This window comes from Citrobacter sp. LST-B2 (assembly GCF_057983045.1).
In genome coordinates this window covers 3,563,536-3,621,206 of record NZ_CP192598.1, presented here as the reverse complement: position 1 = coordinate 3,621,206, position 57,671 = coordinate 3,563,536, and the positions used below count along the sequence as shown (strand labels likewise).

46 protein-coding genes (2 of these 46 only partly in view) are annotated in these 57,671 nt (G+C 55.3%); 29 read left to right on the top strand and 17 right to left on the bottom strand.

What is annotated here, in order from left to right; genetic code table 11:
* The 3 genes in view from ACQ0PY_RS17455 to tadA are tightly spaced (at most 43 nt apart) and all read left to right on the top strand, a layout consistent with a single transcriptional unit that may run on beyond the window.
* Positions 1 to 1,167 carry the 3' portion of a PTS transporter subunit EIIC gene (locus ACQ0PY_RS17455; protein ID WP_042999788.1) on the top strand. Its footprint begins 198 nt before the window's first position, so only the last 1,167 of its 1,365 coding nucleotides appear in the window; the start codon falls outside the window, past its left edge; it ends in the stop codon at positions 1,165 to 1,167.
* 3 nt (positions 1,168 to 1,170) lie between these two features.
* On the top strand, positions 1,171 to 1,806 hold the full coding sequence (yfhb, locus tag ACQ0PY_RS17450; protein ID WP_042999789.1) for a phosphatidylglycerophosphatase C: 636 nt from the start codon (positions 1,171 to 1,173) through the stop codon (positions 1,804 to 1,806).
* Between the two features lie 43 nt (positions 1,807 to 1,849).
* On the top strand, positions 1,850 to 2,368 hold the full coding sequence (tadA, locus tag ACQ0PY_RS17445; protein WP_072011051.1) for a tRNA adenosine(34) deaminase TadA: 519 nt from the start codon (positions 1,850 to 1,852) through the stop codon (positions 2,366 to 2,368).
* Positions 2,369 to 2,383: 15 nt separating this feature from the next.
* Here tadA and mltF read toward each other — a convergent pair whose 3' ends face one another.
* Positions 2,384 to 3,934: a membrane-bound lytic murein transglycosylase MltF gene (mltF, locus tag ACQ0PY_RS17440; RefSeq protein WP_044253141.1), complete on the bottom strand. Its 1,551-nt coding sequence runs from the start codon at positions 3,932 to 3,934 to the stop codon at positions 2,384 to 2,386.
* Between the two features lie 261 nt (positions 3,935 to 4,195).
* Here mltF and purL point away from each other — a divergent pair, with 261 nt between their 5' ends.
* A complete protein-coding gene (purL, locus tag ACQ0PY_RS17435) occupies positions 4,196 to 8,083 on the top strand; it encodes a phosphoribosylformylglycinamidine synthase (RefSeq protein WP_109740523.1) in 3,888 nt (1,295 codons plus the stop codon).
* Between the two features lie 58 nt (positions 8,084 to 8,141).
* On the opposite strand, the gene ACQ0PY_RS17430 is transcribed toward purL, so the two are convergent.
* On the bottom strand, positions 8,142 to 9,677 hold the full coding sequence (locus tag ACQ0PY_RS17430; RefSeq protein ID WP_109740522.1) for an aryl-sulfate sulfotransferase N-terminal domain-containing protein: 1,536 nt from the start codon (positions 9,675 to 9,677) through the stop codon (positions 8,142 to 8,144).
* Between the two features lie 23 nt (positions 9,678 to 9,700).
* On the bottom strand, positions 9,701 to 11,254 hold the full coding sequence (locus tag ACQ0PY_RS17425) for a bifunctional metallophosphatase/5'-nucleotidase (RefSeq protein WP_042999794.1): 1,554 nt from the start codon (positions 11,252 to 11,254) through the stop codon (positions 9,701 to 9,703).
* A 133-nt stretch (positions 11,255 to 11,387) separates the two neighbouring features.
* On the opposite strand from ACQ0PY_RS17425, the gene ACQ0PY_RS17420 reads away from it, so the two are divergent.
* The 5 genes from ACQ0PY_RS17420 (at position 11,388) to glnB (ending at position 17,031) form a co-directional block, all read left to right on the top strand.
* Complete coding sequence (locus tag ACQ0PY_RS17420; RefSeq protein ID WP_109740521.1) at positions 11,388 to 12,635, top strand: IS1 family transposase; 1,248 nt, start codon at positions 11,388 to 11,390, stop codon at positions 12,633 to 12,635.
* 479 nt (positions 12,636 to 13,114) lie between these two features.
* A complete protein-coding gene (gene qseE / locus ACQ0PY_RS17415) occupies positions 13,115 to 14,545 on the top strand; it encodes a two component system sensor histidine kinase QseE/GlrK (RefSeq protein ID WP_109740520.1) in 1,431 nt (476 codons plus the stop codon).
* Between the two features lie 21 nt (positions 14,546 to 14,566).
* Entirely contained in the window at positions 14,567 to 15,298 is a 732-nt protein-coding gene (gene qseG / locus ACQ0PY_RS17410) for a two-component system QseEF-associated lipoprotein QseG (RefSeq protein ID WP_109740648.1), read from the top strand.
* Complete coding sequence (glrR, locus tag ACQ0PY_RS17405; protein ID WP_086512879.1) at positions 15,298 to 16,632, top strand: two-component system response regulator GlrR; 1,335 nt, start codon at positions 15,298 to 15,300, stop codon at positions 16,630 to 16,632. Before qseG ends, glrR begins: the two co-directional genes overlap by 1 nt.
* Positions 16,633 to 16,692: 60 nt before the next feature.
* Entirely contained in the window at positions 16,693 to 17,031 is a 339-nt protein-coding gene (gene glnB / locus ACQ0PY_RS17400; protein WP_012906673.1) for a nitrogen regulatory protein P-II, read from the top strand.
* A gap of 96 nt (positions 17,032 to 17,127) precedes the next feature.
* Here the strand turns inward: glnB and hmpA are convergent, their stop codons facing one another.
* Positions 17,128 to 18,318, bottom strand: coding sequence for an NO-inducible flavohemoprotein (gene hmpA / locus ACQ0PY_RS17395; protein ID WP_109740519.1), 1,191 nt, complete (start codon positions 18,316 to 18,318; stop codon positions 17,128 to 17,130).
* 327 nt (positions 18,319 to 18,645) lie between these two features.
* Here hmpA and glyA point away from each other — a divergent pair, with 327 nt between their 5' ends.
* Positions 18,646 to 19,899 carry a serine hydroxymethyltransferase gene (glyA, locus tag ACQ0PY_RS17390; RefSeq protein ID WP_042999800.1) on the top strand — a complete coding sequence of 418 codons (1,254 nt, stop codon included), beginning with the start codon at positions 18,646 to 18,648 and terminating at the stop codon, positions 19,897 to 19,899.
* A gap of 48 nt (positions 19,900 to 19,947) precedes the next feature.
* Here glyA and ACQ0PY_RS17385 read toward each other — a convergent pair whose 3' ends face one another.
* Positions 19,948 to 20,370: a DoxX family protein gene (locus tag ACQ0PY_RS17385; protein ID WP_109740518.1), complete on the bottom strand. Its 423-nt coding sequence runs from the start codon at positions 20,368 to 20,370 to the stop codon at positions 19,948 to 19,950.
* 75 nt (positions 20,371 to 20,445) lie between these two features.
* Complete coding sequence (locus ACQ0PY_RS17380) at positions 20,446 to 21,639, bottom strand: ROK family transcriptional regulator (RefSeq protein WP_109740517.1); 1,194 nt, start codon at positions 21,637 to 21,639, stop codon at positions 20,446 to 20,448.
* Positions 21,640 to 21,752: 113 nt separating this feature from the next.
* Here ACQ0PY_RS17380 and ACQ0PY_RS17375 point away from each other — a divergent pair, with 113 nt between their 5' ends.
* The 4 genes from ACQ0PY_RS17375 to ACQ0PY_RS17360 all read left to right on the top strand — a co-directional run bounded on the left by ACQ0PY_RS17375 (position 21,753) and on the right by ACQ0PY_RS17360 (position 28,600).
* Positions 21,753 to 25,019 carry a DUF5107 domain-containing protein gene (locus ACQ0PY_RS17375; RefSeq protein WP_109740516.1) on the top strand — a complete coding sequence of 1,089 codons (3,267 nt, stop codon included), beginning with the start codon at positions 21,753 to 21,755 and terminating at the stop codon, positions 25,017 to 25,019.
* A gap of 71 nt (positions 25,020 to 25,090) precedes the next feature.
* Positions 25,091 to 26,530 carry a sugar porter family MFS transporter gene (locus ACQ0PY_RS17370; protein WP_109740515.1) on the top strand — a complete coding sequence of 480 codons (1,440 nt, stop codon included), beginning with the start codon at positions 25,091 to 25,093 and terminating at the stop codon, positions 26,528 to 26,530.
* Positions 26,530 to 27,372, top strand: a complete 843-nt coding sequence (locus ACQ0PY_RS17365) for an aldose 1-epimerase (protein ID WP_042999805.1) — start codon at positions 26,530 to 26,532, stop codon at positions 27,370 to 27,372. Before ACQ0PY_RS17370 ends, ACQ0PY_RS17365 begins: the two co-directional genes overlap by 1 nt.
* 88 nt (positions 27,373 to 27,460) lie before the next feature.
* On the top strand, positions 27,461 to 28,600 hold the full coding sequence (locus ACQ0PY_RS17360; protein ID WP_042999806.1) for a 3-phenylpropionate MFS transporter: 1,140 nt from the start codon (positions 27,461 to 27,463) through the stop codon (positions 28,598 to 28,600).
* Here ACQ0PY_RS17360 and csiE read toward each other — a convergent pair.
* From csiE to ACQ0PY_RS17325, 7 genes are all read right to left on the bottom strand, one after another.
* A complete protein-coding gene (csiE, locus tag ACQ0PY_RS17355) occupies positions 28,592 to 29,872 on the bottom strand; it encodes a stationary phase inducible protein CsiE (RefSeq protein ID WP_446894156.1) in 1,281 nt (426 codons plus the stop codon). The two genes, ACQ0PY_RS17360 and csiE, sit on opposite strands and share 9 nt — an antisense overlap.
* A gap of 234 nt (positions 29,873 to 30,106) precedes the next feature.
* Positions 30,107 to 30,706 (bottom strand): KpsF/GutQ family sugar-phosphate isomerase, encoded by a 600-nt coding sequence (locus ACQ0PY_RS17350; RefSeq protein WP_044264916.1) that lies wholly within the window; start codon positions 30,704 to 30,706, stop codon positions 30,107 to 30,109.
* Entirely contained in the window at positions 30,703 to 32,340 is a 1,638-nt protein-coding gene (locus ACQ0PY_RS17345) for an FGGY-family carbohydrate kinase (RefSeq protein WP_109740514.1), read from the bottom strand. The genes ACQ0PY_RS17350 and ACQ0PY_RS17345 overlap by 4 nt, the downstream gene beginning before the upstream one ends.
* A gap of 16 nt (positions 32,341 to 32,356) precedes the next feature.
* The gene (locus ACQ0PY_RS17340) at positions 32,357 to 33,310 is read right to left on the bottom strand and encodes an ABC transporter permease (protein WP_044327924.1); all 954 of its coding nucleotides are present in this window, start codon (positions 33,308 to 33,310) and stop codon (positions 32,357 to 32,359) included.
* 1 nt (position 33,311) lies between these two features.
* Positions 33,312 to 34,301, bottom strand: a complete 990-nt coding sequence (locus ACQ0PY_RS17335; RefSeq protein ID WP_109740513.1) for an ABC transporter permease — start codon at positions 34,299 to 34,301, stop codon at positions 33,312 to 33,314.
* A complete protein-coding gene (locus tag ACQ0PY_RS17330) occupies positions 34,294 to 35,802 on the bottom strand; it encodes a sugar ABC transporter ATP-binding protein (RefSeq protein WP_109740512.1) in 1,509 nt (502 codons plus the stop codon). The genes ACQ0PY_RS17335 and ACQ0PY_RS17330 overlap by 8 nt, the downstream gene beginning before the upstream one ends.
* Positions 35,803 to 35,905: 103 nt before the next feature.
* Positions 35,906 to 36,889 carry an autoinducer 2 ABC transporter substrate-binding protein gene (locus ACQ0PY_RS17325; RefSeq protein ID WP_042999813.1) on the bottom strand — a complete coding sequence of 328 codons (984 nt, stop codon included), beginning with the start codon at positions 36,887 to 36,889 and terminating at the stop codon, positions 35,906 to 35,908.
* Positions 36,890 to 37,317: 428 nt separating this feature from the next.
* Between ACQ0PY_RS17325 and ACQ0PY_RS17320 the strand changes: the two genes are divergently transcribed.
* Positions 37,318 to 37,947 carry a DUF1007 family protein gene (locus tag ACQ0PY_RS17320; RefSeq protein WP_054176540.1) on the top strand — a complete coding sequence of 210 codons (630 nt, stop codon included), beginning with the start codon at positions 37,318 to 37,320 and terminating at the stop codon, positions 37,945 to 37,947.
* The gene (locus ACQ0PY_RS17315; protein ID WP_109740511.1) at positions 37,938 to 38,918 is read left to right on the top strand and encodes a nickel/cobalt transporter; all 981 of its coding nucleotides are present in this window, start codon (positions 37,938 to 37,940) and stop codon (positions 38,916 to 38,918) included. The genes ACQ0PY_RS17320 and ACQ0PY_RS17315 overlap by 10 nt, the downstream gene beginning before the upstream one ends.
* Before the next feature lie 80 nt (positions 38,919 to 38,998).
* On the opposite strand, the gene ACQ0PY_RS17310 is transcribed toward ACQ0PY_RS17315, so the two are convergent.
* Together ACQ0PY_RS17310 and suhB are read right to left on the bottom strand one after the other, a co-directional pair.
* Positions 38,999 to 39,871 (bottom strand): alpha/beta hydrolase, encoded by an 873-nt coding sequence (locus tag ACQ0PY_RS17310; protein WP_109740510.1) that lies wholly within the window; start codon positions 39,869 to 39,871, stop codon positions 38,999 to 39,001.
* A gap of 158 nt (positions 39,872 to 40,029) precedes the next feature.
* The gene (gene suhB, locus ACQ0PY_RS17305) at positions 40,030 to 40,833 is read right to left on the bottom strand and encodes an inositol-1-monophosphatase (RefSeq protein ID WP_042999816.1); all 804 of its coding nucleotides are present in this window, start codon (positions 40,831 to 40,833) and stop codon (positions 40,030 to 40,032) included.
* 118 nt (positions 40,834 to 40,951) lie between these two features.
* Between suhB and trmJ the strand changes: the two genes are divergently transcribed.
* The 11 genes from trmJ (at position 40,952) to sseB (ending at position 49,782) form a co-directional block, all read left to right on the top strand.
* Positions 40,952 to 41,683 carry a tRNA (cytosine(32)/uridine(32)-2'-O)-methyltransferase TrmJ gene (gene trmJ / locus ACQ0PY_RS17300; protein ID WP_044327920.1) on the top strand — a complete coding sequence of 244 codons (732 nt, stop codon included), beginning with the start codon at positions 40,952 to 40,954 and terminating at the stop codon, positions 41,681 to 41,683.
* A 173-nt stretch (positions 41,684 to 41,856) separates the two neighbouring features.
* Complete coding sequence (gene iscR / locus ACQ0PY_RS17295) at positions 41,857 to 42,348, top strand: Fe-S cluster assembly transcriptional regulator IscR (RefSeq protein ID WP_042317591.1); 492 nt, start codon at positions 41,857 to 41,859, stop codon at positions 42,346 to 42,348.
* A gap of 236 nt (positions 42,349 to 42,584) precedes the next feature.
* Positions 42,585 to 43,799, top strand: coding sequence for a cysteine desulfurase (iscS, locus tag ACQ0PY_RS17290; protein WP_042999818.1), 1,215 nt, complete (start codon positions 42,585 to 42,587; stop codon positions 43,797 to 43,799).
* A 25-nt stretch (positions 43,800 to 43,824) separates the two neighbouring features.
* A complete protein-coding gene (gene iscU / locus ACQ0PY_RS17285; RefSeq protein ID WP_002913991.1) occupies positions 43,825 to 44,211 on the top strand; it encodes a Fe-S cluster assembly scaffold IscU in 387 nt (128 codons plus the stop codon).
* A 19-nt stretch (positions 44,212 to 44,230) separates the two neighbouring features.
* Positions 44,231 to 44,554 (top strand): iron-sulfur cluster assembly protein IscA, encoded by a 324-nt coding sequence (gene iscA, locus ACQ0PY_RS17280; protein ID WP_003037681.1) that lies wholly within the window; start codon positions 44,231 to 44,233, stop codon positions 44,552 to 44,554.
* 76 nt (positions 44,555 to 44,630) lie between these two features.
* Complete coding sequence (gene hscB, locus ACQ0PY_RS17275; RefSeq protein WP_042999820.1) at positions 44,631 to 45,146, top strand: co-chaperone HscB; 516 nt, start codon at positions 44,631 to 44,633, stop codon at positions 45,144 to 45,146.
* 15 nt (positions 45,147 to 45,161) lie between these two features.
* The gene (gene hscA / locus ACQ0PY_RS17270; RefSeq protein ID WP_044253086.1) at positions 45,162 to 47,012 is read left to right on the top strand and encodes a Fe-S protein assembly chaperone HscA; all 1,851 of its coding nucleotides are present in this window, start codon (positions 45,162 to 45,164) and stop codon (positions 47,010 to 47,012) included.
* Between the two features lies 1 nt (position 47,013).
* Entirely contained in the window at positions 47,014 to 47,349 is a 336-nt protein-coding gene (gene fdx / locus ACQ0PY_RS17265; RefSeq protein ID WP_044264903.1) for an ISC system 2Fe-2S type ferredoxin, read from the top strand.
* Positions 47,350 to 47,360: 11 nt separating this feature from the next.
* A complete protein-coding gene (gene iscX, locus ACQ0PY_RS17260) occupies positions 47,361 to 47,561 on the top strand; it encodes a Fe-S cluster assembly protein IscX (protein WP_042999823.1) in 201 nt (66 codons plus the stop codon).
* A gap of 53 nt (positions 47,562 to 47,614) precedes the next feature.
* Positions 47,615 to 48,898, top strand: a complete 1,284-nt coding sequence (gene pepB / locus ACQ0PY_RS17255; RefSeq protein ID WP_058586952.1) for an aminopeptidase PepB — start codon at positions 47,615 to 47,617, stop codon at positions 48,896 to 48,898.
* Between the two features lie 107 nt (positions 48,899 to 49,005).
* On the top strand, positions 49,006 to 49,782 hold the full coding sequence (gene sseB / locus ACQ0PY_RS17250; RefSeq protein WP_054176541.1) for an enhanced serine sensitivity protein SseB: 777 nt from the start codon (positions 49,006 to 49,008) through the stop codon (positions 49,780 to 49,782).
* 36 nt (positions 49,783 to 49,818) lie between these two features.
* Here the strand turns inward: sseB and timP are convergent, their stop codons facing one another.
* Entirely contained in the window at positions 49,819 to 49,935 is a 117-nt protein-coding gene (gene timP, locus ACQ0PY_RS17245; protein WP_369862412.1) for a small toxic inner membrane protein TimP, read from the bottom strand.
* Positions 49,936 to 50,290: 355 nt separating this feature from the next.
* Positions 50,291 to 51,142, bottom strand: coding sequence for a 3-mercaptopyruvate sulfurtransferase (gene sseA / locus ACQ0PY_RS17240; RefSeq protein ID WP_109740509.1), 852 nt, complete (start codon positions 51,140 to 51,142; stop codon positions 50,291 to 50,293).
* A gap of 208 nt (positions 51,143 to 51,350) precedes the next feature.
* Here sseA and ACQ0PY_RS17235 point away from each other — a divergent pair, with 208 nt between their 5' ends.
* On the top strand, positions 51,351 to 56,282 hold the full coding sequence (locus ACQ0PY_RS17235) for an alpha-2-macroglobulin family protein (protein WP_109740508.1): 4,932 nt from the start codon (positions 51,351 to 51,353) through the stop codon (positions 56,280 to 56,282).
* Positions 56,283 to 57,671, top strand: the 5' portion of a protein-coding gene (gene pbpC / locus ACQ0PY_RS17230; protein ID WP_109740507.1) for a peptidoglycan glycosyltransferase PbpC. Its footprint extends 924 nt past the window's final position; only the first 1,389 of its 2,313 coding nucleotides appear in the window; the start codon lies at positions 56,283 to 56,285; its stop codon lies off the right edge, out of view.

Genomic DNA, 57,671 nt, shown 5'->3' with positions numbered 1-57,671 from the left:
GGGCCAGGAAAGGCGGCAAAGGTCGTTGATGCCATGCGAGCGCTGTTGGCGCAGGGGAGCGCGCGCCCGGCAGTCGATGACATTGAGCGCACGAAATCGCAGGCCAAAGCAAAGTACAAAGCGCCGATGAGCGATGCGCTACGCAAGCTGGCGAATGTTTTTATTCCCCTGATCCCGGCGTTTATCGCCTCCGGTTTAATCACCGGCATCATTAACATTCTCAAACGCCCGGATATCGTCGGCGATTTCGCCACCCATTACCCCAACATGCTGGGGCTGATGGGGATATTCGGCAGTGCAGTTTTCGCCATCATGAACATTCTGGTGGGGGTGAATACCGCCAAAGTCTTCGGTGGTTCGCTGGCGATGGGCGGCGTGATGGCGGGCATTCTGTCGAGTCCGCAACTGGCGCAAATTACGCTGTTTGGTGAAGCGCTCCAGCCAGGCCGTGGTGGGGTGATTGCCGTGCTGCTGGTGGTGGCGCTGATGTGCTGGATCGAGCGTAAATTCCGCGACGTGTTACCCGGCTCGCTGGAGCTTATCCTCAATCCGCTACTGACGACCATCATCACCGGCTCGATTGCGATTGTGGCGCTGCAACCGCTGGGCGGCTGGATTTCGGAGTCAATTGCTCACGGCGCGTCCTGGGCTATCGATCGCGGCGGCTTTCTGGTCGGCGCGGTTCTGGCGGGAACCTTCCTGCCACTGGTGCTGACGGGGCTGCATCAGGGGCTGGTGCCGATTCACGTTGAGCTGGTGCAGGCGCATGGCTATAACGCGCTCTTTCCCATTCTGGCGATGGCGGGCGTCGGGCAAGTGGGCGCGGCAATTGCCGTGCTAATGAAAACCCGTAACGCGCGGTTGAAAAAAGTGATTAAGGGGGCGTTACCGGTGGGATTACTCGGTATTGGCGAACCGCTGATTTTTGGCGTCACGCTTCCCCTGGGCAAACCGTTTATTGGCGCCTGTCTTGGTGGCGCAGTAGGCGGAGCGCTGATCAGCTACTGGAAGGTCGCCACCGTCATCACCTTCGGTATTTCCGGATTACCGCTGGCGTTAACGATTGTTGCCGGAAAAGTGATGTTCTATCTGTTAGGCTATTTAGTAGCAGTGATAGCCGGGTTCCTGTTTACCTGGCTGTTAGGATTCAACGATCCCGAGGAGTAAGGTTTGACCAATCACGCGCGTCGTGTCGTTTTTTTTGATTTGGATGGTACGCTACATCAGCAGGATATGTTTGGCAGTTTCCTGCGCTATCTGTTGCGTCGCCAGCCGCTGAATGCGCTGCTCGTGCTGCCGTTGTTGCCCGTGATTGTCGGTGCGTTACTGATTAAAGGACGCGCTGCGCGCTGGCCGATGAGTCTGCTGCTGTGGGGATGTACCTTCGGCCACAGCGAGGCCAGTCTACAGGCCAGGCAGGCCGATTTTGTTCGATGGTTCCGACAGAACGTTACGGCGTTTCCTCAGGTACAAGAGCGTCTGACCACCTATCTGCTCAGCTCCGATGCCGATATCTGGCTCATCACCGGTTCGCCGCAGTCGCTGGTGGAACAGGTTTATGTTGATACGCCGTGGCTGCCGCGCGTGAATTTGATCGCCAGCCAGATGAAGCGGGGGTACGGCGGTTGGGTGCTGACCCTGCGCTGTCTGGGGCATGAAAAAGTCGCACAGCTGGAGCGTAAAATCGGCACGCCACTGCGCCTTTACAGCGGCTACAGCGACAGCAATCAGGACAACCCGCTGCTCTATTTTTGCCAGCACCGCTGGCGCGTCACGCCTCGTGGAGAACTCCAGCAACTGGAATAGTTGAAAGACGAAGGGTATCGCGACCCTGTATAATGCGCCCGCAATGATTACCGGAGTAACCCCTTTGTCAGATGTTGAATTTAGTCACGAATACTGGATGCGTCATGCGTTAACGCTGGCGAAGCGCGCCTGGGATGAACGTGAAGTCCCGGTCGGTGCCGTATTGGTGCACAACAATCGCGTGATCGGTGAAGGCTGGAACCGCCCGATTGGCCATCACGATCCCACCGCGCACGCAGAGATCATGGCGCTACGTCAGGGCGGCCTCGTCCTGCAAAATTATCGTCTGATTGACGCGACGCTGTATGTGACCCTTGAGCCGTGCGTCATGTGCGCTGGCGCGATGGTGCACAGCCGTATCCGCCATGTGGTGTTCGGCGCGCGCGATGCAAAAACCGGCGCTGCCGGTTCGCTGATGGATGTTCTGCATCATCCGGGAATGAATCATCGCGTTGAGGTCACTGAAGGAATATTGCGTGAGGAGTGTGCGACGCTGCTCAGCGATTTCTTCCGCATGCGCCGTCAGGAGATCAAAGCGTTGAAGAAAGCCGCAAGCCAGTAGGCATTGCGGTTCTGTTTACTCTTTGTCCTCTTTCTTCTGCGGTAAACGCAGCAGCGACGGCGAGTGCGTCAGATAACTGGATGACGATTGCGACAGGAAGGCGGCGAGTGGTCGCCGCTGTTTGCCAAATTCCGTTGGTGAGACGACCGGATACTCTTGTGCCAGTTTCATCTCTTCAGCCAGTTGCTTTTCTTTCTCCTGCAAATAGCCCTGCAGGCTTATCTGATATTTACGGATGTTTTCAACGTAGGCGTAGGCCTCATGTCCGCGAGCATAGCCGTAGGTCAGCTTGCTGTAATACTGTTTTTGACTGAGCAACGGCAGACGCTGTTTGACGTCAGCCCAACTGTCCGGGTTTCCCTTCGTTTTGGCTGTCAGCGCACGCGCATCAAGCATATGCGCATAACCCATGTTATAGGCCGCCAGCGCAAACCAGATACGCTCGTTCTCGGGTACGGTGTCCGGCACTTTACTCATCATGTCCTGTAAGTAGCGTGCTCCACCGCTGATGCTCTGCTCAGGATCGGTTCTGTCGGTCAGACCGAGACTTTGTGCGGTGTTTTTGGTGAGCATCATCATGCCGCGCACGCCGGTTGGTGATGTGGCCTGCGGATCCCAATGCGATTCCTGCCAGGAGATCGCCGCAAGCAGCTGCCAGCCAATCTCCTGGGCGTGTTTTTCAAACAGCGGTTTCAGGTCGGGGAGCATGGCATCAACCGCGCGCAGAAAGGTGCGGGTATCGACATAGTCAAAATCATCGCCGTGCCCCAGATATTTTTCTTCGAGACGCGCCAGGGAGCCGTCCTCATTCATGCCGTTGAAGAAATCGAGCAGGGCGGCAGACAGCGTGTTGTCATCATCCAGCTGACTAAACCAGGTCACCGGCTGTTCGTCGGTGATATCCAGCGCAACAGCAAGTTCGGGATGAACGCGTTGGTAGAGGCTGATGGCGACAGAGTCGGCAATGGTGTAATCCAGCTGTCCGGCAATCACCGCATCCAGCAGTTCCGTTGAGCCTTTTTTCTCATCGATCCGCCAGCTCAGCTCAGGGTATTTTGTCTGTTTCAGCGTTTGCAGATCGTTTGCCACCACGTGTCCCGGCGTGATAGTGAGTTGACTTTCCGTCACGCTGCCCAACGTACGGGGACGATACTGACCCACTTTGTAGACCAGTTGCTGGGATACCGAATAGTAAGTCGGCCCTGGCTGATAGTTTTTCACTCGTTCACTGTTGTAGACCAGCCCGGCCGCCAGCAGGTCGGCGTCACCATTATCCAGATCGTCAAACAGCTGGCTGATGTTCTGGCGGACGGTAATCTTCAGTTTTACCCCCAGATAGCTGGCGAACTGCTGCGCCAGCTCGTAATCGAGCCCGTACGGCTTACCGTCGAGTTTCGCCCAGGTGAGCGGCGACTCAATTGTGCTCACGCGCAACTCTCCCCGCGACTGGATCGCGGCGATACGATTATCGGCTTTACCGAACCAGGGGATAGAGGGCCAGAGGGCCGCCGCCAGCAGCAGCGTCAGTATGCCGATGAACAGATAATTAATCTTTAATTTTTTCAATTAGTTAATTCTCTGAACCGTGCGTTGCCTCAGGATGGGAAAAAGAATAGAAAGGCCAGGAGTATTCATCAATGAGCGGCATTTTGCTTAAACTTGCGCCAGTTGGCAACTAATTACAGCCATTGGCAGCATCGTATGACAATAACGGCGTTGGATTTTATTTCGACGCAAACGGTTTCGTCGGCGGCTCAGATTCTTTATAATGACGCCCGTTTCCCCACTTGGGCACACCGAAAGCTTAGCTTAGAAGACGAGAGACTTATGATGGAAATTCTGCGTGGTTCGCCTGCACTGTCCGCATTCCGTATTAACAAACTGCTGGCACGTTTTCAGGCTGCCAACCTCCAGGTAAGCAATATTTACGCCGAGTACGTCCATTTCGCTGACCTGAACGCTCCGTTGAACGAGGATGAGCACGCGCAGCTTGCCCGTCTGCTGAAATACGGTCCCAGCCTGAGCAGCCACACCCCGGAAGGGAAACTGCTGCTGGTGACGCCGCGCCCTGGCACCATCTCCCCCTGGTCTTCCAAAGCGACAGATATCGCCCATAACTGCGGTCTGCAACAAATTGACCGTCTGGAACGCGGCGTCGCTTATTACGTTGAGGCCTCCACGCTAAGCGCTGAGCAGTGGCAGTGGGTTGCCGCTGAACTGCACGATCGAATGATGGAGACGGTGTTCTCTTCGTTAACCGATGCGGAAAAACTGTTTGCTCACCATCAGCCGGCGCCTGTTGCAAGTGTTGACCTGCTGGGTGAAGGCCGTCAGGCGCTGATTGATGCTAACCTGCGTCTCGGTCTGGCGCTGGCGGATGACGAAATTGATTACCTGCAGGACGCGTTTACCCGACTGGGGCGCAACCCGAACGACATCGAACTCTACATGTTTGCGCAGGCGAACTCTGAGCACTGCCGCCACAAGATTTTCAACGCCGACTGGATCATCGATGGCAAGCAACAGCCGAAGTCGCTGTTCAAGATGATCAAAAACACCTTTGAAACCACACCGGACCACGTGCTTTCCGCGTATAAAGATAACGCGGCGGTGATGGAAGGGTCTGAAGTGGGGCGTTACTTTGCCGACCACGCGACCGGTCGCTATGACTTCCACCAGGAGCCGGCGCACATCCTGATGAAGGTGGAAACCCATAACCACCCGACGGCGATCTCTCCGTGGCCGGGGGCGGCGACTGGTTCCGGCGGTGAAATCCGTGATGAAGGGGCAACCGGACGCGGCGCGAAGCCAAAAGCCGGTCTGGTGGGCTTCTCCGTTTCTAACCTGCGCATTCCGGGCTTTGAGCAGCCGTGGGAAGAAGACTTCGGCAAGCCAGAGCGTATTGTGACCGCGCTGGATATCATGACTGAAGGCCCGCTGGGCGGCGCGGCGTTTAACAATGAATTTGGTCGTCCTGCGCTGAACGGCTATTTCCGTACTTACGAAGAAAAAGTGAACAGCCACAATGGCGAAGAGCTGCGCGGCTATCACAAGCCGATCATGCTGGCGGGCGGGATCGGTAACATCCGTGCCGATCACGTACAGAAAGGCGAGATCGTCGTCGGGGCGAAGCTGATCGTTCTCGGCGGTCCGGCGATGAATATCGGCCTGGGCGGCGGCGCGGCTTCCTCGATGGCCTCCGGCCAGTCTGACGCGGATCTTGATTTTGCCTCGGTACAGCGTGATAACCCGGAGATGGAACGCCGCTGCCAGGAAGTGATCGACCGCTGCTGGCAGTTGGGTGACGCCAATCCGATCCTGTTTATCCACGACGTTGGCGCCGGCGGTCTGTCGAACGCGATGCCTGAACTGGTTAGCGACGGCGGACGCGGCGGTAAATTCGAACTGCGTGACATCCTCAGCGATGAGCCGGGTATGAGCCCGCTGGAGATCTGGTGTAACGAGTCCCAGGAACGTTACGTGCTGGCTGTGGCGGCAGACCAACTGCCGCTGTTCGACGAGCTGTGTAAGCGTGAGCGCGCGCCGTATGCGGTAATTGGTGAGGCGACCGAAGAACAGCATCTGTCGCTAAACGATCGTCACTTCAACAACCAGCCTATCGATCTGCCGCTTGACGTACTGCTCGGCAAAACGCCGAAGATGACCCGCGACGTTCAGACGCTGAAGGCGAAAGGTGAGTCTCTGGATCGTGCTGACATCACCATTGCGGATGCAGTTAAACGCGTTCTGCATCTGCCGACGGTGGCGGAAAAAACCTTCCTGGTCACCATTGGCGACCGTACTGTGACCGGGATGGTGTCTCGCGATCAGATGGTCGGTCCGTGGCAGGTGCCGGTGGCGAACTGCGCGGTGACCACCGCCAGCCTCGATAGCTACTACGGTGAAGCAATGTCGATCGGCGAACGTGCGCCAGTGGCGCTGCTCGACTTCTCCGCTTCTGCCCGTCTGGCGGTCGGGGAAGCATTGACCAATATCGCGGCAACGCAGATTGGCGATATCAAACGCATTAAGCTTTCCGCTAACTGGATGGCCGCAGCCGGTCACCCGGGCGAAGATGCCGGTTTATACGAAGCGGTGAAAGCGGTCGGTGAAGAACTCTGTCCGGCGCTGGGTCTGACGATTCCGGTGGGTAAAGACTCGATGTCGATGAAAACCCGCTGGCAGGAAGGCAACGAACAGCGCGAAATGACCTCGCCGCTGTCGCTGGTGATTTCCGCTTTTGCTCGCGTGGAAGATGTGCGTCATACCATCACCCCGCAGCTTTTTACTGAAGACAACGCGCTGCTGCTGATCGACCTGGGCCGTGGCCACAACGCGCTGGGTGCGACGGCGCTGGCGCAGGTATACCGCCAGCTTGGCGATACGCCGGCAGATGTGCGTGACGTCGCGCAACTGAAGGGCTTCTACGACGCGATGCAGGCGCTGGTGGCGCAACGTAAACTGCTCGCTTATCACGACCGTTCCGATGGCGGCCTGCTGGTGACGCTGGCGGAAATGGCCTTTACCGGTCACTGTGGGGTGCAGGCGGATATCGCCGCACTGGGCGACGATCGTCTGGCGGCGTTGTTCAACGAAGAACTTGGCGCGGTGATTCAGGTTCGCGCAGCGGATCGCGAGGCGGTGGAAGCACTGCTGGCGCAACACGGTCTGGGCGATTGCGTACATTACCTGGGTCAGGCCGTCACGGGCGATCGTTTTGTTATCGAAGCCAACGGTCAGACCGTCTTCAGCGAAAGTCGCACGACGCTTCGCATCTGGTGGGCCGAAACCACCTGGCAAATGCAGCGTCTGCGTGATAACCCGGAGTGTGCCGATCAGGAGCACGATGCGAAAACCAACGATGCCGATCCGGGCCTTAGCGCGAAGCTGACCTTTGATATTAATGACGATATCGCCGCACCGTATATTGCGACCGGTGCGCGTCCGAAAGTGGCGGTACTGCGTGAGCAAGGGGTGAACTCTCACGTCGAAATGGCTGCGGCGTTCCAGCGTGCAGGCTTTGACGCGATTGACGTGCACATGAGCGATCTGCTCGGTGGCCGCACGGGTCTGGGTAACTTCCAGGCGCTGGTGGCCTGCGGCGGCTTCTCTTACGGCGACGTACTGGGCGCGGGTGAGGGCTGGGCGAAATCAATTCTGTTCAACAACCGCGTGCGCGATGAGTTCGAAACCTTCTTCCATCGTCCACAAACGCTGGCGCTGGGTGTGTGTAACGGCTGTCAGATGATGTCGAATCTGCGTGAACTGATCCCGGGCAGTGACCTGTGGCCGCGCTTTGTGCGTAACCATTCGGATCGCTTTGAAGCCCGCTTCAGCCTGGTTGAGGTGACCCAGAGCCCGTCTCTGTTGCTGCAGGGCATGGTCGGGTCAATGATGCCTATCGCCGTCTCGCACGGAGAAGGGCGCGTTGAAGTTCGCGACGCAGCCCATCTGGCGGCGCTGGAAAGCAAAGGTCTGGTCGCACTGCGCTTTGTTGATAACTTTGGCAATGTAACGGAAACCTACCCGGCTAACCCGAACGGCTCGCCGAATGGGATTACCGCTGTCACCACGGAAAGTGGTCGTGTGACGGTGATGATGCCGCATCCGGAACGTGTGTACCGTACCGTCAGTAACTCATGGCACCCGGAAAACTGGGGTGAGGACGGTCCGTGGATGCGTATCTTCCGTAACGCCCGCAAGCAGTTGGGATAAACCTTCTGAAACAGAAAAACCCGGTGAAATAAACACCGGGTTTTTTTACTGAACGGTATCAGTTGTTCGCGGTATCAAACCCAACGTTGATCAGAGCGGTGAGTTCATTGCTGGCAAATAGCCTTGCCCGGTAGCATTCTCCAGGAAACTCCGGATAGCCATCCAGTGAACAGATAAGATCGTAAATCGTTGCAATGAAATTCCCGCTGGCGTCGCTGATAAAGAAAGAACGCGCGTGGTTGGTATAGATAGTGTAGTTGTCATTGTGATCAAAAACCGCCCCCATGAAGTCCGTTACTTGTGGGACACGGGCTGATGCCAATGAAATAGGTTCTGCTGCTTTCGTGATGGTTCTGGCCGTTAAATCAACGGCGTAAAACAGAACACGAGCTTCCAGGGTTTGATACTGCTTTGCAGCGTCTGCATCCGCGTCGATAGGGCGGATAACAGGCTGACCATCAGACGTTATGCAAGAGCGGTTATCAAAGACAGAAAGGACAAACTTCCCTGCGTTGTAATCTGTGAGACTGGAAAATGCGCTATTACTGGTGACTAAAACGGTATGGCCGCCGTTTTCATTATCGCCAATTCCGGTTGTACTGATATTTATAACCGATTGATCTGCAGGGAATTGTGGGTTGAAACCGCCAGTATCGATTGTCCAGAGAATCCGGCCATCTTCTGGCGATACGCCAAAAGTAACCCCGGCTGAACGGGTGTGGACAATAATAGCCTCACTGTTTTCAGAGCCTGCTGGGATCCAGGAGAGTGAGTTAAGATGCGCATCATTGGTTGGGCTATTATTCAGAATCGAGGCGTTATCGAAGGCGCGAGTGTAATTTTTGGCCCAGATCATTTTCCCCGACTGTTCATTGAATTTTAAGATCCAGGCATCCTGTCTCATTGTAGATGTCGAACGATCCGGTATATCGTTACCGATCATATAAAGGTTATTTGCCGAATCCCAGGCTAGATCGTGCGTATTTGCGTAAAGATTGCCATCACTATCGCGTAAATCATATTCAAGGATTTCATTGCCAAGAATATCAATTTTAAAGAAGCGACGGCCATACCAATGTTCGTCCTCGTCGCTACCTATGTAAAAATACCCATCGTGCGTTCTTAACATTTGGTTGCGATAAGGTTGCGCGAAATAACAGCGGAGGTCACCGTTTTGGTCATAACCATCGCAATTGGTTGTCATTAACCAACTGTTTCCCCACACACTGGCAAATTTTGCGGGATCGTTTTGCTCAATGTTAAGATGAAAAATGGTCGCTTCACGATAAATTTGATCGCGTGTGCTAACCTGGATCGTACTGTTGAAAATTTCATTCCCCGCCTGATTTTTGAAAATGACCTGAACCTGGTTGTTATAATTAGCGTAAAGGCCAATCACCGGGATTTTTATTTCTGTCGTGGTATCGTCAATCAACTCGCTTGACGTGAAAGAAAAGTCTACGCTTGTCTGACTTGTCGTCCTTTTTAACACGGTATATGAAAATGTGGCTGGTACGTCCAGTTGAAACTTGAGCCAGGCAGCAAGCTGATTGTTTGCCGGAGCGAGCACTGTTCCAGTATAAATAATTGCCATAGTATCCACCTGATTAAATAAGATTAGTGTTTGACTTCACTTACGCGCATTTCATTGACTTGCTGAGGGTCGATGACGTTGCCTTTTTTCAGGTAATCAATCACCGCATCGGAGAGGTTATATCCGCCGCGGACCTGCTTATTTTTACCGTCGGTAAAAGCCATAAAACCATCACCGCCCGGCGCGAGGAAACTGTTGGTTGCCACGCGATAGGTTTGCGTATCGACAATGTTTTTGCCGTTAAGTGTAAATGTCGTCACGCGCTGGCCGACCGGTTTACGCGGGTCGTAGCGCATTTCAGCGCCTTTCGACATCTGTAATACGCCGTTGCTCAGCGACGCCCCATGCTCCATCAGATTGCGTAATGATTTACCCGTTAAATCCATCACGGTCAGTTCATTAGGGAACGGGAAGGCGCTAATAATATCGCCAAGCGTGAGGGGGCCAGGATTGAGATCGGCGCGTAAACCGCCCGAATTGGTCAGCGCAAGTTGCGCATCAGGCGCGGCGAACAGCATGGCATCGGTAAACAGGTTACCCAGCGATGAGGACTCCCCATAGGCCCGGGTCAACGCAATCGGCGTTTCACCCACTTTTTGGCTCACGGTTTCCGCGAGCTTTTTGTTCCAGCCATCAATCACCTTCTGCGTGACCGGATCGGGTTTCCATTCATCCGCATAAATTGTTTTCAGTTCAAAGCTTTTAACCGTGTGACGATGGTTTTTTGTGTTGACATCCAGCACCAGTTTACCGATATCAATGCCACCGCTGTCGGTCGAGAGGATGAGGGTATTCCCCACTTTAATTGGTTCTGGCGTGCCAACATGCGCATGGCCAGTAATGAGAAGATCGAGGCCTTTGACCTGTTTTGCGGTCTGAATATCCTTATCCAGCGCACGTCTGACGTCCGCATTGCCGATGCTGGACTGGCGCGCCGGTGTGCCTTCGTGCATTAACGCGACGGTGATATCCACTTTTCCACGCAGCTCATCCAGATAGCGCTGTAGATACTTGACTTCATCACGCGCTTCAATTCCCTGGCGCATGGCTGACGACACCGTATCGTCGAAGGCAAACACACCGTGCAAACCGATGACACCGATTTTGACGCCGTCTTTTTCCACAATAGTGTACGGTTTATTCCAGAAGGGCAGAGTGCTGTTCTTAAAAAAAACGTTACCCAATAAAATAGGGAACGTCGCCTGGCTGAACTGCAAAAGGGTATTATCCCAGCCATGGTCAAATTCATGATTCCCGACAGAGGCCGCATCCACCGACATTGTATTCATTATATCGATAATTGCTTTTCCTTTAGTCAGGCTGCTTATATATGGACCGGTAAAATAATCACCGGCATCAAAATAAAACGTCGCCTTATTTTTAGCTTTTTCCTGTTTAACCAGTGTGGAAATATTAGCAAAACCGCCAATCTCCCGTTTACCTTCAGCAATATACGGCAGTTTATACGGTTCAACGTGGGCGTGGAGATCATTGGTATAGATGACGGTAACATCCTGCGCACAGGCATATCCCGCATATCCAGCGATGAGTAACGAGGCAATCAAGCGTTTTTTCATTGTTTATCCTTAACGTATAAATGAGAGTGCTATTGTCGTTTCCGCTTGCCTGGATTTTGTGAGGCTCCTCACGACAGTAAATCTGAATAACCGCCAGAGTTATTCGACTGACAAAATCAGTTGGTCGAGTGAAATGGAAATCCAGGACAAAATACATCTCAATGTTTGTAAAAGTTGGTCGTGCCCCAATCTCGGCGTGGCGGAATCGGCTGACTATCTTTATCCCGTTTATCGTCTGGGGTATGCGGCGCTGGAATGCCAGAAATGTGGCAGTCTGCCCCCCTTATTTAATGAGCGTGAATTTAACCACTGGTTTGCACGGTTAATAAAAAATAAACCGTCCGCAACCGGAACAGAATGTCCGCACTGCTCTGCCAGCGACGTGATTCGCTATGGGCGAACGCAGGCAGGTCATAGTCGATTCCAGTGTCGTCTTTGTCGGACGGTTTTCACTCCCCGACAGACGAAGCGCTGTTTCGAACGCACCATCGAGCCGTTTCTCTTGCGACTTCAGCAGGGTGATTACGCGGCAGAAACCACGCAATATCGACTGCTGGCGAAAGCAGTTAACTGGTGTGAGCAGCAAGCGCATCATGCTAACCGTGATGTGAAACGCGTTGCGACAAAGGTTCTGGCGTTGCCTTTCCAGGGACAGGCGGCAGAACAGCGGCTGTATGTGGTGATCAGCGCTGATGCCTGTTCTGGTCATATTCTCCAGGTCACAACTAACTACTGTGATGAGGCGGTAGGTGACTCTTTGCTTTATACCGGTTCGGCGAGTCCTGTGCCGCAAATGGCGCATGAGTGCTCGGTGGAGTCCCTTCGCTGGCAGGAAATGCAGTTCATGCAAAGATGTCAGTTTGATGAAATTCACTATGGCAGTGCGCGACTGAAAGGCAACGATCGCGGGTGTATCCTTCGCCCTGCGATCGCGATTCACGGTCATTTCCAGCGGTTGAAACGGCGGTTTCCTGCTATCACCGATCACTACCTGGCGCACGAGTGTGTGCTGCGTGGCGCAGCGATTACGGCCTGGTCAGCGGAAGTACAGCGTGGTACGACGAATCTGTGGTTTGTGCTGGAAGATGCCAACCCGCCATCCGGGACAGAGGCGGAGTACAGGCTGACAGGCAGGTGGAACATTGGGTGGTGGAACAATGTCTGGCAGCGGTGGAGTTGCGGCGGAGCGGATAAGATCGTCTGCTCATTAACCGGGCAAAAGCAGGCCGGGAACATTGCTCCGGTTTCTCTGCGCGCCAGCGATGTCTTTGTTCGCTGGCTGTATACGCACCCGTGGTCCTCGGGTCAGTCAGGATTAGGGCCGAAGGTGTTGAGCCGGCATGTCGTGTGCCTTGCGTATCTTTATAATCACTATCGTTAATTTGGTCTGTCGGGAATTCACGACAAATGCGCGCAAGGGGTGTCTCCAAAAAGAGACATATAACTTGTTGATTTTTATGGGGCTAAATCCATTGCGTTTAAGGTGTTGCTAATTGGCGACAGTTTGTATGAAAGTCGTTCACTGCATTAATCGATTAATTATCAATAAAAAACAATTAAATTCAGGGTGTTAATAATTTGTTTTGAATGCTGGCATAGTTACTGCATAATAGTAACCAGTGGCTCATTCACCTTCTTATGTCAGCCCCTTCGGGACGTGCTACATAAACTTCGAATGACGCACAACAAGGTGCCTGCCGTCCAACTTCTGATAATAGCGCTGCTTTATCAACCATCGGGCGAAACGTCGAGTTAGGCACCGCCTTATTCCATAACAAAGCCGGGTTCAGCCCGGCTTTGTTGTATCTGGCGTTTCCCTCAGTTAGCATCGTTCTATTCATCTCCTGTGAGAGTAATGCCTTGAAGCGCTGGTCTGTTTTTCCCCGGTCACTACGCCAACTGGTGACGCTGGCATTCCTGCTGATCCTGTTACCGCTGCTGGTCCTCGCCTGGCAGGCGTGGCAAAGCCTGAACGCGCTTAGCGCCCAGGCGGCGCAGACTAACCGTACTACCCTTATCGATGCGCGTCGCAGTGAGGCGATGACCAATGCCGCCCTGGAGATGGAGCGTAGCTATCGTCAGTATTGCGTGCTTGACGATCCGACGCTGGCAAAGGTGTATCAGAGCCAGCGCAAACGCTACAGTGAAATGCTGGACGCCCATGCGGGTGTTCTGCCTGACGATAAGCTGTATCAGGCGTTACGTCAGGATCTGAACGACCTGGCGCAACTGCAATGCCGGAACAGTGGGCCTGAAACCGCCGCGGCCGCGCGACTGGAAGCATTTGCCAACGCCAATACCGAAATGGTGCAAGCGACGCGTACCGTGGTTTTTTCACGCGGGCAGCAGCTACAACAAGAGATTGCCGAGCGTGGACAGTTCTTCGGCTGGCAGGCGCTGGTATTGTTTCTGGTGAGTCTGGCGATGGTGCTGTTGTTCACGCGGATGATTATCGGGCCGGTAAAGGGCATTGAGCGGATGATCAATCGTCTGGGGGAAGGGCGATCGCTGGGCAATACCGTCACCTTTACCGGACCGCGCGAACTGCGTTCCGTTGGGCAGCGGATCATCTGGTTGAGCGAGCGCCTCTCCTGGCTGGAGTCTCAACGCCATCAATTTTTGCGCCATCTCTCCCATGAGTTGAAAACCCCGCTGGCCAGCATGCGTGAAGGCACCGAACTGCTGGCGGACCAGGTAGTGGGGCCACTGACGCCGGAACAAAAAGAGGTGGTTGGCATTCTTGATGACAGTAGCCGTAACCTACAAAAATTGATTGAACAACTGCTTGATTACAACCGCAAACTGGCGGATAGCGCCATTGAAATGGAAAGCGTGGAGATTGAACCGCTGGTAGATATGGTGGTTTCCGCTCATAGTCTACCGGCTCGCGCTAAAATGATGCATACCGACATTGCGCTGGCGGCCGATCGCTGCCTGGCCGAGCCGATGTTACTGATGAGCGTACTGGATAATCTTTATTCCAATGCGGTGCACTATGGGGCTGAATCCGGTAACATCCGTATTCGCAGCCGCTTACAGGGAACAACCGTGTATATCGATGTTATCAACACCGGAACTCCTATTCCTGAAGCGGAAAGAACTATGATTTTCGAACCTTTTTTCCAGGGAAGTCATCAACGGAAAGGGGCAGTGAAAGGGAGCGGACTGGGGCTAAGTATCGCCAGAGATTGTATCCGCCGTATGCAGGGTGAGCTCTATCTTGTCGATGAACAGGCGCAAGAGGTTTGCTTCCGCATAGAACTGCCGTTATCTGCAACGAAAAACGACTAAATAATGCTAAGCCTGGTGAATATGCCACACGTTTTTTCTCACATTTTCCAACGTCTATTCTCCCGCCAGTTCATCCTGGCGGGAATGCCGTGCCTTGCGCTGATGGGGTGTACGCCGCATTCAGTGAAGCACATCACCGGGGATGCGCCGCAGGATGCCCTCCCGACGTATCAACTGGCAGATTATCTGTCTGTTGAGTGTACTGATATCTGGGCATTGCAGGGGCAATCGACGGATACCAACCCTCTTTACTGGCTGCGCGCCATTGACTGCGCAGATCGCCTGCTACCGGTGCAGTCGCGCAGCGAGGCCCGCTCGCTGAGTGACGACAGCTGGCAAAACGCTTTTAAGCGCGGCATCTTGCTGGCGAATGCCAAAATTACGCCGCTGGAGCGTCGCGAAAACGTCTCGCGACTGGATGCGTTCAGCCCGCAGATCCCGGCGCAGGTGCGCCCGCTTTATCAGGTCTGGCGCGACGGACAGTCGTTACAGCTCCAGCTCGCCGAAGAACGCCAGCGTTACAGCAAACTGCAGCAAACGACCGATGGCGATCTGGATACGCTGCGTCAGCAGCATCAGCACCTTCAGGCACAGCTCGATCTCACCACGCGTAAACTGGAGAACCTGACCGATATTGAGCGCCAGCTTTCCACCCGTAAACCGGCGGGAAATTACAATCCGGATGCGACGCATGGCGGCGACAAGTCTGAGGGACAAGCCCCGGAATCATTACAAGATGAGGTGACCCCATAATGAGTCGTAAACCGGCGCATTTACTGCTCGTGGATGATGATCCAGGCCTGTTAAAACTGCTGGGCATGCGTCTGACCAGTGAAGGCTATAGCGTGGTGACCGCAGAGAGCGGGGCAGAAGGGCTGCGTGTTTTGAACCGTGAAAAAGTGGATCTGGTGATAAGCGATCTGCGGATGGATGAGATGGACGGCATGCAGCTGTTCAGCGAGATCCAGAAGGTGCAGCCGGGAATGCCGGTCATCATTCTTACCGCCCACGGTTCGATTCCGGATGCGGTCGCGGCAACGCAAAAGGGCGTGTTCAGCTTCCTGACTAAACCCGTGGATAAAGATGCGCTGTATCAGGCGATTGACGAGGCGCTTGAGCAGTCGGCACCCGCCACGGATGATAGCTGGCGTGAATCGATTGTTACCCGTAGCCCGCTGATGCTGCGTCTGCTGGAGCAGGCGCGGATGGTGGCACAGTCCGACGTCAGTGTATTGATCAATGGTCAGAGCGGTACCGGGAAAGAGATCTTCGCCCAGGCTATTCACAATGCCAGCCCGCGCAGCAGTAAACCGTTTATTGCCATCAATTGTGGGGCGCTACCGGAACAATTGCTGGAGTCGGAGTTATTCGGCCACTCGCGCGGCGCGTTTACCGGCGCGGTGAGTAACCGCGAGGGGCTGTTTCAGGCGGCGGAAGGCGGGACGCTGTTCCTGGACGAGATTGGCGACATGCCCGCGCCGCTACAGGTCAAACTGCTGCGCGTCTTGCAGGAACGCAAAGTCAGACCGCTTGGCAGCAACCGCGACATCGATATTGATGTGCGTATTATCTCGGCAACCCACCGTGACTTGCCGAAAGCCATGGCGCGCGGCGAGTTTCGTGAAGATTTATACTACCGCCTCAACGTGGTAAGTCTGAAGATCCCGGCGCTGGCGGAGCGGACCGAAGATATTCCGCTGCTGGCAAATCATCTGCTGCGCCAGTCGGCGGAGCGGCATAAGCCGTTTGTGCGGGCGTTTTCGACGGATGCAATGAAGCGGCTAATGACCGCCAGTTGGCCGGGCAACGTGCGTCAACTGGTGAACGTGATTGAACAGTGCGTGGCGCTGACCTCTTCGCCGGTTATCAGCGATGCGCTGGTGGAACAGGCGCTGGAAGGGGAAAATACCGCGCTGCCGACTTTTGTTGAAGCGCGTAACCAGTTTGAACTGAACTATCTGCGCAAGTTGCTGCAAATCACCAAAGGCAATGTGACGCATGCGGCAAGAATGGCGGGCCGTAACCGGACGGAGTTCTACAAACTCCTGTCACGCCATGAGCTGGATGCAAACGATTTCAAAGAATAACGTTGCGTAATATGTTACGTTTACCCGATTAAAAGACAGGCGACCTTTTCAAGGACTAGCATGAAAAAGATTGATGCGATTATTAAACCCTTCAAGCTCGATGATGTTCGTGAAGCGCTGGCTGAAGTCGGTATTACCGGGATGACCGTCACCGAAGTGAAAGGCTTTGGGCGTCAGAAAGGGCATACCGAGCTGTACCGCGGCGCGGAATACATGGTGGATTTTCTGCCGAAGGTGAAAATTGAAATCGTCGTACCAGACGATATCGTTGAAACCTGCGTGGATACCATTATTCGCACAGCGCAGACGGGCAAAATCGGCGATGGTAAGATCTTCGTCTTTGATGTGGCGCGCGTGGTGCGTATCCGTACCGGTGAAGAAGACGACGCGGCAATTTAAGCCGCGCCGTGCGCATGCCGGATGGTGGCGTAAACGCCTTATCCGGCCCTGCATCCTATAGGCCGGATAAGCACAGCGCCATCAGGCATGACATCATTACAAGACCTTATGCGGGCCGAAGCATTCGTAATGAATGTTTTCGTTTTTCACACCCAGCTCAACAAGCTGCTTCGCGGCAAACTGCATAAAGCCCACCGGACCGCACAGATAAAACTGCATCGCCGGATCGCTGATTGCGCCTTCCAGTTTGTTCAAATCCATCAGCCCAACGCTATCAAACGCGCCTTTCGCGCGATCGGCTTCGGTTGGCTCACGATACCAGGTGTGGGCGCTAAAGCGTGGCAGCATTTTACCCAGTTCACTCACTTCATCGGCAAACGCATGGACGTCGCCGTTTTCTGCGGCGTGGAACCAGTTGACCTGCGCGGTGTGGTTTGCTTTTGCCAGCGTATCCAGCATTGCCAGCATGGGCGTTTGACCGACGCCAGCAGAGATCAGGGAAACCGGCGTATTCGGGGTGACTGCCATAAAGAAATCGCCAGCAGGTGCGGCCAAATGCACGACATCGCCGATGTTCGCATGGTTATGCAGCCAGTTTGATACCTGACCGCCTTCTTCACGTTTCACGGCAATACGGTAGCTTTTACCATCCGCTTTACGGGTCAGAGAATACTGACGAATCTCCTGATGCGGGAAGCCTTCCGGTTTCAGCCAGACACCAAGATACTGGCCAGGCTGGTATTCGGCCACGGTGCCGCCGTCTACCGGTTCAAGTTCAAAGCTGGTAATCAGTGCGCTGCGCGGGGTTTTCTCCACGATCCGGAACGGACGCGTGCCTTCCCAGCCGCCGGTTTTACGGGCGTTTTCACTGTAGATTTGCGCTTCGCGGTGAATAAAGACATTCGCCAACACGCCGTAGGCTTTGCCCCACGCATCCAGCACGTCCTGGCCTGGACTGAACATTTCGTCGAGGGTCGCCAGCAGGTGTGTACCGACAATGTTGTACTGCTCAGGTTTTATCTGAAAGCTGGTGTGCTTTTGGGCGATTTTCTCAACTGCAGGCAGCAGGGCAGGCAGATTCTCAATATTGCTGGCATAAGCGGCAATGGCATTAAACAGGGCTTCACGCTGATCGCCATTACGCTGGTTGCTCATGTTAAAAATTTCTTTGAGTTCAGGGTTATGAGCGAACATGCGATCGTAAAAATGGGCGGTCAGTTTGGGGCCGGTTTCTACCAGCAGGGGAATGGTGGCTTTTACAGTGGCGATGGTTTGGGCGTCAAGCATACGGTCTTCCTTTATGTGAATCTTTAATGATGTATGTCAAATGCATCTTATAAAAAATATCCCTGCTTTGTAAATGGTTCTTTGACGCTTTACGTGTTAAACGTTACAACGTGAAAAATCTGCATCACAAACCTGAAAAGAAATCCGTTGAAATTCGTAAGGTCTTCATTCCGCAAAGCCTTGTGTCCTGTGAAGGTAATCGTTTGCGTAAATTCCTTTGTCAAGACCTGTTATCACAGAATGATTCAGTTATACTGTTGCCCGTTGTCCAACAGGACCGCCTTTTAAGGCCAAAAATTCTATCGTTAGCTGAGTCAGGAGATGCGGATGTTAAAGCGTGAAATGAACATTGCCGATTATGATGCCGAACTGTGGCAGGCTATGGAGCAGGAAAAAGTACGTCAGGAAGAGCACATCGAACTGATCGCCTCCGAAAACTACACCAGTCCGCGTGTCATGCAGGCGCAGGGCTCTCAGCTGACTAACAAATACGCTGAAGGATATCCGGGCAAGCGCTACTACGGCGGCTGCGAATACGTCGATATCGTTGAGCAACTGGCGATTGATCGCGCCAAAGAACTGTTTGGCGCAGACTACGCTAACGTACAGCCGCACTCCGGCTCTCAGGCTAACTTCGCGGTCTACACCGCGCTGCTGCAACCCGGTGATACCGTTCTGGGTATGAACCTGGCGCAAGGCGGCCACCTGACTCACGGCTCTCCGGTGAACTTCTCTGGCAAACTGTACAACATCGTACCTTACGGTATCGATGAGTCCGGTAAAATTGACTACGAAGAGATGGCGCAGCTGGCGCAGACGCACAAACCGAAAATGATCATCGGAGGCTTCTCTGCTTATTCCGGCGTGGTTGACTGGGCAAAAATGCGTGAAATCGCTGACAGCATCGGTGCGTACCTGTTCGTTGATATGGCCCACGTTGCGGGTCTGATTGCCGCAGGTGTTTACCCGAACCCGGTTCCGCATGCACACGTTGTGACCACCACCACCCACAAAACCCTGGCGGGTCCGCGCGGCGGCCTGATCCTGGCGAAAGGCGGTGATGAAGAGCTGTACAAAAAACTGAACTCTGCCGTTTTCCCAAGCGCGCAGGGCGGCCCGTTGATGCACGTGATTGCCGGTAAAGCGGTTGCACTGAAAGAAGCGATGGAGCCAGAGTTCAAAGTCTACCAGCAGCAGGTTGCGAAAAACGCCAAAGCGATGGTGGAAGTGTTCCTGAACCGTGGCTACAAAGTGGTGTCCGGTGGTACTGAAAACCACCTGTTCTTGCTGGATCTGGTGGACAAAAACCTGACCGGTAAAGAAGCTGACGCCGCGCTGGGTCGTGCCAATATCACCGTGAACAAAAACAGCGTGCCGAACGATCCGAAGAGCCCGTTCGTCACTTCCGGTATCCGTATCGGTTCTCCGGCCATTACGCGTCGCGGCTTTAAAGAAGCGGAAGCGAAAGAGCTGGCGGGCTGGATGTGTGATGTGCTGGACAACATCAATGATGAAGCGGTAATCGAGCGCATCAAAGGGAAAGTTCTGGATATCTGCGCACGCTTCCCGGTTTACGCATAATTCCGTTTTGCTGCAAGCAAAAGGCCGCCGATGCGGCCTTTTTCCTTTTTAGCGCCGGTCAATGGAAATCGCGCCCGGCCCTGTCAGCGCCAGTAGCAGGAAACCGCCTGCGATACTGACATTCTTATAGAAGTTAATCATATTCGGTCCCACCGCATCACCGGTCATATTCCAGAAGTGATGACCGATCACGGCGGTACCCAGCGTATAGAAAACGAAAATAACCGCCAGTGGACGCGTGAAAAAGCCCAGCACAATCAGTATCGCTGCCGGAACCTCCATAACAACGGCAATGATCGCAGCAAGCATCGGCGCAGGGGTACCGAGAGACGTCATATAATGTACGGTACCGTCGAACCCTGTCAGTTTCGGAAAGCCAAAAATAATAAACAGAATTGCCAGCGCAATACGGGCAATCAATAAAAACAGATGGCGTGATTCTCCAAAATCAAAATAACGTAACGTGTTCATAGCAGGCTCATTAGCATGAGTAACGTACTTTAAAACTACTACACAACCCCGAGGCTCGCCATTCGCGCCATAAGCTTATATTTCGTTCAGTTGCGACTCCACGTACAGATAGCCAATGCCCATCAGTTGCTGGGCGCGGGTCAGCGTGCCAACGCTAATTTGCGTCGCTTTCGCCCGCGGGTTATCGCCGTGATCGAAAGGGTTAAACCCCGTCTGTTGCCGTAGCGTATTGAGCCAGGATTCACCGAAGGCGCAACTGCGTCCGTACAGCCAGATCTGGTTGATATTCAGGATATTAAGAAAGTTATACAGGCTTAAACCAATCGCGCTGGCGGCATGTTCCACCCACGCCTGAATGCGTACATCACCCTTGCGCCAGGCGTCGATCAGCAAATCCGTGGTCAGCGTTTCCGGATCCCTTCCCGGCACTGGCTGCGCCTTCATCCAGACTCTGGCCTGCTTTTTCAGCGCGCTCAGGGAGGCGACGGTTTCCAGACAGCCGTAACGACCGCAGTCGCAGGCGATCCCGTCGGGGTTAACAATGGTATGCCCAATCTGACCGCTGCCGTACAGGCTACCGCGCCAGATATTGTCGTGAATGACGAACGATGAGCCAATGCCGTAATCGACGTTAATCACGCAGAAGTCCTCGTTGGCCGCCGGGTTTTGCCACTTTTCCGCCAGCGCCAGCATCACGCAGTCGTTGTCGAGGCGGACCTGTATACCGAGTCGTTCCTCCAGCAGATACTTGATTTCCATCGGTGTTTTCCACGGCGCCTGTGGCATCGTTTTCGATGCACCGGTGATCGGATCCACCTGACCGTGGACGCCCAGCGCGAGGTTGATCGTGGTGTCGGGATAGCGCTGACGCCAGCGCCGCCAGTGGTTGGCTATTGCGGCAAGCAGCGCGTCAGGCGTCGCGGCGTTAATCACCTCATGCTGCCAGTCGCCAACCGCCACCAGACGCGCATCGGCCAGCTGGCTGGTCAGACTGGTCGGGGTGACGTTCATGCACAGCGTCCACGCGCCCTGTACCGGCAGATGAAAACTCCCGCTGCTGAGTCCGCGCTGGCTCAGCGTTTCACGGGAGTGGCACAGCCGCCCTTCGTCCAGCAATTCTTCAAGAATGTTACTCACCGCCGGAATCGACAGGCCGGTGAGCTGCGCCAGTTGCGATTTACTGAGCTGCTTTTCGCGCCACAAATGCGACAGGAAGATCTGTTTATTCGCCTGTCTGACACGGGCGTTATTGAATCCCGAACGCTGCATACACTTAACTCTCTTAACTATATTGCGTGAGCATTGCGCATTTTACCGCCAGTTAACTGCCACACAATAGTCACAAGATGACATTTTACTTTTGTTTATTGAGTGGAGGCAGCATGTACGGTTCAGTTAAGGTCTGGCAGGAAACCCTCTCACTACCGACCTGGACGGTGGGTGAGGAAGATCCGAACCCGATGTTTCTGGAAAAACGGGTTTATCAGGGCTCCTCAGGTGCGGTTTACCCCTACGGTGTGATCGACACCCTGACCGGCAAGCGCGAGATGCGCGATTACCAGGCCGTGTGGATGGAAAACGATTTTATCCGCGTCATGCTGCTGCCCGAACTGGGGGGGCGTATTCACCGTGCGTATGACAAAGTGCAGCAGCGCGATTTTGTCTATTACAACGAAGTGGTGAAGCCTGCGCTGGTTGGCCTGTTGGGGCCGTGGATCTCCGGCGGGATCGAATTTAACTGGCCGCAGCACCATCGCCCCACTACTTTTATGCCGGTAGATTTTACACAGCGGGCAGGGGAACACGGCGAACAAACCGTCTGGATGGGTGAAGTGGAGCCGATGCGCGGTCTGCAGGTGATGACTGGATTCACCCTCTACCCGGATCGCGCGTTGATAGAAATCACCGGTAAAGTCTTCAACGGCAACGCCACGCCACGTCATTTTTTATGGTGGGCGAACCCGGCGGTGAAGGGCGGCGACGATCATCAAAGCGTGTTCCCGCCTGATGTCACGGCGGTGTTCGATCACGGCAAGCGCGATGTCTCCGCTTTTCCGATCGCTACGGGCACCTATTACAAAGTTGACTACTCGGCAGGGGTGGATATCTCCCGCTATAAGAATGTGCCGGTGCCGACTTCGTACATGGCGGAAAAATCGGACTATGATTTTGTCGGTGCCTGGCATCACGGTGAGCGCGGCGGGTTGCTCCATGTTGCCGATCATCACATCTCGCCGGGGAAAAAGCAGTGGAGCTGGGGCTACGGGGATTTTGGCGTGGCCTGGGATCGTAACCTGACCGATGAGAATGGCCCGTACATCGAATTAATGACCGGGGTGTTTACCGACAACCAGCCGGATTTCACCTGGCTTGCACCTTATGAAGAGAAGGTATTCGTCCAGAACTTCCTGCCATACAGTGAATTAGGAATGGTGCAAAACGCCAGTACCGACCTGGCGTTGCGACTGGTGCGTGATGAAAGCCAGCTGTCCGTTGGTGTCTATGCGGTTGCGCCATTGCAGGATGTGCAAGTGACGCTCAGTGCAGACGGCGCGCCTTTCTTCGAAACCACGCTGACGCTGGCACCTGGGAAAAGCTGGCTGACGACGCTTGCCGATTCGGGCTATGCGCGGATCACCATGACGGTCACCCGTCACGACGGTCAGACATTGCTGCAATACGAAGAGCATATTGCTGACGATTTGCCGCTGCCCTCGGCGGCAACGGCCCCGGCACAGCCGGAGGCATTATCTAACACTGATGAACTTTACTTTATCGGTCAGCATCTGGAGCAGTACAACCACGCCAGTCGTTACGCCGGGGATTACTATCGCCGGGCGCTGGAAATGGATCCGCTGGATTACCGCAACAACGTTGCGCTGGGGACGCTGGCACTGAACCAGGCTGACTGGGCGCAAGCTGAACGCTGTGCGAAAGCGGCATTAGCGCGGGCGCATCACCTGAACAAAAACCCGCGCGATGGTGAAGCCAGTATGCTGTTAGCCGCTGCGCGGGAGCGCCAGGGCGATTGCCAGCAGGCCTGGGATCATTACTACAAGGCGAGCTGGAGCGGAAACTGTCGCGACGCGGCCTTCTGGGCACTGGCCCGGCTTGCGATGGCGCGTGGCGATCATGCAGATGCACTGGCAAAAGTGACGCAGAGTTTGCGCTTTAACGGCAGCAACAATCTGGCGATGGGACTGAAAGTGCTGGTACTGGCAGAACTGGGACGCACGTCTGAGGCGCTGAAGTACATCGAGCAGCAGCTTAATGACTATCCGCTTAGCTACGTGCTGCACTATGCCCGCTGGGCGATACGCCGGGATGAACCGTCGAAAACGGCGCTTATCGCCATTACCGGTCGCCGAGGTACTAACGCCTGCGAACTGGCAGGATGGCTACTCTCTTTCGGTCAAAAAGCTGCAGCCCGCGAACTGCTGGAACTGCTGGACAGTCAGGAAACGCTGCCGTTGCTGTGGCGGGCGTCGCTGAGCGACCATCCGCAGCCGTTCATCGCCCAGGCGCGTGCTTGCCTGCCTAACCGGGTACGTTTCCCGAATACCCTCGACGAAGTACAGATGCTGCAAACGCTGGAGCATAGTGCTTACGCTCGCTATCTGTTGGGCTGCTTCTGGTACAGCAAACGCCGCTACGAAGAGGCGCTTACCTGCTGGCAATTTACCCTGCAACAGGAACCTGAATTTGCGCCTGTGCACCGTCTGCTGGGGATTTATGCGTGGAACAAACAGCACGATGCCGTCAAGGCACACCAGTATTTGTCGCAGGCCGTGGCGCTGGAACCTGATAACGCCCGTTTCCTGTTTGAACTGGATTACCTCAATAAACTCCTGGCGACGCCTGCCGAACAGCGTCTGCAACAGCTGGAATCGCGTAAGGCGGTGGTGTTCCAGCGTGACGATTTAACCGTGGAGTTGCTCAGCCTGTGGAACGGACTGGGCCACTACGATGATGCCGCGAAGGTGCTTGGCGAGCGCGTATTCCACCCCTGGGAAGGGGGCGAGGGGAAAGCGACCGGGCAGTACCTGCTGAACCAGATGCATCGGGCGCTGGCGGCGATCGGCAAAGAGGAATTCTCCGACGCGGTCAGTCTGCTACAACAGGCGCTGATCTATCCGCATAACCTGGGGGAAGGGCGCTTACCCGGACAAACCGATAACGATATCTGGTATCTGTTGGGCTATTGCGCTCAGCGTCAGGGATATCATGACGAAGCGCATCGTTACTTTGCCCGTGCCACCCGTGGCGGAAGCACGTTGGATGCCGGACGCTACTACAACGATCAGCCCGTGGACTATCTCTTCTGGCAGGGCATGGCGCTGAAACAGCTGGGTGAACGTGACGACGCAGAGCAACTTTTCCGCAGCTTCCTGCAATGGGTGACATCACAACGTGACCACGTGCCGGAGGTGGATTTCTTCGCCGTCTCATTACCGGATCTGGTGGTGCTCGATACGCCGGCGGAGGCAAAGCACCAGCAGCACTGCCTGTTTATTACCGCGTTGGGGCATCTGGGGCTTGGGGATTTATCCGCCTGCCAGCAGGCGCTTGACGCACTTCTGCAACAGAACCCGGCGCATGACAAAGCTCTGCTTTTGCGCCATGTCATCAGACTGGAGTTATTGCACTAAACCCTGAACCGGTGGCGGTAACGCCACCGGAAACCTACTGTTCCCTGCGTTTCCCTGAAAGAGGAATCATAATGAATAACGCGCAGACACATTTGAAAATCGGCTACGTCTGGACTATCTGTCTGGTCGCAGCCTGTGGTGGTTTGCTGTTTGGCTACGACTGGGTGGTGATTGGTGGGGCAAAGCCTTTTTATGAAGCGTACTTCTCGATAACCGATCCGGCGCAGTCCGGCTGGGCGATGAGCTCCGCGCTGGTGGGCTGTATTTTTGGCGCGTTGATTTCGGGCTGGTGCGCCGATAAATTTGGCCGAAAAATGCCGCTCATCCTCTCTGCTATTCTGTTCAGCGCCTCGGCATGGGGAACCGCCGTTGCCAGCAACTTCGACATGTTCGTGGTTTACCGCATTGTTGGCGGCGTCGGGATTGGCCTGGCGTCAGCGCTCAGTCCGCTGTACATCGCCGAAGTCAGTCCGGCGGAAAAACGCGGACGTTTTGTGGCGGTGAACCAGTTGACCATTGTCATTGGCGTTCTGGCGGCGCAACTGATCAACCTGATGATCGCTGAACCCGTTGCCACAGGGGCGACACAGCAGGCAATTGTTGAGAGCTGGAACGGGCAGATGGGCTGGCGCTGGATGTTTGGCGCGGAACTGGTTCCCGCGTTGGCCTTTCTGGTGCTGATGTTTTTCGTCCCGGAATCCCCGCGCTGGCTGGTGAAGGCGGGTAAACCGGAGCGTGCGCGTGCCATGCTGCAACGCATTGGCTCTGCGGAGTACGCCGGACAGACGCTAAAAGAGATCGAACACACGCTGCTCAAAGATAATCACAGAGTCGCATGGTCCACGCTGCTGCAACCGCAGATCAAACCGATCGTGATCATCGGCATGGTGCTGGCGGTCTTCCAGCAGTGGTGCGGGATCAACGTGATCTTTAACTACGCGCAGGAAATTTTCGCCTCTGCCGGTTTCGACATCAACGGTACGCTGAAATCGATCGTTGCCACTGGCATTATCAACCTGGTCTTTACCCTCGCCGCACTGCCGCTGGTGGACAAAATTGGCCGGCGCAAGCTGATGCTGTTCGGCGCATCCGGCCTGACGGTGATTTATGTGTTGATTGCCGGTGCCTACGGGATGGGGATTATGGGCTGGCCGGTGCTGGTTCTGGTGCTGGCGGCCATTGCCATTTATGCCCTGACGCTGGCACCGGTCACCTGGGTGCTGCTGTCTGAAATCTTTCCTAACCGCGTGCGCGGGCTGGCGATGTCGCTGGGTACGCTGGCGCTGTGGATTGCCTGTTTCCTGTTGACCTATACCTTCCCGCTGCTCAATGCCGGGCTGGGTGCCGCCGGGAGTTTCCTGCTCTACGGCGTGATTTGCGCAATGGGATATGTGTATGTGCTGCGTAATGTACCGGAAACAAAAGGCGTAACGCTGGAAGCGCTGGAAGAACAACTGGCGGCGAGACATTTGAAAGCCAGCCCGTCGGCACAGCCAAAAAGCGTGCGCTGATGACCACGCCGCTGACGCTGCATAACGCGCATCTGCGGATGCGCGTGGATCCTCAAGGCGGCGCGCTGTTGTCGCTGTTTTCGTTACAACATCAACAACCGGTTCTACGCGAAAGCGAGGGAAAAACCGCCGGTGATGGCGGGCTGTTTCCGATGCTGCCGGTTGCCAATCGCGTGGCCGGTAACCGCTTCAGCCAGCGCGGAACCGAGGTGCAATTGCCGTTATATGAGGTCGACGACGCGTTTTTCCTGCACGGTGACGGCTGGCTTAAACGCTGGGAAGTGACGGCGGCGACCGATGATAGCTGTTCGCTGCGTCTGCGCAGTCAACTGGCATGTGGCTATGATTATCAGGCGGAACTGCAGTATGTGCTTGACGCGTCAGTATTCAGGGCGTCGCTGACGATCGCTCATCTGGGCAAGCGCCCCATGCTGTACGGCTGCGGTTTCCACCCGTTTTTTGTCTTTGATGCGCGAAGCACCGTGCAGTTTTCTGCCAGCGGTTACTGGCCGGAAGGCGAGCACCATTTGCCGCTGGCCTGGCAGAGTGAACTGCCGACGGAGGCTGATTTTACCAGGGCGCAGTATGGCGCGGATCGCTGGTTAAATGTGGGGTATTCCGGCTGGAGTGGGCAGGCGATCGTTCAACGTAATGTGATGCGTGTCACGATTTCTGCGCAAACTCCCTGGCTTATGCTTTTCAGAATGCCGGGTGAGTCATTTCTTTGTCTGGAACCGCAGACGCATCCGGTGAATGCCCACCACATGCCGGGGCAGCCGGGATTGCGGATGTTAGGCTCTGGAGAACAGTGCCGTTTCGCGATGGAGATTCGCGTTGATTAGCGGCAAAACGTTGTTATGTTGCTGTTAATGTTCACTTGCGCCAGCCTGCGTTTATCGCCAGACTATCGCCTCCACACGGGAGGGGATCATGTCTTTGCACTCCACGCGCTGGCTGGCGCTCGGTTACTTCACCTATTTTTTTAGCTACGGGATTTTTCTTCCCTTCTGGAGCGTCTGGCTTAAAGGGCTTGGCCTCACGCCGGAGACGATCGGCCTCTTATTGGGCGCTGGTCTGGTCGCCCGTTTTCTTGGCAGTTTGATCATTGCCCCGCGGGTCAGCGATCCATCACGGCTGATCTCCGCGTTACGCATTCTGGCGCTACTGACGCTGATCTTTGCGCTGGCCTTCTGGGCCGGAACCCATGTCGCCTGGCTGATGGTGGTGATGGTCGGCTTTAACCTCTTCTTCTCGCCGCTGGTGCCGCTCACGGACGCGCTGGCGAATACCTGGCAAAAGCAGATCACCATGGATTATGGACGGGTGCGTCTGTGGGGATCGGTCGCGTTTGTGATTGGTTCGGCGCTAACCGGCAAACTGGTCAGCCTGTTTGATTACCGGGCGATTCTGGCGCTGCTTACGCTGGGTGTCGCCTCAATGTTGCTGGGAATGCTGATTCGCCCCAGCGTGTTGCCCAAAGGGGAAAACCGTCACCAGGAGAGCGCTGGCTGGCCCGCCTGGCGTTCGCTGGTCACACAAAGCTGGCGCTTTCTGGCCTGCGTCTGTCTGTTGCAGGGGGCGCATGCCGCCTACTACGGTTTTAGCGCTATTTACTGGCAGGGGGCGGGGTATTCCGCGTCGGCGGTCGGCTATCTCTGGTCGCTCGGCGTGGTGGCAGAAGTGATTATCTTCGCCCTGAGCAATAAGCTGTTCCGCCGCTTTAGCGCCCGCGATCTGTTACTGCTCTCCGCCATCTGTGGTGTGATTCGCTGGGGACTGATGGGCTGGACGACGGCGCTGCCGTGGCTGATTGTGGTGCAGATCCTCCATTGTGGCACCTTTACCGTCTGCCACCTGGCGGCGATGCGTTATATTGCGGCGCGTCAGGGAAGCGAAGTCATTCGTCTGCAGGCGGTCTATTCTGCTGTGGCGATGGGCGGCAGCATTGCCATCATGACCGTGTTTGCTGGCTTCCTGTACCAGAATCTGGGCAACGGCGTCTTCTGGGTGATGGCGCTGGTGGCGTTGCCGGCTATGGTACTGCGGCCAAAAGTGGCCGCTTCAGCCTGATTCCAGCATCTTGCGGATCTGCTGCTGCTGATGTGGCGTTAGCGCCTGATCCGCATGAATCAACGGGGGTGAAAAGAGCGGCAGCAGCGTGGCGTAAGGGGTAACAATCAGCGCCACGCCGCGCGGTGAGCCTTCCTGCTGGAAAGTTCGCATCGGCAATGGCTTGATGTTCAGCGACAGTAGCGTCAGTTCACGCAGTTGTTGTTCTATCTGCTGCTCCAGTTGCGGATTATCACCGGTCAGTAAGACGACCTGTTTCTCATGCAGGTCATTATCCTGCATCAGCCATGCGCCAAAAATCACCGCCACCAGTCCCGTCTCTTCTTCAGAAAACTCAACGGCATACTCTTCTTCAAACCCGCGTAACGCATCGCGGGTGGTACGCATCAGACGCGGATAGAGGCGGGCGAACTCTTCCGGCAAGGTGTTATCGATGCCAATCGAAAACAGGCAGCGGTTCAGCGCCTGGGACAGATGGATATAGAGCTGATCGTTTAGCCCCTGCTCGTCGTTAAAACGCACCGCGCCCATTTCGCGAAAACGCAGGATCAGGCGGGCGATCGCCAGACGCAACCGCCGGTTCTGCTGATGGTTATCGCGAATCGGGTCCGGGATGCGGACCATCGAAAACAGCAGCGCCATAAACAGCGATTCCGTTAATGGCGCATCCTGCCGGACACGACGCTGCCAGTGACGGCCAATCTCCTGCGCTAACGCGTATTCGGCGCAGGACTGCGCCCAGCGCTGCTGGACGGGATTGAATTCCGGCGAGATCCCCGCATGATGTTGCAACAGACAATATTGCAGATAGAGGCGCAGGAACTGGATGTCCCGGCACTCGAACGGCTTTTGCAGACGACGCGCACAAAGGTTAATCAGCGCATGCAGATTGGTATCGTCATACAGCGTGCGCAGGATCCCCCGCTGTTTTAGCTCAATTTTGAGGGCGGGGGCAAAGTGTTGATTAATGAACGCCGGACACAAACGCAGGCCGCGTCTGAGCCAGTGTAAGAGGCAGAGGCGTTGGTTAAGCGCGGTACCTTCGATCCGGTAGCACCCATTCGGACCAGTGCTAATGCTAAGTCGATGATAGCGTTGGATCTCCAGTCCCGTTTCGACAATATCCTCACGGGCAACAGTATCATCGACACCATTTAGCGCACTGAACATTTCCGCGGTGGCAATCTGCCCCGGCTGGAAAAGCGTCAGCAAAACCTGGCAACGGCGCTGGGGAGCAGAAAGTACAGATGGCGGAGCAAGCGTTGTCATCATCTGTCGGATCTCCCTTAGGTATGTTAGATAAGAATAGCTAAAGTTTTTCCATAGCCATTACGAATGAAATGTTTTGCGTCAGGAATGCAGGGAGAGGTCACAGAATTTTTCACGTGTGCAACCGCGTAAGAGAGTTTAACGCAGCGCTTTATTATGATTTTCCGCGTTTTTATCTTCAGATTGTGCAGTAAAAAGCCTCGCCAGGGGAGACGAGGCTGAAAGGTTATTAATGGATTAACGATCCTGTCGCAGGGTTAACCCGACATCACCACCCGGATGCACGGCCAGCAGCGTTTCTCTGGTATAGCCGCTTTCACTCATCAGGCAGGCGCAGGCAGCATCAAAGATCGCAATCACCAGCATGATGGAGGTGGTCGCCAGCATGTTCAGCGGATCCGCCTCGCGCTGGACGCCGGTGGAAATCACCAGCCGGGCGGCCTTTGCAATGGCGGAATTCGCGTTTTCCGTAACGCTGATAATCGGCACGTTGCGCGCCGCAAGGCCTGGCAATAAGCGCGTGAGCTCGTCAGAGTTACCGCCGCGCGAGAGTAAAATCATCCGATCGTCAGCGCGTAAAAAACCGAGATCGCCGTGCGCGGCATCGGTGGCGTTGAGGTAGATCGCCGGGCGCTCAACGCAGGAGAGCATGTGGGCGATTTTACGCGCCGCAATGCCAGAGGTGCCGACGCCGGTGACCACGATTTTCCCCCGACATTCGCGCAATTCCGTCATTAATGCATTCCAGACCGGTTCGCTCAAATGCTGACCCAGACCGGCCAGCGCCTCACTGTAGAGGGTCCAGGTATCGGTGGCCTGTTGCCATGGGCTACTCATGTGTCCCCCTGCATCAACTGACGGTACTTCATGTGATCCTGATACATCTCGTGGAACACCTGATATTTACGGTCGTAATACTGCTTAATGCGATTGGTCTGCGGGGTGACCGTTTTACCTATCCGGCTCATGGCCGACATTGCTTCCGGGAAGGTCTCGAACACGCCGGCGGCGATGGTGCCCATCATTGCGCCACCGAGCAGCATCGCTTCGCTCTCTTCCGGCAGCAGCATGGCGCAACCAGTGGCATTGGCATGTTCCTGCACAAAGATAGGGTTCTTGGTGCCGCCGCCGCTGGCCATGATAGTGTCGATGCTGTACCCACTCTGGTTCATGGTTTCAATGATGTGACGCGTACCCAACGCGATGGCCTGAATGGTTGCCAGATAGTGCAGCGCCATGTCTTCCGGCGTGCGGGAAAGCTTCAGCCCACTGATCGCCCCGGTCAGCGTCGGATTGGCGCGCGGCGAACGGTTGCCGTGGAAGTAGGGCAGGATATGAATATCACGGGTCAGGAAGGCGATATTCTCCGGCTCGCCTGCCATTTTACGCAGCAGCGCGTTCAGCACTTCATAAATAGTTTGCCCCTGCGCTTTAGCTTGCGCCAGCAGCGTCTCGTAACAAGGGTGCGACTGAATAATGTGGTCGATCAGCGCGCCGGTCGCGGACTGTCCGCCTTCATTGAGCCAGTATTCCGGCAACACGGCGGAATAGTAAGGACCCCAGACGCCGCCAATAAAGCGAGGCTCTTTTGAGATCGCCATGTGCCCGGTAGAGGTTCCACCAATCAGGGCAACGCGACGGTCAAAGTCAGCGACTTCGCCAGAGACACCGCAGGCGCCAAGCGTGCCGAGGGTACCCGCATGGGCATCGATGATCGACACGCTGACGGCAGTGCCTGGAATCAACCCCATTTCACTGGCGGCGCGCTGAGTCAGTCCGTGACCAAGCGGTTCGCCCATCGTTTTCACATAGCGACCAATTTTTGCCGCATCGTGTTCCAGCAGATCTTCCAGTCCGATCTCGCGGAAGTAGCTGGCATCCCACTTGTCTTCATGGCCCATGTAGGTCCATTTGCACACCGTGGAACACAGTGAACGCGTGTCGTCGCCGGTGGCGCGCCAGGTCAGGAAGTCGGGTAAATCAAAATAGTAGCCCGCGTTGGCCCAGGTGTTAGGCATATGCTGTTTCAGCCACAGCAGTTTCGGCGTTTGCATTTCCGGGGAGATGATCCCGCCTACGTAGTCCAGCACCCGATGGTGCATCGCGTTGATGCGCTCGGCCTGGGTGATGGCGCGGTGATCCATCCACACGATGATGTTTTGCTCGCTGCGCCCGGAAGGGCTGATGGTCAGCGGTTTGCCCTCCTTATCCAGCACCACCAGTGAACAGGTGGCGTCAAATCCCAACCCTTTCACCTGAATGGGGTTGATATCGGACTGATTAATGGCATCACGAACCGCGTTGCAGACAGCCTGCCAGATGTTATCGGACGACTGCTCGACGAAATCGGCCTGCGGGCGGTAAATTTCAATCGCGCGAGTGGCCTGGCCGACCATTCTGCCGTTGAGATCAAACACCCCTGCGCGAGCGCTGCCGGTTCCTACATCCACACCAATAAAGTAACTCGCCATAATTTTTCTCCTGAAATCAGGCTCTACGATTCTGTAATGCGATAAAGAGGATGAGTACCGCGCCCCAAAGCGCCATCGTCAGATAGCTACTGATCCCCAGCAAGTTAAAGCCGCTTTCCAGCATTTGCAGCACAACCAGCGCCAGCACCAGGCCGATGATACGGCCAAATCCGCCGTCCGGATTGATGCCGCCCAGCACCGAGGCGAGAATAGTGACCAGCAGATAAGACTCACCGTATCCGGCCTTCGCCGAGTTGAATTTCGCCATCATTAAGATTGCGGCCACCCAGCCGAGCAGGGCGGAAATGACGTAGACGGAAATCTGCACCCGAACGGTATTCACGCCGCTGTAGCGGGTCGCCTGTTCGTTGGATCCCATCAGATAAAGACTACGCCCGAGCGTGGTGTGTTCCAGCAATACCCACAGCAGCACCGCAACCACGATGAACAGCAGCAGAGCCACGGGAATACCTGCGAGGGTGGCGTTGCCGAGGTACTGAATTGCCGCCGGGAAGCCCGAAATCACCGTGCCGTTAGAGAGTAAAATGTTCAGCCCGGAGATCAGCGTCATGGTGCCGAGCGTGGCGAGGATCGGCGACACGCCAACCCAGGCGATCAGCGCGCCGTTCAGCGTCCCTATCGCCACGGCGACCGCTGCACCGGCCAGCAGCGCCAGTGCGAGGAACAACGGGTTGTCCGGATGGCTGACGATGACCGCCGCCATCACCAGCGAACAGGCGTTGGCACCGGCAATAATCGACAGGTTAATGCCGCCCGTCAGCATGGTCATCCCCATTCCCAGCGCCAGCATACCGAGGATCGGTAACTGTGAGCCGATGGACTGGAAGTTTGCGACGCTGAAAAAGCGAGTGCCCAACAGCGCTGAGAAGACGACGGCGACGACGATAATAATCACGCACTGCAGGCGGATGATGGCATCACCGGGTAATACTCTTGCGAACGCTTTCATCTCAAAGCTCCCTTGCCAGTTTGCGTTTTTCGTTCCACGCGGTGGCGCTGATGCTGACCAGGATAATGATGCCGCTGAAAACGGTGTGCCAGTACGAGGAGACGCTGAGTAGCGTCAGACCGTTTTGCAAAAAGGCCAGCAGAATCACCCCCAGCAGCGTTCCGGTCAATGTGCCCCGACCGCCGCTCATGCTGGTGCCGCCGAGCACCACCGCCGCTAGCACCGTCAGCTCAAAACCGAGCAGCGAGTTTGGCGCTACGGACTGGGTGATCTGCGCCTGCACGACGGCGGCGACGCCGGCCAGAATACCCATGTAGCCGTAGACATAGAAATGCAGTTTCAACAGATTCAGCCCGAGGCGGGAGGCGGCGTCACGGTTACCGCCCATCGCGTAAATCTGGCGACCGAGACGGGTGTAGTTCATCAGGATAGCGGTGAAGACGATCACTGCCGCCAGACACAGTAACGGCAGGGTAATACCGTAGTCATAGCCATCTGCCGCGGTGAACGAGAACCAGTTGATACCGTTCATGAACCAGTCCGGGAAGCCGTACAGCCAGGTGCCTTTGGTGGCGTAAACCAGCAGACCGTAATAGACGTTAAGCGTGGCGATGGTGATGATGATAGCGGGCACGCGCAGCCAGTAGACCAGGAAGCCGTTAATCAGCCCGAGCAATAACCCGACGGTGATGGCGATGGTCAGCGCCAGCAGAAAGTTGCCGCCGTGGGCGATCACCCAGCTTGCCATCGCGTACTGCGCTATCGCCGTCATCGCCGGGAACGAAATATCGATTCCGCCGGAGATCAGCACGACAAACAGCCCGCAGGCGAGAATACCGAGAATGGCGTAGCTGGTGGCGACGTCCGTCAGATTACCGAGTGACAGGAACTCGTCAGTGCTGACGCTCAGCCCAACGGCAAGCGCAATCACCAGCAGGCCCAGCCAGAATTCATGGTGCCCGATTAAACGGGAGAGATGAAAGTTATTCATGGATGACCTCGACCACCTCTGCAATGTCTTCTTCACGACAGCGATGCGGATTAAACTCGGCAACCAGCTTTCCGCGACGCATGACCAGTACGCGGTGGCTGTTGTAATACGCTTCCGGGATCTCATCGCAAATCATCAGCACCGCCATGCCTTGTTCCGCTAGATTGCGGGCGATCTGGTAGATCCCCTCTTTGTTGGCGATATCAACCCCCACCGTTGGGGAGTCCAGGATCAGGATATGCGGTTGGGTCGCCACCCATTTGGCGATGGCGATACGCTGGGCGTTGCCGCCGGAGAGCGTTTTGACCGGCAACTGCGGATCGGAAACCTTAATGTTCAGTTCACGGATCAGATCGGCGACCAGCGTTTTGGCTTTATCGTGATCGAGCAGGCCGCTGCGGGTATGCAGTTTGTCAAAGACCGTGACAATCGTGTTGTCGTAGATCGACTGTTCCATGATCAGCCCCTGGGTCAGGCGATCTTCCGAGACATAGCCGATCCCGTGTCTGATTGCGTCATGGTTGTTGCGCAGTTGAACCGGTTTCCCGTTAATGCGAATTTCCCCGCTGTCCGGATGCGTCATGCCAAACAGACTCAGGCAGAGCTCGGTGCGCCCTGCACCAAGCAGGCCGACAATTGACACGATCTCACCGCTGCGCAGCGACAGGTTGATGTCCTGATATTTTCCTTTGCGGCTCAGGTTGCGCAGTTCCAGCATTGGCTCCTGCTCAACCGGCGGTTTTTCCGGCAGCGGACTGTAGTGGAAGCGTTGACCGGTCATCAGGAATGCCAGTTCATGGCTGTCGAGTTCGCTGGCGGGATACGTCCCCACCAGTTTGCCGTCGCGCATTACGCTGATGCGGTCCGCCACTTCCATCACCTCATCGAGACGGTGGCTGACGAACACCACGCAAATCCCGTCGGCTTTCAGTTCGTTGACCACGCGCAGCAGGCCGTTGACCTCCTGGCGCGTCAGGGAAGCGGTGGGTTCGTCCATAATCACCAGACGCGCGTCGGCGGCAATGGCGCGACAAATCGCGACGAGCTGACGGTCGGCAATGGAGAGTTTTTCCACTTTTTTATCGGGATCGATGCTGACGCCAATCCGCTTCATTGCCGCCAGCGCCTGTTGCTTCATCGTACCGCGCCGCACCCAAATGTCGCCGCCGGGCAGGTAGCGGTTGACGGCAATATTCTCCGCCACGCTGAAGTTAGGAAAGAGGGATAAATCCTGATAGATAACCTGGATGCCGTAATGCGAAGAGAGCTGTGGTGACAACTGGTGAAACAGTTTGCCATCCAGCAGGATCTGCGCTCCTTTTTCCGGCTGATAGACTCCGGAAATCACTTTAATAATGGTGCTTTTACCGCAACCGTTCTGTCCTGCCAGACAGTGAACTTCGCCTTTTTTCAGCGTCAGATTCACATTATCCAGCGCCAGCACGCCCGGGAATTGCTTGCTGATATTCTCAAGAGTGATAAATGCGGTGGTGTCTGTCATGGACAATACCCCTGCGAGCGCCCTGACGGGCGCAGAGTGTTAAGCCTGTTGATAGCGCCGACCAGACGGTCGGCGTTAGGTTTCCCTGGTGGTGGCTGGAGCCTTAGAAACCGAGTGATTGCGCGTTGTCTTTGGTGACTTCGAGGATCTTGTTAAAGCGGATCACTTTCTTCTCCATGTCGACATCGGCTTTCCCTAATCCTTCAATGGTCAGATCTGGCGTGACCTCTTTGCCCTGCAGCAACTGATCTGCCACGGTCACCAGCGCGTAGCCGGCATCTTTTGGATCCCACAGCATCGCTTTTTTGATGTCGCCACGCATCAGATAAGGCGCTGCCTGTGCGGGCATTGCAATCCCCACCACGGCAATTTTATCTTTCGCGCGTTTTTTCTGTACTGCCTGACCGGCACCAATCGGACCCAGCGAACCGAAGCCAATGATGCCCTTCATCTGCGGATAGGTTTTCATCAGGTCCAGCGTCGTGGAGTAGGATTTGTCGATGCTCTCAGCCACCGGCAGACGAGTGGTGACTTCAAACATCTCCGGGTATTTTTCTTTCTGGTACTTGATGGCGTAATCGGCCCAGGCGTTGTGCAACGGCACGGTCAGCGAGCCGACGTAAATGGCATAGCCGCCTTTACCGCCCATATCCTTCGCCAGCTCGTCAACGTTAGCCTGCGCGTACTTCTCGCTGTCGATCGTTTCGATATCCCACTGGCCGATTTGCTGATCTGGCGATTCGTGAGTCAGGACGACAATACCCTTATCGCGCGCTTTTTTAAGCACGGGCTCAAGCACCTTGGCGTCATTAGGTACCACAATGATCGCGTTAACGTTCTTGGCAATGAGATCTTCAATCACTTTTACCTGCTGAGCCGGATCCGGTGTGGAAGGGCCAGTCTGGTAAGCATTCACATCCAGTTTCTTCGCGGCTTCATTCACGCCGGTTTCCATACGGTTAAACCACGGAATACCGGTGACTTTAGCAACCACAGCGATTTCATATTTTTCTGCCGCAAAGGACGGGCCGGACAACATGCATGCAGAAACCAGGGTTGCACTGAGTAATGCGAGTTTGAATTTCATAGTTGTACCTTTTGTAGGGACCGGGGCATGTCACGAACAGGAGGTTATCAACGAAGGGAAGAGGTAATGAATCTCAAGTTTCATAAATGTGATAAATGCCCATTTTTGTTAATTTATGGGTGTTTTATGGTTAAATTATAGTTAATTTGAGCGATTGAAATGCTTTTTTGGTTAATTTAATTGTTAATAATTATCGAAAAATGCTTATTTATTTTTACAATTCATTATCAAATTGGCTATTGCACACAGAAAATAACCGCAGCAGGCGTACCGCCCTCAGCGACGAAATCGCAAATCTGAGAACTGAATCGAGTCCAGAAATCAGCGCCCAACATTCCTCATTTCAATGTTATTCTCACGGACAATCCTGCCACGACGATCGTGACTCGCGTGGCCCGTCCTGTTTTTGTGGGGAGTTGATACCATTCATGATACGCGGCGCTTTGCTGGTATTACTCGCATTTTTGACGTCTACGGTGAGTGCACATCCTCACAGTTTTATTCGTCTGAAAACGGAAGTGATCGGCGATAACGGGACTTTTGTGGCGCTGAAGATGCGCTGGACAATGGATGAACTGACCTCTGCCGATCTGCTTTATGATGCGGGCGACGCTCAACCGGGTTCTGAAATCTGGAAGAAGCTGGCGGCGGAAGTGATGGCGAATGTGCTGGGACAGCATTACTTTACCGAAATGTGGCATAACGGGCAGCGCGTTAAATTTAAGAACCGCCCCACGGAATATAGCATGGAGCGTGTTGAGCATCAGGCCGTGCTCACCTTTGTGCTGCCGCTTGCCGAACCGCAACCATTGAGCGGGCAGCGTTACACCTTCTCGACCTTTGATCCCTCTTATTATGTCGATATGAGCTACGAAGAAGATAACGATGCAACGCTATCGTCGGCGTTGCGTGAGCAATGTAAAATCGCCGTGAACACACCGACCCCGAGCGAAGAATCGCTCAGCTTTGCCCAGTCGCTGGATAAAGAAGACGCGCCTCCGGAGGATATGGAACTGGGGAAACAATTTGCACAGACGGTGACGGTCTCATGTCAGTAATATCCACAACCCGCATTCGCGCACGGCGTTGGCTGTCGCTGTGGCCGCTGGCGCTGTTTTTGCTGATTGCAGCGATCGGTGGTGTCTGGCTGTGGTACGCCTGGCCGCAGGTGATGATCAAAAGTATTGTCTGGCAACGGGAGGTGAATCAGCAGATGAGCGTATTGCTGAAGGCCGTTGCCGCCAGTCCAGCCCAGGCGGGTGGGTCATTGCTGCTGTTTAGCTTTTTATATGGTGTGCTGCACGCACTGGGACCGGGGCATGGAAAGGTCGTGATCACCACCTGGCTGGCGACCCATCCTTCAAAGCTTAAGTCGAGCATCGGGCTGACGCTGGCTTCTTCGTTATTGCAGGGGCTGGTGGCAATCGGGCTGGTCGTGGTCGTGCTCAGCATCCTGCAACTGCCGGCGAGACAGTTACATCTGAGCGGTTTCTGGCTGGAGAAGGGGAGCTATGCGCTGGTGGGGATTCTGGGCGTTTTGCTCTGCTGGCGGGCGCTGAAGAAACTGCATGCGCTGCTGCGCAAACCCAGGTTTATCGCCTTCACGCCACACCATGTGCACCATGAAAACTGTGGCTGCGGGCATCAGCACATGCCGAATCCGGAGCAGATCCACCACGATGATGACTGGCGCGCGCGGCTAATGATTATTCTGTCGATGGGGATGCGTCCCTGTTCCGGGGCGATCATGGTATTGCTGTTCAGCAAAGTCATCGGCGTCTTTGGCTGGGGAATAGTCTCGGCGCTGGCAATGGCGGCGGGAACGTCGCTGACGATTACCTCTCTGGCGCTGCTGGTGCACAGTTTTCGTACGCTGGCAGTCAGGCTGAGCGGCAATCATGCGCCGGTACTGTGGCGGCAGGTTGGTTGGTCAACGCTGGCGTTAGCCGGTGGCGCGATATTAGTGGTGGCAGCAGGAGTGATGTGGGTGAGTGCGGTGCCAGTGGGAAGGGGATTAAGACCGTTTTGATTATTAAATCATAAGCTCACTCAGTTAAAAAACCAGCAGAGTGCGCTCCGATGGAGAATCAACAGGTTTATATTCTTATACTACTCCATAGCATGACGAATAAAATCTATCGCTGCATCACGATATATTTCGCCATGGCGTTCAGAGAAGGCATCGATATGTTCACCCTCCGGGATAATGATTATCTGTTTCGGTTCGCCAGCTTTTGCAAACAAAGCTTCACTATGTTGCCAGGGAATAACGTGATCCGCCGTCCCGTGAAGCAGAAGCAATGGGATCGGGGCGATGCTGCTGATGTTTCTATCCGCACTATAGCGATTGTCGAGTAAAAATCCGCTCCCAGGGATCATCTGGTTGGCAATGGCGGAATACGATGAAAAGGTCGAGTCGAGGATAATGGCGCGTACGCCCGTGCGATCGCCGTGCCGCTGATTTGCACAGTCCATGCAATTGCCTGCTGTGGCCAGTACATTATTTCCCCCCAGGCTTTGCCCCAACAAGACCAGTCGCTGAGTATTGACATCGGGGCGGTGTCGCACGTAGTCCATCGCGCTTCGCGTGTCGTCTAATAGACCTTTTTGCGTCGGTGTACCCTCAGATTCACCAAACCCACGGTAATCAAACATAAACAGATTTACATTACGTTTTGGCAGCCAACTGACTAACGGCCAGTGCGCCGACATATTTCCGGCATTGCCATGGACATGCACGACCGTCGCAATCGCGTTTTCGGCGGGGCCGGTGGATGAGGGAATAAACCAACCGTGTAGTTGGGTGCCGTCTTTGGCGGTAAAGACGATAGATTCAGCTTCGACAGGGGTTGGCCCATAGGCTTTATTATCCGGGTAATAAAAGGCATTGATCGCCACGCGGGGCAGCAGGTAAATACAGACCACAATGATAAACAGAATAAAAAGGGATTTGACGATGTTTCGGGTATGTTGAATGGTCATGTTCGCTTCCTTGCCGCTTTATGCCAATAGCGGTACATGCTTAAGAGCAGGGCGCGATCGTGTAAAAACGTGCAGGGAAAGTAAAGCGATGAGGTTGTGTTTAGGAAAAGCGCCCGGAAAAGGCTCGGCGGATGAGTGGCCCCATCCACCGGAGAAAATTAACGCTTCAGCGCGTCGCTCAGTTCGTCACGCATATTCGCCAGCATCGCTTTAACCACGCGCGGGTTACCCGCCACGATGTTGCCGGTCGTCATGTAGTTGTGACCACCGGTAAAGTCGCAGACCAGGGCGCCAGCTTCACGGGCGATCAGTTCACCCGCGGCGAAATCCCACGGACGCAGACCAATTTCGAAATAACCGTCAACGCGCGCAGCGGCAACATAGGCCAGATCCAGCGCAGCAGAACCGGTGCGACGGAAGTCAGCACACTCGGTAAACATTTTGCCGAGGATATTCATGTAAGAGGTGGCGTGCTGTTTGGCTTTGAACGGGAAGCCGGTCGCGATAATAGTGCCGTCCAGGTCACGCGCATTGCTGCCGCGCAGACGGTAACCATTCAGCTGTGCGCCCTGACCGCGGGTTGCGGTGAACAGTTCATTACGCATCGGATCGTAAACCACGGCGACTTCAGTGCGGCCTTTAATACGTACGGCGATGGAAACCGCGAAGTGCGGCAGACGTTTTACGAAGTTGGTGGTGCCATCCAGTGGATCGATAACCCATTGAACATCCTGATCGGTACCTTCATGTTCACCGCTTTCTTCGGTGATGATGGTGTGCTGCGGGTAAGATTTGCGGATCGTTTCGATAATAATCGCTTCAGCGGCTTTATCGACGTTGGTCACGAAATCATTGCTGCCTTTCTGGCTGGTTTCTACTGAGTCAGGCGTTTCGTAGTGTTTGGCAATTACATTACCCGCCTTGCGCGCTGCGCGCACGGCGATGGTCAGCATCGGATGCATCGGTCTCTCTCACTGGATGTTAAAGAACGGGAAAACGGCGCAGAGTATAGCAGCGAGATCGGAATATGTCTTCGATTTATGATAATATGGCTGAATAATCTTTAGCTGAAGAAAGACAATGCTGCAAAATATTCGAATCGTGCTGGTGGAAACCTCTCACACCGGCAATATGGGCTCTGTTGCCCGCGCCATGAAAACAATGGGGTTAACCAACCTGTGGCTGGTGAACCCGCTCGTGAAACCTGATTCCCAGGCCATCGCCCTGGCGGCAGGGGCCAGTGATGTGATCGGCAATGCGCAGATCGTCGATACCCTCGATGAAGCGCTGGCCGGATGCAGCCTGGTGGTCGGGACCAGCGCACGTTCGCGTACGCTGCCGTGGCCGATGCTTGACCCGCGCGAATGCGGTTTAAAAAGCGTAGCGGAAGCGGCAAATACCCCCGTGGCGCTGGTGTTTGGTCGTGAACGCGTTGGGCTGACCAATGACGAGCTGCAAAAATGCCATTACCATGTCGCGATTGCGGCGAACCCGGAATACAGTTCGCTGAACCTGGCAATGGCGGTACAGGTCATCGCGTATGAAGTGCGCATGGCCTGGCTGGCGACGCAGGAAAATCCTGATGCGGTCGTGCATGAAGAAGCACCGTACCCGCTGGTAGACGATCTGGAGCGGTTTTACGGTCACCTTGAGCAGACGTTGCTGTCGACGGGGTTTATCCGTGAAAACCATCCGGGACAAGTGATGAACAAGTTGCGCCGTCTGTTTACGCGTGCGCGTCCGGAGAGCCAGGAGCTGAATATTCTGCGTGGAATGCTTGCTTCTATTGAGCAGCAGAATAAAGACAAGTAAGTGCAAACCAGCTGGCAAAGCAAAATGGCACTGAAGGTTAAATACCTGACTAAAACAGTCAAGTAAATAGTTGACTGATTTAGTCGGGAATGTCAGACTTGGCCCTGCTATGCAATACCCCCATTTTACAATAAAAAACCCCGGGCAGGGGCGAGTTTGAGGTTAAGTAAGACATGAGACTGACATCTAAAGGGCGTTATGCCGTGACCGCAATGTTGGACGTTGCGCTCAACTCCGAAGCGGGCCCGGTACCGTTGGCTGATATTTCTGAACGTCAGGGAATTTCCCTTTCTTATCTGGAACAGCTGTTCTCCCGTTTGCGTAAAAATGGTCTGGTGTCCAGCGTACGTGGGCCAGGCGGTGGTTATCTGCTGGGTAAAGATGCCGGCAGTATTGCAGTCGGTGAAGTGATTAGCGCTGTTGACGAGTCGGTAGATGCGACACGTTGTCAGGGCAAAGGCGGTTGTCAGGGCGGCGATAAATGCCTGACCCACGCGCTGTGGCGCGATCTGAGCGACCGTCTGACCGGTTTCCTCAACAACATTACGTTAGGTGAACTGGTGAATAACCAGGAAGTCCTGGATGTGTCTGGTCGCCAGCACAGCCACGACGCTCCACGCACAAATCGTGCACAAGACGCGATTGACGTTAAGTTACGCGCTTAATTTAACCGTCCTGTTTCGGGTTGCATCTGCGTTGGCTGCACATGTTCACCCCGCTTACTTTTGTAAGCTCTCGGGGATTCGCATGTTTACCGCCTTGCTGAAACGCGAAACAGTTAGGTTAACGATAAGAAGATTTTCGAGTCAGGCCGGAGCGTTTGCGCTCCGTTAACACGGTCGTACATCCAGCCGGTTGCCTGACTCCTTGCATTGAAGCGATGTACGGAGTTTATAGAGCAATGAAATTACCGATTTATCTCGACTACTCCGCAACCACGCCGGTGGACCCGCGTGTTGCCGAGAAAATGATGCAGTTCCTGACACTGGACGGAACCTTTGGTAACCCGGCCTCCCGTTCACACCGTTTCGGCTGGCAGGCTGAAGAGGCGGTTGATATCGCCCGTAATCAGATTGCCGATCTGGTGGGTGCCGATCCGCGTGAAATCGTCTTTACTTCCGGTGCGACTGAATCCGACAACCTGGCGATCAAAGGTGCAGCCAACTTTTATCAGAAAAAAGGCAAGCACATTATCACCAGTAAAACCGAGCACAAAGCGGTACTGGATACCTGCCGTCAGTTGGAGCGTGAAGGGTTTGAAGTGACCTACCTGGCGCCGCAGAGCAACGGGATTATCGATCTCAAAGAACTGGAAGCGGCGATGCGTGACGACACCATCCTGGTTTCCATCATGCACGTGAATAACGAAATCGGCGTGGTACAGGATATCGCGACTATCGGCGAAATGTGCCGTGCTCGCGGCATCATCTATCATGTTGACGCCACCCAGAGCGTGGGCAAACTGCCTATCGATCTGAGCCAGTTGAAAGTTGACCTGATGTCCTTCTCCGGTCACAAAATTTATGGCCCGAAAGGGATCGGCGCGCTGTACGTTCGTCGTAAACCGCGTATTCGCATTGAGGCACAGATGCACGGCGGCGGTCACGAGCGTGGCATGCGTTCCGGTACGCTGCCTGTCCACCAGATCGTCGGTATGGGCGAAGCCTATCGCATCGCGAAAGAAGAGATGGAAACCGAGATGGCGCGTCTGCGCGGTCTGCGTAACCGTCTGTGGAACGGCGTGAAAGATATGGAAGAAGTCTACCTGAACGGTGACCTTGAGCAGGGCGCACCAAACATCCTCAACGTCAGCTTTAACTACGTTGAAGGCGAGTCGCTGATCATGGCGCTGAAAGACCTCGCGGTCTCTTCCGGTTCTGCCTGTACCTCTGCGAGCCTCGAGCCTTCCTACGTGCTGCGCGCACTGGGAATGACCGACGAGCTGGCACATAGCTCTATTCGTTTCTCTTTAGGTCGTTTTACTACCGAAGAAGAGATTGATTACACCATCGAACTGGTTCGTAAATCTATCGGCCGTCTGCGTGACCTTTCTCCGCTGTGGGAAATGCACAAGCAGGGCGTGGATCTGAACAGCATCGAATGGTCACATCATTAATCGGTACCGATAAGGAGAATTCATCATGGCTTACAGCGAAAAAGTAATCGATCATTACGAGAATCCACGTAACGTGGGCTCTTTTGACAACAGCGACGAGAACGTCGGTAGCGGCATGGTGGGTGCACCAGCCTGTGGCGACGTGATGAAGTTGCAGATCAAAGTTAACAATGAAGGTATCATTGAAGACGCGCGTTTCAAGACTTACGGCTGCGGTTCCGCTATCGCCTCCAGCTCCCTGGTTACCGAATGGGTGAAAGGGAAATCACTGGACGAAGCACAGGCGATCAAAAATACCGATATTGCCGATGAGCTTGAGCTGCCGCCAGTGAAAATTCACTGTTCTATTCTGGCAGAAGACGCGATCAAAGCCGCCATTGCGGACTACAAAAGCAAACGTGAAGCAAAATAAGAAGAGTTGAGGTTTTATTATGTCGATTACACTTAGCGACAGTGCAGCAGCGCGAGTAAATACCTTCCTGGCGAACCGTGGTAAAGGGTTTGGCCTGCGTCTGGGCGTGAGAACCTCCGGCTGCTCAGGTATGGCGTATGTACTGGAATTTGTTGATGAACCGGCGGCAGAAGACACCGTGTTTGAAGACAAAGGCGTTAAGGTTGTGGTCGACGGAAAAAGCCTGCAATTTCTGGACGGAACGCAGTTAGACTTCGTGAAAGAAGGTCTGAACGAAGGGTTCAAGTTCACAAACCCGAACGTGAAAGACGAGTGTGGTTGCGGCGAAAGCTTCCACGTGTAACGCGCGTCATCCGAAAACCCCGCCGTGGCCTTGCTACGTGTGGGGTTTGTTCTAACAGGCTACCCCTGAGAATGTTATGGACTACTTCACCCTCTTTGGCTTACCGGCCCGTTATCCGCTCGATATTCAGGCGCTGAGCCTTCGTTTTCAGGATCTGCAACGCCAGTATCACCCTGATAAATTTGCCAGCGGTACCCAGGCGGAACAGCTTGCTGCCGTCCAGCAATCCGCCACTATCAACCAGGCCTGGCAAACGCTGCGCCATCCCCTGATGCGCGCAGAATATCTGCTTTCGCTACACGGTTTTGATCTCAGCAACGAGCAGCACACGGTGCGCGATACCGCGTTCCTGATGGAACAACTGGAACTGCGTGAAGAACTCGATGAGATCGAACAGACGAAAGACGAGGCGCGGCTGGAACAGTTTATTCAGCGCGTGAAAAAGATGTTTGATAGCCGCCATCAGTTGATGGTGGAACAACTGGATAGCGAGACGTGGGACGCCGCGGCCGATACCGTGCGTAAACTGCGTTTTCTCGATAAACTGCGAAGCAGTGCAGAACAACTCGAAGAAAAACTGCTCGATTTTTAAACTTCGGAAGCAATTATGGCCTTATTACAAATTAGTGAGCCTGGTCTGAGCGCAGCGCCACACCAGCGTCGTCTGGCTGCGGGTATCGATCTCGGGACCACCAACTCTCTGGTCGCAACCGTGCGTAGCGGTCAGGCGGAAACGCTGGCCGATCACGACGGTCGTCATCTGCTGCCGTCCGTCGTTCACTATCAGCCGCAGGGCCACACGGTCGGCTATGATGCGCGCGCTAATGCCGCGCTGGATACCGCCAATACTATCAGTTCAGTGAAACGCATGATGGGACGTTCACTGGCGGATATTCAGACTCGCTACCCGCATCTGCCATACCGTTTCCAGGCAAGTGAAAATGGCTTGCCGATGATTGAAACGGCGGCGGGTTTGCTAAATCCGGTCCGTGTTTCAGCCGATATCCTGAAAGCGTTGGCGGCGAGAGCCTCTGAGTCGCTTTCCGGCGATTTGGATGGCGTGGTGATTACCGTACCGGCGTACTTTGACGATGCACAGCGTCAGGGGACCAAAGATGCCGCACGCCTGGCGGGCCTCCATGTGCTGCGCCTGCTCAATGAACCGACCGCTGCGGCGATTGCCTACGGTCTGGATTCCGGCAAAGAGGGCGTCATTGCAGTGTATGACCTCGGTGGCGGAACGTTTGATATTTCTATTCTGCGCCTGAGTCGCGGGGTGTTCGAAGTGTTGGCGACAGGCGGGGATTCCGCGCTTGGCGGCGATGACTTCGACCACCTGCTGGCGGATTACATCCGTGAACAGGCGGGAATTGCCGATCGCAGCGATAACCGCGTGCAGCGCGAACTGCTGGATGCCGCCATCGCGGCGAAAATCGCGCTCAGCGATACCGAGTCAGTCACGATTAACGTGGCGGGCTGGCAGGGCGAGATTACCCGCGAACAGTTTAATGAACTCATTTCTGCGCTGGTTAAGCGTACGCTGCTTGCCTGTCGTCGTGCCCTGAAAGATGCCGGCGTTGAGGCGCAAGAGGTGCTGGAAGTGGTGATGGTTGGCGGTTCCACGCGCGTACCGCTGGTGCGTGAACGTGTGGGCGAATTCTTCGGTCGCCCGCCGCTGACGTCAATCGACCCGGATAAAGTGGTGGCGATTGGCGCGGCAATCCAGGCGGATATTCTGGTTGGTAATAAACCGGACAGTGAAATGCTGCTGCTCGACGTGATCCCGCTGTCGCTGGGACTGGAAACGATGGGCGGCCTGGTGGAGAAGGTGATTCCGCGTAACACTACGATTCCGGTGGCGCGCGCGCAGGACTTTACTACCTTCAAAGACGGCCAGACCGCGATGTCTATCCACGTCATGCAGGGTGAACGTGAACTGGTGCAGGACTGCCGTTCGCTGGCGCGCTTTGCCCTGCGTGGTATTCCGGCGCTCCCGGCAGGCGGCGCGCATATTCGCGTGACCTTCCAGGTGGATGCAGACGGTCTGCTGAGCGTCACTGCGATGGAAAAATCCACCGGCGTTGAGGCTTCTATTCAGGTGAAACCGTCCTACGGTCTGACCGACAGCGAAATTGCCTCAATGATTCAGGATTCGATGAGCTTTGCCGAGCAGGACGTAAAAGCCCGTATGCTGGCAGAGCAGAAAGTCGAAGCGGCGCGCGTTCTGGAGAGTTTAACCGGCGCGCTGACCGCTGATGCCGCGCTGCTAAGCGCCGCAGAACGTCAATTGATCGACGATGCCGCCGCTCACCTGAGCGAAGTGGCGCTGGGCGATGATGTTGACGCTATCGAACAAGCCATTAAAAACGTAGACAAACAAACCCAGGAATTTGCCGCTCGCCGTATGGATCAGTCGGTCCGTAGCGCGCTGAAAGGCCATTCCGTGGACGAGGTTTAATATGCCAAAGATTGTTATTTTGCCTCATCAGGATCTCTGTCCGGATGGCGCAGTTCTGGAAGCTAAGACCGGTGAAACCATTCTTGACGTTGCGCTGCGCAACGGTATCGAGATTGAGCACGCCTGCGAAAAATCCTGTGCCTGTACGACCTGCCACTGCATTGTGCGTGAAGGTTTTGACTCCCTGCCGGAAAGCACGGAAGAAGAAGACGACATGCTGGATAAAGCCTGGGGACTGGAGCCGGAGAGCCGTTTAAGCTGTCAGGCTCGCGTAACCGGGGAGGATTTGGTGGTCGAAATCCCACGTTACACAATCAATCATGCTCGTGAGCATTAACAGAGGGTAGTATGGGACTGAAGTGGACCGATAGCCGCGAAATCGGTGAAGCGCTGTACGATGCGTTCCCCGATCTCGATCCAAAGACCGTTCGTTTCACCGATCTTCATCAGTGGATCTGCGATCTTGAGGAATTTGATGACGACCCTGACGCATCCAATGAAAAAATTCTGGAGGCGATTCTGCTAGTCTGGTTAGATGAAGCAGAGTAAGTCACATAACGGGCTGCCATGAGGCGGCCCGTTTGCTAATAAGGATAAATAACATGACAGAAGCCATGAAAATTACGCTTTCCACACAACCTGCTGACGCACGCTGGGGTGAAAAAGCCACATACAGTATCAATAACGATGGTATTGCCCTGCACCTTAATGGGAAAGATGACCTGGGTCTTATTCAGCGCGCGGCACGTAAAATCGACGGCCTTGGCATCAAGCATGTGCAACTGGCAGGCGAGGGCTGGAATGCAGACCGCTGCTGGTCATTCTGGCAGGGCTACAAAGCGCCGAAAGGCAGCCGAAAAGTAGAATGGCCAGAGCTGGACGACGTACAGCGTCAGGAGCTGGATAACCGTCTGACCATTATTGACTGGGTGCGTGACACCATTAACGCACCGGCGGAAGAGCTGGGGCCAGAGCAACTGGCGCAGCGTGCCGTTGACCTGCTGTGCAGCGTGGCGTGCGATCACGTCTCTTACCGTATTACCAAAGGCGAAGATCTGCGTGAGCAGAACTATATGGGGCTGCATACTGTGGGGCGCGGCTCTGAACGTCCTCCGGTCCTGCTGGCGCTCGACTACAACCCGACAGGAGATAAAGAAGCCCCGGTTTTTGCTTGCCTGGTCGGGAAAGGGATCACCTTTGATTCCGGCGGTTACAGCATCAAGCAGAGTGCCTTTATGGACTCCATGAAGTCCGACATGGGCGGTGCCGCAACGGTAACCGGCGCGCTGGCGTTTGCGATCACGCGCGGTCTGAACAAACGCGTGAAGCTGTACCTGTGCTGTGCGGATAACCTGATCAGCGGTAACGCGTTCAAGCTGGGCGATATCATCCACTATCGCAACGGTAAAAACGTCGAAGTGATGAATACCGACGCGGAAGGGCGTCTGGTGCTGGCGGATGGCCTGATTGACGCCAGCGCGCAGAAGCCAGAGCTGATCATTGATGCTGCGACGCTGACCGGAGCCGCGAAAACCGCGCTGGGTAACGACTACCACGCGCTGTTCAGCTTCGATGACCAACTGGCGAACCGCCTGCTGGCAAGCGCAGCCGAAGAAAACGAGGCGTTCTGGCGTCTGCCGCTGGCGGAATTCCACCGCAACCAGTTGCCGTCTAATTTTGCCGAGTTGAACAATACCGGCAGCGCGGCGTATCCGGCAGGGGCGAGCACAGCCGCAGGATTCCTGTCGCACTTTGTGGAAAACTACCAGCAGGGCTGGCTGCATATCGACTGTTCGGCGACCTACCGCAAAGCGCCGGTTGAGCAGTGGTCTGCCGGCGCGACCGGTCTGGGTGTGCGCACTATTGCAAATCTACTGACTGCCTGAAAGGTGTTTTTGTAGGCCGGGTAAGCGAAGCGCCACCCGGCATTTTGCCTGGTAGCGACGCAGTGCGTCTTATCAGGCCTGCAACCCATAGATAATTTGTGATCTCTATGTCCGAAACAAAAAACGAATTAGAAACCCTGCTGGAGCAGGCGGCGACTGAACCCGCACACCGTCCGGCATTTTTCCGCACCCTGTTGGAATCCACTGTCTGGGTACCTGGTACTGCGGCAGACGGCGAAGCGATTGTCGAAGACAGCGCGCTCGATCTTCAGCACTGGGAAAAAGAAGATGGCACCACCGTTATCCCTTTTTTCACCTCGCTGGCAGCGTTGCAGCAGGCCGTCGAAGATGAGCAGGCGTTTGTGGTGATGCCAGTACGGACGCTGTTTGAAATGACGCTCGGCGAAACGCTGTTCCTCAACGCCAAATTGCCGACGGGTAAAGAGTTTATGCCTCGCGAAATCAGCCTGCTGATGGGGGAAGAGGGCAATCCACTGAGCACGCAGGAAGTGCTGGAAGGTGGGGAATCGCTGATTCTCTCCGAAGTTGCCGAACCGCCAGCACAGATGATCGATTCGCTCACGACGCTGTTTAAGACCATCAAGCCGGTGAAGCGTGCGTTTCTCTGCTCAATTAAAGAGCGCGCGGACGCTGAGGCTAATCTGCTGATTGGTATTGAGGCCGATGGCGATATTGAGGAGATTATTCAGGCTGCGGGCAGTGTGGCAACTGATACGCTACCGGGCGATGAACCGATCGATATCTGTCAGGTGAAAAAAGGGGAGAAAGGGATCAGCCACTTTATCACCGAACACATCGCGCCGTTCTACGAACGCCGCTGGGGCGGGTTCCTGCGTGATTTCAAACAGAACCGAATTATTTAAGTGAAGGAAAGCCGCCCCGAAAGGCGGCATCCTCGTTTACCTGCCCTGGTCGCTGGTCTTTACGAGAACAGAATTACTGGGGTAACTCTGGTCTGCGTGAAGGCACAACACACCAGAAACAAGAAGCACGATACAGACGTACCGTATCGTCATTGTGCGGTCCATGCAAAGACCGCTTCACGACAGCACCACTGGCGATAATGCCGTGACAGCAAGCACTACGACATGCCTGCGCTAACGGCCAAGGGACATCCTTTTCTGAAGCCAGTGCCCGCTTGCGAGGCGGCGAAAAGGGCCGGGAAGAATGATACATCAACTTCCTAATAGTTTCCTGGCTAACTAACTTGACATTATTTTCCTTAAAAGAGAGTATTACCCCACTACGGCATGCCTGCGTTGCTATGGCAACACAGCCAGCTGGAAAGGCCGCGAACCGGACCAGCACAAAAAAACCGCTCAAATGTTTGAGCGGTTTTTTTGTGGGCGAAGCTGACTAAGAAATCAGAATTTATTTAGCGTCAGCCGGTTCTACCGGTAAATCGGTACGCGATCCCCATTCACTCCACGCGCCGTCGTACAACGTGACGTCTGGCACGTCCAGCGTCGCAAGCGCCAGCACGACGACGGCTGCCGTCACGCCAGAACCACAACTGGCGATAATCGGACGATCAAAACTGACGCCGTGGCGAAAGAAGATGGCATCCAGTTCGTCGGTTGTTTTCAATTCGCCTTCCTGAACCAGTTCTGTCCACGGCACGTTTAAGGCGCCGGGTATATGACCGCGTCTGAGACCTGGACGCGGCTCGTCGACTTCAGCATTAAAACGTGCTGCCGGGCGGGCATCGACAATCTGTGCGCTTTTCTCATGGCTGGCGAGCAGGACGTCGGTGACGCGCACGACGGCTTCAGAGGTAAACGCTGCATCAAACTCACCTTCCGGGAGTTCGACGTTACCTTCCTGTAGCGGCAACTCATCACGTTGCCAGCCCGCCAGACCACCACCCAGAATGGACACGTTCTCCACGCCAAAGGTGCGCAGCATCCACCACGCGCGCGGGGCGGAGAACAGACTACCCTCGTCATACACGATCAGATGTTTATCCTGATGAACCCCCAGTTCACGCATCGCCACGGCGAAGCTTTCCGGGCGTGGCATCATATGCGGCAGAGGTGAAGTGTGGTCGGAGAGCGCTTCGATATCGAAAAACACCGCACCCGGGATATGTCCCGAGCGATACTCTTGCGCAACGTCGCGGTCTTTCTGTCCTGGCGGCGCCATGCGGGCGTCGATAATTTGAATCTGCGGATCGTCAATATGCTCGGCAAGCCAGTCGGCGGCGACAAAAAAGGCGGTAGTCATGGGGATCTCCATGTTTATCAGGTGTCCGGTAAATTGTCAGGCCTTTGTCGACAGGGGACAAGTAAAAGAGGCTGATTTGTCCGGTGATCCCACATTTCTTAATTAAATTCAGACAAGATGGGAGGGGAAAGAGACTTACACAAAGTGAAATCTCACGCATAATAACGATTCTACGTTGCTAACGGGCCATACTGGCCAGGGATGAAAAATGAAACACATACGCGTAGTCGCCTGCATGCTCATGCTGGCGCTGGCTGGGTGCGACAACAACGATAAAGCTCCGATAGCGGCAAAAAACGACGCTCCCGCCGCGGAAAAGAAAGCAGAAAAAGATACCGCGCAGTTGCAGAAACTGGCCCGAGAAAGCGAGGGCAAAGCGCTGACGCTGCTGGATGTCTCAGAGGTGCAGCTGGACGGTGCATCGACGCTGGTGTTGACCTTTTCCATCCCGTTAGATCCTGAACAGGATTTTGCCCGTCTCGTCCACGTGGTGGATAAAAAAAGCGGCAAAGTCGATGGCGCATGGGAACTGTCGCCGAATCTGAAAGAGCTGCGTTTACGCCACCTGGAACCGAATCGTGACCTGCTGGTGACCATTGAGCGCGATCTCAGGGCGCTGAACAACGCGACCTTCGAAATCAACTATGAGAAAAGCCTCACCACGCGTGATATTCAACCCAGCGTGGGTTTTGCCAGCCGTGGTTCACTGCTGCCGGGGAAAGTGGTGGAAGGGCTGCCCGTGATGGCGCTCAACGTGAACAACGTAGACGTTAACTTTTTCCGCGTGAAACCTGAATCGCTGGCAGCCTTTGTCAGTCAGTGGGAGTACCGAAATTCGATGTCCAACTGGGAGTCCGACAATCTGCTGAAAATGGCGGATTTGGTCTATACCGGTCGCTTTGATCTCAATCCTGCGCGTAACACCCGCGAAAAACTTCTTCTGCCGCTGAGCGAGATTAAGCCGTTGCAGCAGGCCGGTGTCTACGTTGCGGTGATGACCAAAGCCGGGCAGTACGAGTACAGCAACGCCGCAACGTTGTTCACGCTCAGCGACGTCGGCGTATCGGCACATCGCTATCAGAACCGGCTCGATGTGTTTACGCAAAGTCTGGAGAATGGTGCCGCGCAGCAGGGGGTAGATGTCGCTTTGCTGGATGAAAAAGGACAGACCCTGGCGAAAGCGACCAGCGATGCGAAAGGCCATGTACAGCTTGAAAATCACCAGAATGCCGCGCTGTTGCTGGCGCGTAAAGAGGGGCAAACCACGCTGCTGGATCTGAAACTCCCGGCGCTGGATTTAGCAGAATTCGACATCGCGGGGGATCCCGGCTACAGCAAACAGTTCTTTATGTTTGGCCCGCGCGATCTCTACCGTCCTGGCGAGACGGTGATCCTCAACGGTCTGCTGCGTGACAGCGACGGCAAGACGCTGCCCGATCAGCCAGTGAAACTGGAGGTCGTTAAACCGGACGGCCAGGTGATTCGTACTGTCGTCAGTCAACCGGATAACGGGTTGTATCACTTTACTTATCCGCTGGACAGCGGTGCGCCAACCGGAATGTGGCACATTCGCGCCAACACGGGCGATAACCAAAGCCAGATGTGGGATTTCCACGTTGAAGATTTCATGCCGGAGCGAATGGCGTTGAATCTCACCAGTCAGGAAACGCCTTTGTCGCCGTCTGATAAGGTGACGTTCTCGGTGGCGGGCTACTACCTCTACGGCGCCCCGGCGAATGGCAATGCGCTGCAAGGGCAGCTGTACCTGCGCCCACTGCGTGATGCCGTGCCGTCACTGCCCGGCTTCCAGTTTGGCAATATTGCCGAGGAGAACCTGTCGCGCAGTCTCGATGAAGTCCAACTGACGCTGGATGAAACCGGGCGTGGTGACATTAGCACCAATAGCGAGTGGCGTGAGACCCACTCACCGTTGCAGGTGATCTTGCAGGCCAGCCTGCTGGAGTCCGGTGGTCGTCCTGTTACGCGTCGCGCTGAGCAGGCGATCTGGCCGGCAGACACATTACCGGGTATCCGCCCGCAATTTGCCGTTAAAGCGGTATATGACTACCGCACCGATACTACGGTGAATCAGCCGATTGTTGATGAAGACAGCAACGCCGCTTTTGACATTGTCTATGTCGATGCCCAGGGAGAGAAGAAAGCGGTCTCCGGCTTACAGGTGCGTTTGATTCGAGAGCGTCGCGACTACTACTGGGACTGGCTGGAAAGCGAAGGCTGGCAGTCGCGCTTTGATCAAAAAGATCTGGTGGAAGGTGAGCAGACGCTGGATCTGAAAGCCGATGAAACCGGCAAAGTGACATTCCCGGTCGAATGGGGTGCCTACCGACTGGAAGTGAAAGCGCCAAACGATGCGATCAGTAGCGTCCGTTTCTGGGCAGGTTACAGTTGGCAGGATAACAGTGATGGCAGCGGGGCGGCTCGGCCGGATCGCGTGACATTGAAGCTGGACAAACCGGCCTATCGTCCGGGCGACACCATGAAGCTGCATATTGCAGCACCGGCGGCGGGGAAAGGCTATGCGATGGTAGAATCCAGTGAAGGTCCGCTGTGGTGGCAGGAAATTGATGTCCCGGCGCAGGGGCTGGATCTCTCCATTCCGGTCGATAAATCGTGGAATCGCCACGATCTCTACCTGAGCACGCTGGTGGTGCGTCCGGGAGATAAATCTCGTTCTGCAACGCCGAAACGTGCCGTAGGCTTGCTGCATTTACCGCTGGGAGACGAAAACCGACGTCTGGAGCTGGCGCTGGAAAGCCCGGCTAAAATGCGTCCGAACCAGCCGTTGACCGTGAAGATCAAGGCCAGCAGTAAAAACGGCGAGACGCCAAAACAGGTTAACGTCCTGGTGTCGGCAGTGGATAGCGGCGTGTTGAACATTACCGATTACGTTACGCCGGATCCGTGGCAGGCCTTCTTTGGACAAAAACGCTACGGCGCGGATATTTATGACATTTATGGTCAGGTGATTGAGGGCCAGGGGCGTCTGGCCGCACTGCGCTTTGGCGGTGATGGCGATGAACTGAAGCGCGGTGGTAAACCGCCGGTCAACCATGTAAATATCGTGGCGCAGCAGGCGCAACCGGTCACGCTCAATGAGCAGGGTGAAGGCAGTGTGACGCTACCGATTGGCGATTTTAACGGCGAGCTGCGCGTGATGGCGCAGGCGTGGACGGCGGATGACTTTGGCAGCAATGAAAGCAAAACTATTGTCGCCGCCCCGGTCATTGCTGAGCTGAATATGCCGCGCTTTATGGCCGGTGGCGATACCTCGCGACTGGTGCTGGACGTGACCAACCTTACCGATCGACCACAGTCACTGAACGTGACGCTGGCCGCCAGCGGACTGATCGAACTGGTCAGCGACCAGCCTGCGCAGGTCAATCTGGAGCCGGGCGTGCGCACGACCTTGTTTGTTCCTGTTCGTGCAAAAGAAGGATTTGGTGATGGTGAGCTGCAGGCCACGTTAAGTGGATTGAACGTGCCGGGAGAAGACATCGGACCGCAGCAAAAGCAGTGGAAGATTGGCGTACGTCCGGCATTCCCGGCGCAAACGGTCAATAACGGCGTGATGCTGCAACCGGGGGAAAGCTGGACCCTTCCTGAAGAAGGGGTGATGAACTTCTCGCCGGTGACGGTACAGGGCCAACTGTTGTTCAGTGGTAAACCGCCGTTAAATCTGGCGCGCTATATTCGCGAACTGAAGGCGTATCCATACGGCTGTCTGGAACAAACCACCAGTGGCCTGTTCCCGTCGCTTTATACCAATGCCGCGCAGCTACAAGCGCTGGGCATCGCGGGTGATACCGACGAGAAGCGTCGTGCGGCAATCGAAACCGGGATTGCCCGCCTGTTACAAATGCAGCGTGATAACGGTGGTTTCGCGCTGTGGGACAAAAATGGTCCGGAAGAGTACTGGCTGACCGCCTATGCGATGGATTTCCTGGTTCGGGCGGGTGAGCAGGGCTATAGCGTTCCAGCGGCGGGGATCAATCAGGGCAATGCGCGCCTGCTGCGATACCTGCAGGATCCGGGAATGATGTCGATTCGCTACTCCAGCGATACGCAGGCAAGCAAATTTGCCGTGCAGGCTTATGCCGCGCTGGTCCTGGCGCGGCAGCAAAAAGCCCCACTTGGCGCGCTGCGCGAGATCTGGGAACGGCGCAGTCAGGCGGCATCCGGCTTACCGCTGCTGCAATTAGGTATAGCGTTGAAAACGATGGGGGACGCGAAACGGAGTGACGATGCGGTTGCGCTGGCGCTCTCCACCCCGCGTCACGATGAACGTCAGTGGCTGGCTGATTACGGTAGTCCGCTTCGCGATAACGCCCTGATGCTGGCGTTGCTGGAAGAGAATAACCTTAAGCCGGACGTCCAGAACTCGCTGCTGAACACGCTCTCTGAACAAGCGTTTAGTCAGCGCTGGCTGTCAACGCAGGAGAATAATGCGCTGTTCCTGGCAGCCCGTTCGCTGCAGGATCTACCCGGTACCTGGCAGGCGCAGACTTCTCTTGCGGAGCAACCGCTGACGGGCGATAAAGCACAAACCCGTAATCTGGATGCCGATCAACTTGCGGCGTTGCAGGTGACGAATAACGGTGCTCAACCGATGTGGTTGCGCCTGGACGTGAGCGGCTATCCACAATCGGCTCCGGCACCTGCCAGCAATGTGCTGCAGATTGAGCGTCATATTCTGGGCAGTGACGGGCAGAGCAAATCGCTGGATTCCCTGCGTAGTGGTGAACTTGTTCTGGTCTGGCTGGAAGTGAAAGCCAGTCAGGATGTACCGGATGCGTTGGTGGTGGATCTGCTGCCAGCCGGGCTGGAACTGGAAAACCAGAATCTGGCAAACGGTAGCGCCAGCTTGCAGGACAGCGGCAGCGAGGTGCAAAACCTGCTCAATCAAATGCAGCAGGCAGATATTCAGCACGTTGAGTTTCGGGATGACCGCTTTGTTGCCGCCGTGGCCGTGAATAGTGGACAGCCGGTGACGCTGGTCTATCTGGCGCGAGCGGTGACGCCGGGAACCTATCAGGTGCCGATGCCCATGGTAGAATCGATGTATGTTCCACAATGGCGGGCGACCGGTGTAGCCGGGGACATTCTGATTGTTAAGCCGTAAATGGGGCGATTAACCGGCAAACGCGGCGGTTGGCTTTGGCTGACCGCCGCGTCTGTTTTACTCGTTTGCGCCGTCTGGGTGGCAGATAAAATCTGGCCGCTGCCTTTACGTGAGGTCAATCCGGCGCGGGTGGTCGTGGCCCATGACGGAACGCCACTGTGGCGGTTTGCTGACGCGGATGGCATCTGGCGCTATCCGGTAACGCCTGAAGAGGTCTCTCCGCGTTATCTTGAGGCGCTCATTAACTACGAAGACCGCTGGTTCTGGAAACATCCGGGGGTAAACCCTCTCTCCATTCTTCGTGCCGCCTGGCAGGATCTCTCCTCCGGACGGGTGATTTCTGGCGGCAGTACGCTGACCATGCAGGTAGCGCGATTACTCGATCCACATCCCCGCACTTTTGGCGGTAAGTTTCGCCAGCTCTGGCGCGCTCTGCAGCTCGAATGGCATCTCTCAAAACGCGACATCCTGACGCTGTACCTCAATCGTGCGCCGTTTGGCGGCACGTTGCAGGGAATTGGCGCGGCCAGTTGGGCCTATCTCGGAAAACCTCCGTCACAGCTCAGTTACTCTGAAGCCGCGTTACTGGCGGTATTACCGCAAGCACCGAGTCGACTGCGCCCTGATCGCTGGCCGGATCGGGCAGAAGCTGCGCGCAACAAAGTGCTTGAGCGGATGGCAATGCAGGGGATTTGGTCGCCGCACCAGGTGGAGGAATCACGTGAAGAGCCGGTCTGGCTGACGCCTCGCCAGATGCCGCAACTGGCACCGCTGTTCTCGCGGATGATGTTGGGTAAAAATCAAGGCGACAAAATTGTCACCACCCTGGATGCCGGGCTGCAACGACAGCTGGAAGAGCTGGCACAAAACTGGAAGGGCAGGCTGCCAGCGCGAAGTTCGCTGGCGATGATCGTCGTCGATCACACTGACATGAGCGTGCGTGGCTGGGTCGGTTCGGTCGATCTGAATGATGCCACGCGTTTCGGTCATGTGGATATGGTCAAGGCGATTCGATCGCCCGGTTCCGTGCTTAAGCCTTTTGTCTATGGGCTGGCGCTGGATGATGGATTAATCCACCCGGCGTCTTTATTGCAGGATGTACCGCGCCGTAGTGGGGATTATCGTCCTGGTAATTTTGACAGCGGTTTTCATGGCCCTGTCAGTATGAGCGAAGCGCTGGTGCGCTCGCTGAATTTACCTGCGGTACAGGTGCTTGAGGCCTACGGTCCGAAGCGTTTTGCCGCACAATTACGTAATAGTGGACTGCCGCTGTATTTGCCTGCGGGCGCGACTCCTAATTTGTCGCTTATTTTGGGGGGCGCAGGCTCGCGGCTTGAGGATATGGTCGCGGGGTACAGCGCTTTTGCTCGCCACGGCAAAGCGGGAAAA

Bases quoted from the DNA above. Each gene is read 5' to 3' on its own strand.
- ACQ0PY_RS17430 (WP_109740522.1), bottom strand. From the start codon at position 9,677: ATGGCAATTATTTATACTGGAACAGTGCTCGCTCCGGCAAACAATCAG.
- glyA (WP_042999800.1), top strand. From the start codon at position 18,646: ATGTTAAAGCGTGAAATGAACATTGCCGATTATGATGCCGAACTGTGG.
- ACQ0PY_RS17345 (WP_109740514.1), bottom strand. From the start codon at position 32,340: ATGGCGAGTTACTTTATTGGTGTGGATGTAGGAACCGGCAGCGCTCGC.
- fdx (WP_044264903.1), top strand. From the start codon at position 47,014: ATGCCAAAGATTGTTATTTTGCCTCATCAGGATCTCTGTCCGGATGGC.
- ACQ0PY_RS17420 (WP_109740521.1), top strand. From the start codon at position 11,388: ATGGAAATCCAGGACAAAATACATCTCAATGTTTGTAAAAGTTGGTCG.
- ACQ0PY_RS17315 (WP_109740511.1), top strand. From the start codon at position 37,938: ATGTCAGTAATATCCACAACCCGCATTCGCGCACGGCGTTGGCTGTCG.
- hscA (WP_044253086.1), top strand. From the start codon at position 45,162: ATGGCCTTATTACAAATTAGTGAGCCTGGTCTGAGCGCAGCGCCACAC.
- ACQ0PY_RS17235 (WP_109740508.1), top strand. From the start codon at position 51,351: ATGAAACACATACGCGTAGTCGCCTGCATGCTCATGCTGGCGCTGGCT.
- hmpA (WP_109740519.1), bottom strand. From the start codon at position 18,318: ATGCTTGACGCCCAAACCATCGCCACTGTAAAAGCCACCATTCCCCTG.
- pepB (WP_058586952.1), top strand. From the start codon at position 47,615: ATGACAGAAGCCATGAAAATTACGCTTTCCACACAACCTGCTGACGCA.
- sseA (WP_109740509.1), bottom strand. From the start codon at position 51,142: ATGACTACCGCCTTTTTTGTCGCCGCCGACTGGCTTGCCGAGCATATT.
- suhB (WP_042999816.1), bottom strand. From the start codon at position 40,833: ATGCATCCGATGCTGACCATCGCCGTGCGCGCAGCGCGCAAGGCGGGT.
- iscA (WP_003037681.1), top strand. From the start codon at position 44,231: ATGTCGATTACACTTAGCGACAGTGCAGCAGCGCGAGTAAATACCTTC.
- ACQ0PY_RS17365 (WP_042999805.1), top strand. From the start codon at position 26,530: ATGACCACGCCGCTGACGCTGCATAACGCGCATCTGCGGATGCGCGTG.
- ACQ0PY_RS17320 (WP_054176540.1), top strand. From the start codon at position 37,318: ATGATACGCGGCGCTTTGCTGGTATTACTCGCATTTTTGACGTCTACG.
- timP (WP_369862412.1), bottom strand. From the start codon at position 49,935: ATGACGATACGGTACGTCTGTATCGTGCTTCTTGTTTCTGGTGTGTTG.
- tadA (WP_072011051.1), top strand. From the start codon at position 1,850: ATGATTACCGGAGTAACCCCTTTGTCAGATGTTGAATTTAGTCACGAA.
- ACQ0PY_RS17335 (WP_109740513.1), bottom strand. From the start codon at position 34,301: ATGAATAACTTTCATCTCTCCCGTTTAATCGGGCACCATGAATTCTGG.
- iscU (WP_002913991.1), top strand. From the start codon at position 43,825: ATGGCTTACAGCGAAAAAGTAATCGATCATTACGAGAATCCACGTAAC.
- ACQ0PY_RS17360 (WP_042999806.1), top strand. From the start codon at position 27,461: ATGTCTTTGCACTCCACGCGCTGGCTGGCGCTCGGTTACTTCACCTAT.
- ACQ0PY_RS17325 (WP_042999813.1), bottom strand. From the start codon at position 36,889: ATGAAATTCAAACTCGCATTACTCAGTGCAACCCTGGTTTCTGCATGC.
- iscS (WP_042999818.1), top strand. From the start codon at position 42,585: ATGAAATTACCGATTTATCTCGACTACTCCGCAACCACGCCGGTGGAC.
- ACQ0PY_RS17385 (WP_109740518.1), bottom strand. From the start codon at position 20,370: ATGAACACGTTACGTTATTTTGATTTTGGAGAATCACGCCATCTGTTT.
- ACQ0PY_RS17350 (WP_044264916.1), bottom strand. From the start codon at position 30,706: ATGAGTAGCCCATGGCAACAGGCCACCGATACCTGGACCCTCTACAGT.
- csiE (WP_446894156.1), bottom strand. From the start codon at position 29,872: ATGATGACAACGCTTGCTCCGCCATCTGTACTTTCTGCTCCCCAGCGC.
- ACQ0PY_RS17310 (WP_109740510.1), bottom strand. From the start codon at position 39,871: ATGACCATTCAACATACCCGAAACATCGTCAAATCCCTTTTTATTCTG.
- qseG (WP_109740648.1), top strand. From the start codon at position 14,567: ATGCCACACGTTTTTTCTCACATTTTCCAACGTCTATTCTCCCGCCAG.
- glnB (WP_012906673.1), top strand. From the start codon at position 16,693: ATGAAAAAGATTGATGCGATTATTAAACCCTTCAAGCTCGATGATGTT.
- iscR (WP_042317591.1), top strand. From the start codon at position 41,857: ATGAGACTGACATCTAAAGGGCGTTATGCCGTGACCGCAATGTTGGAC.
- hscB (WP_042999820.1), top strand. From the start codon at position 44,631: ATGGACTACTTCACCCTCTTTGGCTTACCGGCCCGTTATCCGCTCGAT.
- ACQ0PY_RS17425 (WP_042999794.1), bottom strand. From the start codon at position 11,254: ATGAAAAAACGCTTGATTGCCTCGTTACTCATCGCTGGATATGCGGGA.
- ACQ0PY_RS17340 (WP_044327924.1), bottom strand. From the start codon at position 33,310: ATGAAAGCGTTCGCAAGAGTATTACCCGGTGATGCCATCATCCGCCTG.
- sseB (WP_054176541.1), top strand. From the start codon at position 49,006: ATGTCCGAAACAAAAAACGAATTAGAAACCCTGCTGGAGCAGGCGGCG.
- purL (WP_109740523.1), top strand. From the start codon at position 4,196: ATGATGGAAATTCTGCGTGGTTCGCCTGCACTGTCCGCATTCCGTATT.
- ACQ0PY_RS17380 (WP_109740517.1), bottom strand. From the start codon at position 21,639: ATGCAGCGTTCGGGATTCAATAACGCCCGTGTCAGACAGGCGAATAAA.
- ACQ0PY_RS17370 (WP_109740515.1), top strand. From the start codon at position 25,091: ATGAATAACGCGCAGACACATTTGAAAATCGGCTACGTCTGGACTATC.
- ACQ0PY_RS17330 (WP_109740512.1), bottom strand. From the start codon at position 35,802: ATGACAGACACCACCGCATTTATCACTCTTGAGAATATCAGCAAGCAA.
- glrR (WP_086512879.1), top strand. From the start codon at position 15,298: ATGAGTCGTAAACCGGCGCATTTACTGCTCGTGGATGATGATCCAGGC.
- ACQ0PY_RS17375 (WP_109740516.1), top strand. From the start codon at position 21,753: ATGTACGGTTCAGTTAAGGTCTGGCAGGAAACCCTCTCACTACCGACC.
- iscX (WP_042999823.1), top strand. From the start codon at position 47,361: ATGGGACTGAAGTGGACCGATAGCCGCGAAATCGGTGAAGCGCTGTAC.
- trmJ (WP_044327920.1), top strand. From the start codon at position 40,952: ATGCTGCAAAATATTCGAATCGTGCTGGTGGAAACCTCTCACACCGGC.